The organism is Bradyrhizobium sp. 147 (assembly GCF_023073935.1).
Classification (GTDB): domain Bacteria; phylum Pseudomonadota; class Alphaproteobacteria; order Rhizobiales; family Xanthobacteraceae; genus Bradyrhizobium.
In genome coordinates this window covers 113,120-158,623 of sequence record NZ_JADPKL010000028.1, presented here as the reverse complement: position 1 = coordinate 158,623, position 45,504 = coordinate 113,120, and the positions used below count along the sequence as shown (strand labels likewise).

General features: G+C 65.0%; 42 protein-coding genes, 1 tRNA gene and 2 pseudogenes. 19 read left to right on the top strand and 26 right to left on the bottom strand.

Annotated elements, in window-relative coordinates:
- Positions 1–345: 345 nt before the first annotated feature.
- From IVA87_RS08735 to IVA87_RS08720, 4 genes are all read right to left on the bottom strand, one after another.
- Positions 346–1,170 carry an ABC transporter permease gene (locus tag IVA87_RS08735; RefSeq protein WP_247297994.1) on the bottom strand — a complete coding sequence of 275 codons (825 nt, stop codon included), beginning with the start codon at positions 1,168–1,170 and terminating at the stop codon, positions 346–348.
- Positions 1,163–1,936 (bottom strand): ABC transporter ATP-binding protein, encoded by a 774-nt coding sequence (locus IVA87_RS08730; protein WP_247297991.1) that lies wholly within the window; start codon positions 1,934–1,936, stop codon positions 1,163–1,165. Before IVA87_RS08730 ends, IVA87_RS08735 begins: the two co-directional genes overlap by 8 nt.
- Positions 1,937–2,018: 82 nt before the next feature.
- A complete protein-coding gene (locus tag IVA87_RS08725; RefSeq protein WP_247297989.1) occupies positions 2,019–3,023 on the bottom strand; it encodes an ABC transporter substrate-binding protein in 1,005 nt (334 codons plus the stop codon).
- Positions 3,024–3,066: 43 nt separating this feature from the next.
- Entirely contained in the window at positions 3,067–4,428 is a 1,362-nt protein-coding gene (locus tag IVA87_RS08720; RefSeq protein WP_247297986.1) for an FAD-dependent oxidoreductase, read from the bottom strand.
- A gap of 45 nt (positions 4,429–4,473) precedes the next feature.
- Between IVA87_RS08720 and IVA87_RS35105 the strand changes: the two genes are divergently transcribed.
- Positions 4,474–4,608 (top strand): hypothetical protein, encoded by a 135-nt coding sequence (locus tag IVA87_RS35105; RefSeq protein WP_256466461.1) that lies wholly within the window; start codon positions 4,474–4,476, stop codon positions 4,606–4,608.
- A gap of 4 nt (positions 4,609–4,612) precedes the next feature.
- Here IVA87_RS35105 and IVA87_RS08715 read toward each other — a convergent pair whose 3' ends face one another.
- Positions 4,613–5,416, bottom strand: coding sequence for an enoyl-CoA hydratase-related protein (locus IVA87_RS08715; RefSeq protein ID WP_247333331.1), 804 nt, complete (start codon positions 5,414–5,416; stop codon positions 4,613–4,615).
- A gap of 153 nt (positions 5,417–5,569) precedes the next feature.
- Between IVA87_RS08715 and IVA87_RS08710 the strand changes: the two genes are divergently transcribed.
- Positions 5,570–6,544 (top strand): ketopantoate reductase family protein, encoded by a 975-nt coding sequence (locus IVA87_RS08710; protein WP_247297980.1) that lies wholly within the window; start codon positions 5,570–5,572, stop codon positions 6,542–6,544.
- 3 nt (positions 6,545–6,547) lie between these two features.
- Here the strand turns inward: IVA87_RS08710 and IVA87_RS08705 are convergent, their stop codons facing one another.
- Positions 6,548–7,225 (bottom strand): alpha/beta family hydrolase, encoded by a 678-nt coding sequence (locus IVA87_RS08705; protein WP_247297977.1) that lies wholly within the window; start codon positions 7,223–7,225, stop codon positions 6,548–6,550.
- A gap of 122 nt (positions 7,226–7,347) precedes the next feature.
- On the opposite strand from IVA87_RS08705, the gene IVA87_RS08700 reads away from it, so the two are divergent.
- The gene (locus IVA87_RS08700) at positions 7,348–8,493 is read left to right on the top strand and encodes an acyl-CoA dehydrogenase family protein (RefSeq protein WP_247298025.1); all 1,146 of its coding nucleotides are present in this window, start codon (positions 7,348–7,350) and stop codon (positions 8,491–8,493) included.
- 11 nt (positions 8,494–8,504) lie between these two features.
- On the opposite strand, the gene IVA87_RS08695 is transcribed toward IVA87_RS08700, so the two are convergent.
- Together IVA87_RS08695 and IVA87_RS08690 are read right to left on the bottom strand one after the other, a co-directional pair.
- Positions 8,505–9,644: an amidohydrolase/deacetylase family metallohydrolase gene (locus tag IVA87_RS08695; RefSeq protein WP_247333330.1), complete on the bottom strand. Its 1,140-nt coding sequence runs from the start codon at positions 9,642–9,644 to the stop codon at positions 8,505–8,507.
- A gap of 126 nt (positions 9,645–9,770) precedes the next feature.
- Positions 9,771–9,847, bottom strand: a tRNA-Arg gene (locus tag IVA87_RS08690).
- Positions 9,848–9,980: 133 nt separating this feature from the next.
- Between IVA87_RS08690 and IVA87_RS08685 the strand changes: the two genes are divergently transcribed.
- Positions 9,981–10,364 (top strand): VOC family protein, encoded by a 384-nt coding sequence (locus IVA87_RS08685; RefSeq protein ID WP_247297974.1) that lies wholly within the window; start codon positions 9,981–9,983, stop codon positions 10,362–10,364.
- Here IVA87_RS08685 and IVA87_RS08680 read toward each other — a convergent pair.
- The 5 genes and pseudogenes from IVA87_RS08680 to IVA87_RS08660 form a co-directional block, all read right to left on the bottom strand.
- A complete protein-coding gene (locus IVA87_RS08680; protein ID WP_247297973.1) occupies positions 10,354–11,310 on the bottom strand; it encodes a tripartite tricarboxylate transporter substrate-binding protein in 957 nt (318 codons plus the stop codon). The two genes, IVA87_RS08685 and IVA87_RS08680, sit on opposite strands and share 11 nt — an antisense overlap.
- Positions 11,311–11,357: 47 nt before the next feature.
- The gene (locus tag IVA87_RS08675; RefSeq protein ID WP_247276341.1) at positions 11,358–11,729 is read right to left on the bottom strand and encodes a cupin domain-containing protein; all 372 of its coding nucleotides are present in this window, start codon (positions 11,727–11,729) and stop codon (positions 11,358–11,360) included.
- 23 nt (positions 11,730–11,752) lie between these two features.
- Positions 11,753–12,391, bottom strand: a complete 639-nt coding sequence (locus tag IVA87_RS08670; protein WP_247297970.1) for an RraA family protein — start codon at positions 12,389–12,391, stop codon at positions 11,753–11,755.
- A gap of 35 nt (positions 12,392–12,426) precedes the next feature.
- Positions 12,427–13,944, bottom strand: a complete 1,518-nt coding sequence (locus IVA87_RS08665; protein ID WP_247297967.1) for an AMP-binding protein — start codon at positions 13,942–13,944, stop codon at positions 12,427–12,429.
- 125 nt (positions 13,945–14,069) lie between these two features.
- Positions 14,070–14,393 (bottom strand): annotated as a pseudogene (locus tag IVA87_RS08660) (alpha/beta hydrolase); the annotation flags it as partial.
- 234 nt (positions 14,394–14,627) lie between these two features.
- Between IVA87_RS08660 and IVA87_RS08655 the strand changes: the two are divergent.
- Positions 14,628–15,257 (top strand): hypothetical protein, encoded by a 630-nt coding sequence (locus IVA87_RS08655; RefSeq protein WP_247297964.1) that lies wholly within the window; start codon positions 14,628–14,630, stop codon positions 15,255–15,257.
- A gap of 194 nt (positions 15,258–15,451) precedes the next feature.
- On the opposite strand, the gene IVA87_RS08650 is transcribed toward IVA87_RS08655, so the two are convergent.
- Positions 15,452–15,655 carry a hypothetical protein gene (locus tag IVA87_RS08650; RefSeq protein WP_247276337.1) on the bottom strand — a complete coding sequence of 68 codons (204 nt, stop codon included), beginning with the start codon at positions 15,653–15,655 and terminating at the stop codon, positions 15,452–15,454.
- A gap of 18 nt (positions 15,656–15,673) precedes the next feature.
- Positions 15,674–16,674 (bottom strand): annotated as a pseudogene (locus tag IVA87_RS08645) (2-dehydropantoate 2-reductase).
- 163 nt (positions 16,675–16,837) lie between these two features.
- Here IVA87_RS08645 and IVA87_RS08640 point away from each other — a divergent pair.
- Positions 16,838–17,413 carry a YidB family protein gene (locus IVA87_RS08640; RefSeq protein ID WP_247276335.1) on the top strand — a complete coding sequence of 192 codons (576 nt, stop codon included), beginning with the start codon at positions 16,838–16,840 and terminating at the stop codon, positions 17,411–17,413.
- A gap of 28 nt (positions 17,414–17,441) precedes the next feature.
- A complete protein-coding gene (locus IVA87_RS08635; protein WP_247333328.1) occupies positions 17,442–17,714 on the top strand; it encodes a GlsB/YeaQ/YmgE family stress response membrane protein in 273 nt (90 codons plus the stop codon).
- A gap of 131 nt (positions 17,715–17,845) precedes the next feature.
- Here IVA87_RS08635 and IVA87_RS08630 read toward each other — a convergent pair whose 3' ends face one another.
- Positions 17,846–18,631: an SDR family oxidoreductase gene (locus IVA87_RS08630; RefSeq protein WP_247297955.1), complete on the bottom strand. Its 786-nt coding sequence runs from the start codon at positions 18,629–18,631 to the stop codon at positions 17,846–17,848.
- A gap of 234 nt (positions 18,632–18,865) precedes the next feature.
- Between IVA87_RS08630 and IVA87_RS08625 the strand changes: the two genes are divergently transcribed.
- From IVA87_RS08625 to IVA87_RS08615, 3 genes are all read left to right on the top strand, one after another.
- Positions 18,866–19,930 carry an acyl-CoA dehydrogenase family protein gene (locus IVA87_RS08625; protein WP_247297954.1) on the top strand — a complete coding sequence of 355 codons (1,065 nt, stop codon included), beginning with the start codon at positions 18,866–18,868 and terminating at the stop codon, positions 19,928–19,930.
- Positions 19,931–19,946: 16 nt separating this feature from the next.
- On the top strand, positions 19,947–21,107 hold the full coding sequence (locus IVA87_RS08620) for an acyl-CoA dehydrogenase family protein (protein ID WP_247276331.1): 1,161 nt from the start codon (positions 19,947–19,949) through the stop codon (positions 21,105–21,107).
- 196 nt (positions 21,108–21,303) lie between these two features.
- Positions 21,304–22,122, top strand: a complete 819-nt coding sequence (locus IVA87_RS08615) for an enoyl-CoA hydratase/isomerase family protein (protein WP_247333326.1) — start codon at positions 21,304–21,306, stop codon at positions 22,120–22,122.
- A 173-nt stretch (positions 22,123–22,295) separates the two neighbouring features.
- On the opposite strand, the gene IVA87_RS08610 is transcribed toward IVA87_RS08615, so the two are convergent.
- From IVA87_RS08610 to IVA87_RS08595, 4 genes are all read right to left on the bottom strand, one after another.
- On the bottom strand, positions 22,296–24,410 hold the full coding sequence (locus IVA87_RS08610; RefSeq protein WP_247333332.1) for an acetate--CoA ligase family protein: 2,115 nt from the start codon (positions 24,408–24,410) through the stop codon (positions 22,296–22,298).
- Between the two features lie 143 nt (positions 24,411–24,553).
- On the bottom strand, positions 24,554–25,300 hold the full coding sequence (locus IVA87_RS08605; protein ID WP_247297932.1) for a hypothetical protein: 747 nt from the start codon (positions 25,298–25,300) through the stop codon (positions 24,554–24,556).
- A 2-nt stretch (positions 25,301–25,302) separates the two neighbouring features.
- The gene (locus IVA87_RS08600; RefSeq protein ID WP_247333325.1) at positions 25,303–26,094 is read right to left on the bottom strand and encodes an enoyl-CoA hydratase; all 792 of its coding nucleotides are present in this window, start codon (positions 26,092–26,094) and stop codon (positions 25,303–25,305) included.
- Positions 26,095–26,211: 117 nt separating this feature from the next.
- Positions 26,212–27,417: an ABC transporter substrate-binding protein gene (locus IVA87_RS08595; RefSeq protein ID WP_247297926.1), complete on the bottom strand. Its 1,206-nt coding sequence runs from the start codon at positions 27,415–27,417 to the stop codon at positions 26,212–26,214.
- Positions 27,418–27,621: 204 nt separating this feature from the next.
- Between IVA87_RS08595 and IVA87_RS08590 the strand changes: the two genes are divergently transcribed.
- Both IVA87_RS08590 and IVA87_RS08585 read left to right on the top strand, forming a co-directional pair.
- Positions 27,622–28,473, top strand: coding sequence for a thermonuclease family protein (locus IVA87_RS08590; RefSeq protein WP_247297921.1), 852 nt, complete (start codon positions 27,622–27,624; stop codon positions 28,471–28,473).
- 133 nt (positions 28,474–28,606) lie between these two features.
- Positions 28,607–29,998 carry a M48 family metalloprotease gene (locus IVA87_RS08585; RefSeq protein ID WP_247298022.1) on the top strand — a complete coding sequence of 464 codons (1,392 nt, stop codon included), beginning with the start codon at positions 28,607–28,609 and terminating at the stop codon, positions 29,996–29,998.
- A gap of 22 nt (positions 29,999–30,020) precedes the next feature.
- On the opposite strand, the gene IVA87_RS08580 is transcribed toward IVA87_RS08585, so the two are convergent.
- Positions 30,021–31,349, bottom strand: a complete 1,329-nt coding sequence (locus IVA87_RS08580; protein ID WP_247297918.1) for an MFS transporter — start codon at positions 31,347–31,349, stop codon at positions 30,021–30,023.
- A gap of 181 nt (positions 31,350–31,530) precedes the next feature.
- Here IVA87_RS08580 and cyoA point away from each other — a divergent pair, with 181 nt between their 5' ends.
- From cyoA to IVA87_RS08545, 7 genes are read left to right on the top strand one after another with little or no spacing between them, the layout of a single operon-like run.
- Positions 31,531–32,691 (top strand): ubiquinol oxidase subunit II, encoded by a 1,161-nt coding sequence (gene cyoA / locus IVA87_RS08575; RefSeq protein ID WP_247297915.1) that lies wholly within the window; start codon positions 31,531–31,533, stop codon positions 32,689–32,691.
- Positions 32,692–32,702: 11 nt separating this feature from the next.
- Positions 32,703–34,700 (top strand): cytochrome o ubiquinol oxidase subunit I, encoded by a 1,998-nt coding sequence (cyoB, locus tag IVA87_RS08570; protein ID WP_247333324.1) that lies wholly within the window; start codon positions 32,703–32,705, stop codon positions 34,698–34,700.
- On the top strand, positions 34,701–35,330 hold the full coding sequence (gene cyoC / locus IVA87_RS08565) for a cytochrome o ubiquinol oxidase subunit III (RefSeq protein ID WP_247297909.1): 630 nt from the start codon (positions 34,701–34,703) through the stop codon (positions 35,328–35,330). It abuts the gene before it with no gap.
- Positions 35,327–35,707, top strand: coding sequence for a cytochrome o ubiquinol oxidase subunit IV (cyoD, locus tag IVA87_RS08560; protein ID WP_247297907.1), 381 nt, complete (start codon positions 35,327–35,329; stop codon positions 35,705–35,707). Before cyoC ends, cyoD begins: the two co-directional genes overlap by 4 nt.
- 19 nt (positions 35,708–35,726) lie before the next feature.
- Positions 35,727–36,572 (top strand): SURF1 family protein, encoded by an 846-nt coding sequence (locus tag IVA87_RS08555; protein WP_247298018.1) that lies wholly within the window; start codon positions 35,727–35,729, stop codon positions 36,570–36,572.
- Positions 36,544–37,950, top strand: coding sequence for an ATP-binding protein (locus IVA87_RS08550; RefSeq protein ID WP_247297904.1), 1,407 nt, complete (start codon positions 36,544–36,546; stop codon positions 37,948–37,950). Before IVA87_RS08555 ends, IVA87_RS08550 begins: the two co-directional genes overlap by 29 nt.
- Positions 37,940–38,473 (top strand): response regulator transcription factor, encoded by a 534-nt coding sequence (locus IVA87_RS08545; protein WP_247276317.1) that lies wholly within the window; start codon positions 37,940–37,942, stop codon positions 38,471–38,473. Before IVA87_RS08550 ends, IVA87_RS08545 begins: the two co-directional genes overlap by 11 nt.
- A gap of 84 nt (positions 38,474–38,557) precedes the next feature.
- Here IVA87_RS08545 and IVA87_RS08540 read toward each other — a convergent pair whose 3' ends face one another.
- The 5 genes from IVA87_RS08540 to IVA87_RS08520 form a co-directional block, all read right to left on the bottom strand.
- Positions 38,558–39,367: a CarD family transcriptional regulator gene (locus IVA87_RS08540; protein ID WP_247297901.1), complete on the bottom strand. Its 810-nt coding sequence runs from the start codon at positions 39,365–39,367 to the stop codon at positions 38,558–38,560.
- Positions 39,368–39,711: 344 nt separating this feature from the next.
- Complete coding sequence (gene fdxA / locus IVA87_RS08535; RefSeq protein ID WP_018643465.1) at positions 39,712–40,050, bottom strand: ferredoxin FdxA; 339 nt, start codon at positions 40,048–40,050, stop codon at positions 39,712–39,714.
- 132 nt (positions 40,051–40,182) lie between these two features.
- Positions 40,183–40,434, bottom strand: coding sequence for a S4 domain-containing protein (locus tag IVA87_RS08530; RefSeq protein WP_346657725.1), 252 nt, complete (start codon positions 40,432–40,434; stop codon positions 40,183–40,185).
- Positions 40,435–40,456: 22 nt separating this feature from the next.
- A complete protein-coding gene (locus tag IVA87_RS08525; RefSeq protein WP_247333323.1) occupies positions 40,457–43,873 on the bottom strand; it encodes a helicase-related protein in 3,417 nt (1,138 codons plus the stop codon).
- A gap of 602 nt (positions 43,874–44,475) precedes the next feature.
- Positions 44,476–45,285, bottom strand: coding sequence for a DUF3108 domain-containing protein (locus tag IVA87_RS08520; RefSeq protein WP_247298015.1), 810 nt, complete (start codon positions 45,283–45,285; stop codon positions 44,476–44,478).
- Positions 45,286–45,504 lie beyond the last annotated feature (219 nt).

The following is a 45,504-nucleotide window of genomic DNA, read 5'->3' as shown; positions in this document are numbered from 1 at the left end:
CCGGCACAGATCGTGCTATGCTTGGCCATCTTCGTCGATCCCTCCCTTGTTATGCGAACCTAAAGTTCGTTCAACCATTCGGGTCCCGATGAAGTGCCGATCGCGATCTCGCTACGCCAGACAGCCCTCAAGGCTTCGGTGGGCACCGATCCGATCGAACGGCGACCCAGCTCGGGCGGCCACCCGGGCTGGGCCATTCCTCACGGAACGGCTCAACATAACCGATCAGGCTAATACAAGGGTGGGCAAAGGCGCACTTGCGCCGTGCCCACCATGCTTCCGCGAATGATGAAGACGTGGTGGGCACGCTTCGCTTTGCCCGCCCTACAGCCGTCGTGAATGCCCCTACCGCCAGTGCAGCAGCCTTGTCTCCAGCCAGCCGATCACCTTGCCGACCACGAGGCCAAACACCGACAGGATCACCACACCCGCGAGCAGCTGATCCGTCTGCATCAGATTGCCGGCCTGGAGCACGAACGCGCCGATGCCGTATTGCGCGCCGATCATCTCGGCGCTGACGACGAGCAGCAGCGCGACCGAGGCGGTGATGCGGAAGCCAGCGAGAATCGCGGGCAGCGCGCCAGGCCAGATCACCTTGCGCACGATGGTGGCAAACGGAACGTTGAAGCTCTGCGCCATGCGGATCAAGTTGCGCGGCACCGCGTCGACTCCGCTATAGACCGAGATCGCGGTCGAGAAGAAGACGCCGAGCGCAATGGTCGCGATCTTTGGCTCTTCGCCGATGCCGAGCCAAAGGATCAGGAGCGGCAGCAGCGCAATCTTCGGGATCGGAAACAGCGCCGAGATGAAGGTGATGCCGACGCTGCGCGCGAGCCGCGACAGGCCGATGGCGAACCCGACGGCAACGCCCGCCGCCGTCCCGAGCAGCCAGCCCATGCCGATGCGCAGCAGCGAGGCCGAAACGTGCTGCCAGAGCGCGCCAGAGATCGCGAGCTGATAGATCGCACGTATGATCGCCGACGGCGCCGGCAGGAACAGCGGATTGACGAAGGCCGCGCTGCCGGCGGCCTGCCAGATCGCGATGACGAGCGCGAGCGCGATCCAGCCGCCGAAGCGGCTCGACGCAGGCACGAAGCCCGCACCGCGGAAGCGGACGCGTCGAGTGGCTTGGTCCTTCGAAGCGCCTTCCGCCGGCGCGCGGTCAAGCATGCTGAACCTCGCGTTCGGCGTCGATGGCCTCGTTGCGGATCAGTGACCAGATCTGGTTTTGCAGCGCCAGCAGCTTTTCCCGCGCAGCGGTTTCGCCGCGCTCTGCACGCGTCATCGGCACGGTCACGACCTCGCGAATGCGGCCGGGCCGCCGCGACAGCACCACGATGCGGTCGGCGAGCCGCGCTGCCTCTTCGAGATTATGGGTGACGTAGACCGCGCCCATGCCGCCGTCGGCGAGCAGGCGAACGAAGTCCTCCATCAGGAGTTCGCGGGTTTGCGAATCCAGCGCCGACAGCGGCTCGTCCATCAGCAGGATCGCAGGTTTGACCGCAAGCGCGCGCGAAATGCCGACGCGCTGGCGCATGCCGCCGGAGAGCTGTTTTGGATAGGTCTTGCGAAATTCGGTCAGGCCGGTGCGGCGCAGCGCGTCCTCGACCAGCGCGCGACGCTGCGTTGCTGAAAGCTGCGTGTGCAGCAAGGGGAATTCGACGTTCTCCTCGACCGTCGCCCATGGCAGCAACGCGAAATCCTGAAACACGAAGGTCAGCGGATTAAGGCTGTCCGCCGGCGGCTGGCCGCGCAGCTCGGGCGCCCCCGAGCTCGGCTGCAAGAGGCCGCCGAGGATCGACAGCAGCGTGCTCTTGCCGCAGCCGGAGGGACCGACGATCGCCACGACCTCGCCGGCGCTGACGGTGAACGAGACGTCGTCGAGCACGGCGAGGTCGCCGAAACGATGAGAGATGTGGTTGGCGATCAGATCCATGCGCGCCCGCCGTCTTCACCCTTCCCTGGAGAGGCAGGGGAAGGTGGCAGGTTGCCCGTCACGAGAGTCTGCATCGTCAGCATCAATCCGCCTTCACATAGTCCTTCGCGATGATCGCGTTCGCATCAAAGCCCTTGTCGGCAAAGCCCTGCTCCTGAAGCCATTTGATCTGGTTGTCGACGTTCTTCACATCCAGCTTGCCGTTGGGGTCGATATAGGCACAGTTGCCGACGACCTGCTCGACCGGGAGGTTGGTATACTTGGCAATGATCTCCAAGAGCGGCTTGGTCTGGTCGTTGACCGGCGCAACCCCGTCCTTCATCGCCGCGAGAATGACGTCGTGATATTCGCGATCGGCCCTCGCCAGAGCGGCGAGCAGTTTTGTCACCAGGGCCTTGTTGGTCAGCGTCTTCGGCGAAGCGAACACCGCCCCTAATTGCCAGGGCGTCTCGTCGCCGACCCAGCCCAACAATTTCGCGCCGCCCTCGTCGATCAGCTTTCGCGCCGTCGAGACCGGAAGCAGCGCCGCATCGACAGTCTCGCCCTTCAGCGCAGCCGCGGCATTCGACAGCGATTGCAGCGGCACGATCTTCACGTCCGCGAGCTTGAAGCCATATTTATCGGCGAGCAGCCCGAGCGAGTAATGAAAGCTCGATCCGACCTGCGTCACCGCCACGCGCTTGCCCGCAAGATCCTTCGGCGTCTTGAGGCCGGCGGCATAGGCGTTGTTGCTGGCGAAATAGCCGATCAGGGGATAGCCGGCCTTCTCGCGGCTCATGCCGCCGATCACCTTCAGCGTCCCCTTGCCGGCGAGATTGTAGAGACCGGCGGTGAAGGCGGTGATGCCGAAATCGACGTCGCCCGATGTGGTGGCGACCGCGATCGGCTGCGCCGCGTCGAAGAATTTCAGCTCGACCTCCAAGTCGGCGTCGCGAAAATAGCCCTTGTCCTGCGCAATGAAGACCGGCGCGGAGGACGACAGACGAAGCACGCCGATCTTGGCCTTCAGCGCCTCTTCGGCCCGGGCCGTGCCCGTCGCCATGATCGCCAAAAGCCCCACTAGCGCGAGCCGCGCAATCCCCATCATCCCATTCCTCCAGTGGTTCTCTTGGTCGTTCTCTTGCAGTCCGCTACAGGCCCTCGGGCACCGTCTGGTCCCGCCCGATGAAGGCGCCCTGTCGCTTCAACGCTTCCTGCAATTTTTCAACGGGGATGTCACGTGGCATCCGGTTTCCGGCCAGCGCCAGGGCGGCGGCGGAACCGGCCGCCTCCCCCATCACGAAACACGCACCGGAGACCCGTGCCGCCGACTGGCCCTCATGGGTCATGGAGGCACAGCGGCCGGCGACCAGGAGATTGTCGACCCCCTCAGGCACCAGCATCCGGTACGGCAGCTCGTTATAGCCGCGCGAGTCCGGGATCGGCGGAAAGGTGAAGACCACGTCGCCGGGCACATGGGCCTCGATCGGCCAGCCATTGACGCCGATCGAATCCTCGAACGAAGCGCAGCCGAGCACGTCCGCGCCGCTGAGCTGGTAGCCGCCCTTAATGCGGCGGGTCTCCCGGATGCCGAGCTGCGGCGGCAGGTCGACGATGTAGGACTTTTCGAAGCCCGGCACGGTGCGCAGGAACTCGAACGCGGCGAGCGCCTGCTTGCGGCCCTCGATCTCGCCGCGGGTGAGGTCGTCGGGCTCGACGCCGTTGATGGCGTGGCCGTCCTCGCGCGCGACTTGCGTGAAATTCACCCGCCATTCGATGCCGGACTTTTGCGGCCGCACGATCGCGCTCTTGCGCGGGAATTTGTGCGTGCCGGCGGCAGTGGCCTTCTCCATCAATTGCGGAATGGTTCGCCAGGCCTCCCCTGCCTTCGCGGGATCGATGCCGTTGAGACGCAGCATCATCGAGGGGTACATCGGATGGCCATGTTCGTCGCCGATCTCGAACGGCGCGCCGGCCCACACCGCGAGATCGCCGTCGCCCGAGCAGTCGATGAAGATCTCGGATCGCACCGCCTGCCGGCCCGCCTTGGTCTCGACCATCAGCGCATCGATGCGGCGGTCATCGCCCATCACCACGCCGGCGCCGAGTGCGTGAAAGAGGATGTGCACCTTGTGGCTCGCAAGCAGCTCGTCGGCCGCAATCTTATAGGCGGCGGTGTCATAGGCCTGGGCAAAGACCTTTCCGAGGATCAGGTGCGGCGCATTGAGACCGTTGAGCCGGTCGATCCGCGCCAGCAGCTCCGAGGCCATGCCCTGCACCAAGCGGCGATGCTCGCCATAGACATTGCCGTGCAGGCCGCAGAAATTGGTGACGCCGGCTGCCGTGCCCATGCCGCCGAGAAAGCCGTAGCGCTCGACCAGCAGAGTCTTCCGCCCTGCGCGCGCCGCTGACGCCGCCGCAACGATGCCGGCCGGGCCGCCGCCGAGCACGACGACTTCATATTCGCCATAGAGCGGCACCTGTCGTGCCGGTTCTTCGATCATCGCCCGCATGATGCGTCCTGTTCCCAACTCTTACTTGGGGCCGACTATGGATCAGTGCGCACTGAGCTACAATCCACCAAAAACAAGCCCCCGATCGACGAGCGCAAGACACTCGAAACGCTGCGCCGGATGCGGCAGGACGATGATGCCGTCTATCGCAGCATCAACAACTTCTACCGCGGCTACTGAACGCCTAACCTTTGCCGCTCCGCCAATTCGCCGCCCGCTTCTCGGCAAACGAGGCCAGCCCTTCCGCCGCCTCTGCGCTCTGGCGCTTGACCGAATGCAGATGCACGAGGCGCGTGTAAGCGGCATCGTCCACCGCCATGCCGCCGAACGAGCTCTCCAGCGCGAGCTTTTTGGTTTCGGCCATCGCTTCCGGCCCGTTGGCGAGCAACTGCTCCACCACCTTGCTGCCTGCGGCCTCCAGTTCGGCGAGCGGCACCACCTCGTGAACGAGGCCGATGCGGCGGGCGTCCTCGGCGCCAAAGCGCTCGCCGGTCAGCGCGTAGCGGCGGACTTGCCGTACACTCATGGCGTCGCAGAGCTGCGGGATGATGATGGCGGCGGTCAGGCCCCAGCGCACCTCGGTGATCGAGAACAGGGCGTTGTCCGCGGCGATCACGATGTCGCAGGCCGCGATCACGCCGGCGCCGCCACCGAAGCAGCCACCCTGCACCAGCGCAACCGTTGGAACCGGCAGCGTGTTGAGCCGCTGCACGGCCTCGAAGGTCGCTCGCGAGGCCGCCTTGTTCGCTTCAGTCGATTGCGGCCGCACGCCGTTGATCCATTTGAGGTCGGCGCCAGCCTGGAAATGCTTGCCATTGCCCCGGAGCACGACGATGCGAAGGCTCTGCTTCTTGCCGAGATCGTCCATGGCCGCGAGCACGCCCGCGATCAAGGCGTCGTCATAGGCGTTGTTGACCTCGGGACGGTTCAGGGTGACGGTCGCAACGCCGCGCTCGTCGAGGGTCCACAACACTGGATTGGTGGTCATCGGCGATCCTCCGGTCGATTTGTTTGCCGCGCACTATGGCCGAGGCCGCGCGCTCTGATCCATATCTTTCCGGCGTGGGGCGGCCGCGTCCATCGCATGGCGGCTTGTGTCATGCTGGCACCAGGCGGCAAGAGATCAGGACGGGACATAGACATGCGCATCTGCATTTTCGGCGCGGGCGCCGTCGGCAGCCACATTGCGGTACGGCTGGCACGCGCGGGCTATGAGGTCAGTTGCGTGATGCGGGGGGCGCATCTGGAGGCGGCTCGCGCCGGCGGCCTCAAGCTGCGCGTCGGCGATTCCGAGGTCGGCGCCAAGGTGATCGCGTCCGGCGATCCGGCCCAACTCGGGCCGCAGGACGTCGTGATCTCGACGCTGAAAGCAACCGCGCTTCAGGGACTGGTCTCCAGCATCAAGCCGCTGCTCCAGGACGACACCGCGATCGTGTTCGCGCAGAACGGCATTCCCTGGTGGTACAGCATCGGCCTGCCGCCGCGACACCCCACGCCGCCGGACATTTCGTTTCTCGATCCCGGCGGGCGCTTGCGCGCCTGCATCCCGAAGGAACGCATCGTCGGCGGCGTCGTCTTCTCGTCCAACGAGGTGATCGCGCCCGGCGTGGTGCAGAACCTCACCCCGGACCGCAACCGCCTCTTGATCGGCGAATGCGACGACCGCAATTCCGAGCGCATCACCAGACTGCGCAGTGTCTTCAACGATGCCCGACTGGAATCGCCGCCGGTGGCCGAGATCCGCGAGGCGATCTGGTCAAAGCTCCTGACCAACATGTCGCTGTCGGTGCTGTGCCTGCTCACCGGCCAGACCGCGCGCGGAGTGCGCGACGATCCCGCCTTCACTGAAGTCATCCCGCGCATGCTGAACGAGGCCAACGACATCGCCCAGCACTTCATCCCCGAGGTCAAGCGCGTGACCCGCAGCGGCCCCGCCCCCAATCACAAGCCATCGCTGCTCCAGGATTACGAGCTCGGTCGCGCCATGGAGATCGACGTGCTGGTGAAGGCGCCGGCCGCCTTCGCGCGCGCCGCCGGCCTATCGACGCCGGCCCTCGACCTGATCGCCGCGCTGGCGATCCAGAAGGCGCGCGACAAGGGGCTCTATGCGGCGTGACCTTCAGGCAAGCCCATCGATCCAAGCCGCCAGCGTGTCGAGCACCTCTGTCAGCACCTCGTCATTGCTGCGGCCGGACTTTTTCAGGACCGCGAAGGAATGATCGCCGCCCTCGGTCTCATGCAGCGTCGCCTTCGCCCCGAGCCGCGCGACGACAGGCCTGAGATGGCCGAGATCGGCAAGCCCGTCGCGCGTCCCTTGCAGGAACAGCATCGGGATTGCGATGCCGGCGAGATGCTCGGCCCGATCGACCGACGGCTTTTTGTCGGCATGCAGGGGAAAGCCGAGGAAGGCGAGCCCTTTGACGTGAGGCAATGGGGCCTTGGACTGCGCCTGCGAGGTCATCCGCCCGCCGAACGACTTCCCGCCGGCCACGAGCTTCAGTCCCGGGCATAGCCGCGCCGCCTCCAGGGCCGCCGCGCGGATCGCGGCGTGGGCGACCGCCGGTGGATCGGGACGCCCCTGCTTCTTCTCCATGTACGGGAAATTGAAGCGAAGCGTCGCGATGCCGCGCTCAGCGAGACCTTGTGCGACCTTCTCCATGAACGCATGCCGCATATCGGCGCCTGCGCCGTGCGCCAGCACGTAGCAGGCGCGCGCCTCGGCCGGCTGCGTCAGGATCGCCGAGACTGTGCCGACGCGCTCGATGTCGAGCTTGAGCTCTTGAGTTTTGGCAGCCAAGATCAGACACCCTGATGCATTTCTGGCCGCCTTGGTAGCGTCACTGGCGCAGCCTGAAAACACAATAATTGCCGCGCCCTGCCGGCCTACCAAGCCGGACAGCCGCATTGACCGAGGTAACCATGTCCTACCGCTCCTCCTGGATGACCGAAGAGCTCGAAATCTTCCGCGACCAGTTCCGGAAATATCTCGCCAAGGACCTGGCGCCGCATGCCGAAAAATGGCGCGAGCAGAAGATGGTCGACCGCTTCGCCTGGCGCGGGCTCGGCGAGATGGGGGCGCTGCTGGCGAGCGTGCCGGAGGAATATGGCGGGCTGGGTGCCACCTTCGCTTACGACGCGGCGGTGCTGGACGATCTCGAAAGCACGGTGCCGGAGCTGACGACAGGCGTCTCCGTGCACAGCGCCATCGTCGCGCACTATATCCTCAATTATGGCTCGGAGGAGCAGAAGAAGCGCTGGCTGCCGAAGATGGCCTCGGGCGAGATGGTCGGCGCCATCGCCATGACCGAGCCCGGCACCGGCTCGGATTTGCAGGCCGTGAAGACCACGGCGAAGAAGCAGGGCAATTCCTACGTCATTAACGGCCAGAAGACGTTCATCACCAACGGCCAGGCCGCCGACCTCGTTATCGTGGTCGCGCGTACCGGCGAGGCGGGCGCGAAAGGCATCTCGCTGATCGTGGTCGAGACTGCTGGCACTGAAGGCTATCGGCGCGGGCGCAACCTCGACAAGATCGGCCTGCACGCCTCCGACACCTCGGAGCTGTTCTTCGACAATGTCACCGTGCCGCCGGACAACCTGCTCGGCAACGAGGAAGGCCAGGGCTTTGTCCAGTTGATGCAGCAATTGCCGCAGGAGCGCCTCGCGCTCGCGGTCGGCGCCGTCGCCGCGATGGAGCGTGCGATCAAGCTCACCACCGACTACACCAAGGAGCGGAAAGCCTTCGGCAAACCGCTGATGGAATTCCAGAACACCGCGTTCAAGCTCGCCGAGCGCAAGACCGAGGCGATGATCGCGCGCGTCTTCGTCGACTGGTGCATCGAGCGCCTGATCGCCAAAGACCTCGACACGGTCACGGCGTCGATGGCGAAATATTGGTGCTCGGAGAAGCAGGTCGAGACCGCCGACGAATGCCTGCAGCTGTTCGGTGGCTACGGCTACATGCAGGAATACCCGATCTCACGCATCTTCATCGATTCCCGCATCCAGAAGATCTACGGCGGCACCAACGAGATCATGAAGCTGTTGATTGCAAGGTCGCTGTAGTCGCGTCCTGCTCAATTCGGATGCCACCAGCGGCCGCCGATGACGACACCGTCGGAGACGATCTTGCGATCGCCGATCAGGTGCTCGCCGACGACGTCCTCGTAATCGAACTGGCCCTGCTTGACCGAGATCAGCGTGGCGTCGCCGACGCTGCCCGGTTTGAGGCTGCCGAGCTCCGGGCGCCGCAGCGCCATCGCCGCATTCACCGTCGAGGCCGCAATCACATCCGGTAGCTCCATGCCCATGCACAGGAATTTCGACATGGTCGTGACCTGATCATAGGCGGGGCCGTCGATGCACAGCATGTGGATGTCGGACGAGATCGTGTCCGGATAGAAGCCGTTGGCGAGCATCGCGCGCGCGGTCTTGAACGCGAACGAGCCCTTGCCATGGCCGATGTCGAACAGCACGCCGCGCTCGCGTGCATCCAGCACCGCCTTCTTCACCGTGCCCTGCGCGGTCGCGGGCGTGTTGGGGAAGGGGCGGAACGCGTGGGTGAGCACGTCGCCGGGGCGCAGGCGGGCCAGCACCTCCTCGTAGCTCGGCGGTGGATGGTCGATATGCGCCATTAGGGGCATGCCGACCTCCTCGGCAACCTCGAGCGCGATGTCGAGCGGCACGGTTCCGGACGTGCCCGAGGAGTGCAGGCCCACGCGCACCTTGATGCCGACGATGAGATCGCGATTGGCATCGGCGACCTTGGCCGCATCGATCGGATTCATCAGCCGCAGCTCCTCGCTCTCGCCGACCATGATCCGGTGCGAGAAACCGAATATGCCGGCATGCGAGACGTGGAGATAAGCGAGAATGCGGACCTGGCTCGGCTCGATCACATGCTTGCGAAAGCCTGCGAAATTGCCCGGTCCGGCGCTGCCGGTATCCACCGCCGTGGTGACGCCGGAGCGGCGGCAGAATTCCTCGGCATCGATGCCGAGCGAGGTGCCGCCCCAATAGACATGGGTGTGCAGATCGATCAGCCCCGGCGTCACGATGTAGCGTGACGCGTCACGGACCTCGGTGCCCGGATCCGCCTTGAGCCCGTTGCCGACCGCCGCCACCTTGCCGCCGGCAAAAGCGACGTCGGTCACGGCGTCGAGCTTCTGGGACGGATCGACCACACGGCCGCCGCGCAGGATCAAGTCGAAAGGCATCGTCGTCTCCGGAAGTGCTGTAGGGTGTGGCGGGCACGTCGGCCGGACCAGCAAGGAAGGAAGCCGTTTGCTTCTAGCAATTTTTGCGCCGATCGGCGTAGCAAACCGTAACGGTGGCCCTGAAAATGGCGATCCCGGGAAGACTCGAACTTCCGACCTACGGTTTAGGAAACCGCCGCTCTATCCGGCTGAGCTACGGGACCGCGGAACCCGGAGTTGCGGGTTCGGCCCCCTCATAGCAGAGCAGGATGCCGTTCGCCAGCCGCAAGGCGGGTCATCGCCAAGCCGAGCGAGGAGGCTGTACAATCGCGTCTGGATTGACGTGCGGAGCATCCCATGATCGAAAGCATCAGCGCCATCACCCTCGGCACGCACGACATGGCGCGCGCCGTTCACTTCTATCATTCTCTGGGATTCGAGCTCCTCCACGGTGGCGAAGCCGCGGCATTTACCAGCTTTCGCGCCGGGACCGGCTATCTCAACCTGACCGCGCAGCCCGACGACAAGCGCTGGTCCTGGTGGGGCCGCGTCATCTTCTATGTCGCCGATGTCGACGCGACCTACGAGCGCGCTCGCGCCGCCGGATGGCAGCCCTCGACCACGCCGCGCGATGCGGAATGGGGCGAACGTTATTTCCATCTTACCGACCCCGATGGCCATGAGCTCAGTTTCGCGCGGCCGCTCCGCGGAGTTCGAAGAGGCCGGATAGCTACGCCCTGATATTGTTGTCCTTTACCACCTTGCCCCAATAAGCGACCTGCTTGTCGAAGAAGCCCTTGAACGCGGCGCCGTCCTCGAGCAGCAGCGTCATGTGCTGGGTGTCCTTGAGCTGGGCGGCGGTCGCGGGCTCACTCAGGATCTCCTTGGAGGCCGTCGCCATGGCCGAAACGATGTCCGGCGGCGTGCCGGCGGGCGCGAAGATGCCCCACCAGGCGAGCGTCTCGAAGTCCGGAAAGCCCGCCTCGATCGCGGTCTGCGTGTCGGGCAACGCCGGCAGCCGCTCGCGGCCAAGCTGCAGGATCGGTCGCAGCATGTTGGTGCCGAGCTGGGCTGCGACCAGCGCCGCCGATCCTGCAATCAGATCGACATGGCCCCCGAGCACGTCGTTCATCGCCGGGCCGCCGCCGCGATAGGGTACGTGCATGATCTCGACACCGGCCTTGCTGCCGAGCACGGTCATGGCGAGATGGCCGAGCGTGCCGATGCCGACCGAGGCATATTTCACCGCGCCGGGCGTCGCCTTGCAGGCCGCCACCACGTCCGCGAAGCTCTTGTAGGGACGGCCGGCGCCGGCCGCGATCACGTAAGGCGCGGTGCCGATCAGCAGGACCGGCATCAGCTCACGCTCGACATCCACCGGCGGCTTGTCGAGGATGGATGGAATCACCGCATGGGAATCGAACGTCACCAGAAATGTCGAGCCGTCCGCCGGGCTCTTGGCCACCTGCGCCGCGCCGAGCGCGCCAGCGGCGCCCGACTTGTTCTCGACCACGACGATGCGGCCAAGCCTGGTTTGCAGATTGGACTGCAACAGCCGCGCCATCGCGTCGGTCGATCCGCCCGGCGGAAACGGCACCACGAGCGTGATCTTGCTCCCTTGCGCCGCCGCCGGCGCCATTGCGAGGATGGCCGGCGCAGCCAGGAGCGTACGTCGCGTGATGGTCATGGTCCCTCCCTTTGATCCCCCGCGCTTTGCTTTTTCTTTTGAGCGCTTCAGGTCGTCCCGAAACCGGATCCCGGTTTCCTGTATTCTGGCCTTGGTGGACTAAAGATGTCCAGCACGCGGGCGCCGTCGGGGCCGGCGCGCATGGTGTGGGGCACGTTGCCGGGCGTGCGCCAGAAATCGCCCTTCTTGACCGGGATTTCCTCATCGCCCTGGACGCGGATGGCGGAGCCGTCGAGCAGCACGCCCCATTGCTCCTCGGGATGATGGTGCAGCGTGCCCTGCGCGTGGGGCGCGAGCGTCACCACCGACAGCATCGCCTGCTCGCCGGAGAAGATGCGCGTGGTCACCCCAGCCGCGAGCTCGCGAAACAGCCCGTCGCTGGGATCATCGATATTGTGGAATTCATTCTTCTGGCTCATGCCATCCTCTTGTCGCCGCCTGATCAGGACTTGCCGTAGGAGCCCTGGTAGCGCCCCTCGCGAATCGCCTTCAGCGTCTCCTCCTCGCGCGCGACCTGGACGCGCACCGCCTCCAGCAGAGCCGCGGCGCCCGCGGCGGGAAACGACACCACGCCGTCCTCGTCGCCGACGACGATGTCGCCGGGCGCAATCACGCTGCCGCCGATCGTGACCGGCACGTTGATCTCGCCGGGGCCGTTCTTGTAGGGGCCGCGATGGATCACCGCGCGGGCGTAGCAGGGAAAGTCGTCGGCGGCGAACGCCGCAACGTCGCGGATCGCGCCGTCGATGACATAGCCTTCGGCTTTGCGCCATTGCGCGATGTTCTTCATGATCTCGCCGACCAGGGCTCGCGTCTCGTCGCCGCCGCCATCGACCACGATGACGTCGCCGGGGCCGACCAGCTCCAGCGCGCGGTGGATGGCGAGATTGTCGCCGGGACGGGTGCGCACCGTGAAGGCCGCTCCCACCAGCTTGCCGCCGCGATGATAGGGCCTTAACCCCACTGCGCCCGGCAGCCGGGCCAGATTGTCTGAGATCACCGAGGTCGGCGCGTCGCCGAAACCTGCGATGATGCTCGCCGGAGGCTTCGGCACGCTGCTCGCTGCGATGGTGATCGTCATGTCGGTCCTTCCGTGTTCTTGTCCGTGTTTTTGTCTTATTCGGCGTGCGCCCGCGCTTTCGCCGGCCAAATCCGGAAGGCGCGCCCCTCCTTCATCCACGCCGCGCGCTCGTCGCGCAACAGGGTGCGGCGGACTTTGCCGGAATCATCGCGCGGCGGCGCGTTGACGATCTCGAAACTCTCCGGGTGCTTGTAGCGGCTGAGCTTGTCCTTCAGGAAATCGGCGACGCCATCAGCGACGGCCTGACCGTCGGCATCGGGCTCCGGCTCGATGATGGCGTGGACGCGCTGGCCCAATTCCGGATCGGGCAATCCCACCACGACGCAGGAACGCACGCCGGGACAGGCGGAGACGGCGGCCTCGACCTCGGCCGGATAGATGTTGGCGCCGCCGCGCAGGATCATGTCGGCAAGACGGTCACCGAGATAGAGATAGCCTTCCGCATCCAGCCGGCCGATATCGCCAAGCGATTCCCAGCCGTCGGCACGGCGCTTCGGCTCGGCGCCGAGATAGTGATAGGTCGCGTCCGTGCCGTCATTGTTGAGGAAATAGATCTCGCCGGTCTCGCCAAGCGCGACATCGTTGCCGTCCTCGCCGATGATGCGAAGCTTCGCCATGTCGCCGATCTTGCCGACCGAACCCTTGTGCGTCAGCCATTCCGTACCGGAGATGATGCAGGCGCCCTGGCGCTCGGTGCCGCCATAGAGCTCCCAGATCCGCTCGGGCCCGAGCCAGGCGATCCAGTTCTCCTTCAGCCAGGGCGGCATCGGAGCTGCCATATGGAAAACCGTCTGAAGACTCGATACATCGTAGGCGTTGCGCACGGTCTCCGGCAGCGCCCAGATCCGGTGCATCATGGTAGGCACGAAATTGACCCATTGCACGCGCTCGCGTTCGATCTGCCGCAGCGTCTCCTCAGCGTCGAACTTGACGAGGCCGGTGAGCTTGCCGCCGGCGAACAGCGCGTAATGCGACACGATGAACGGCGCATTGTGATACAGCGGGCCGGGATTGAGCAGTGAGACCCCGAAGGGGATATGAAGCGGCGGCGCAGCGATGGTGTCGGTCACTGCCGGATGATGGTCGAGGATCACCTTGGGACGGCCGGTCGAGCCGCCTGAGGTCATGGCCTTCCAGTAGCGCGCCACCGGCGGGTTGAGCGGCTCGTCCGAAAAACCTTGCGGCACGAAATCAGCCGGGAGACGGTTCGGCGCGTTCCAATCGGCCTCGCCGCCGACCACCAGCGCCGGCTTGAGGATGTCGAGCACCGCGGCGGCTTCGCCGCGCGGCAGCCGCCACGACAGCGAGGTCGGCGTTGCCCCGCACTTCCACACCGCAAAGGATGTCTCGAAGAACGCGTTGCTGTTGGGTAATCCGATCGCGACGAAGTCACCGGGCTTGACGCCCTTGGCCATGAACGCCCGCGCGCGCCGGCTGGCGCCACGCTCGAGCTCGTCCCATGTCAGTGTCTCCTGCCCATGACGGACGGCGATCGTGCCGTGCGGTTTGCGCTCAGCGTACCAGCGCGGCACGTCGGACAGGGGCAGCAGCATCAGGCGTTTCCACTTCGTCTTCTTGGCGCCGCCTCACGATGAGGCGCCACAGCGCGAAGTGTAACAGCCAAAGCCTAGCCTTCAAGTCGCAAGCCTTCGAGGCACAAGCCTTCAAGGCATGCGCATCAGCGCTCCGCGCCGCAGCCCGCACTGTCGAACAGCGCCGCGAGCCCGCATCGCGAGGTCAGCATCTTGTCGCCCGTCATGGCCGACGCCGGGAACGTCCCCAGATCCTGTGATTGGGCGTGCGGTGATTGCGCTTGGCCATCGCCTCCGCATAGGCATGGCCGCGTCGGTTGCGCGTGGCGCCTTGCGCCTTCGCCATGCAGCTCTTGTCGAGCGCGAGATGCTCCGGACTGGCGTCGAGGGTGCCGAGCAGATAGATCACCTCGCGCTCGACATAGCGCTGTTCGAGCGCGGCCGGCGCCACGTTCGCACCAGGGCGGTTGCGACGATACCTGCCAGCGCTCGCATAACGGACATTCTCCTTCGAATTCAGACCAATAAAAGTTTAAGCGCATCACCTGCCGCGCGGCTGTGACTCCCGCGCCACGTCAAGCAAAAAATGTCAGCAGCCCAGCCATGAAATTCCCGGGTTCCATGGGTGACAAGCCGGCGATAAAGAGGCAAAAATCCGGCTCGACTCAGGTGGGGTTGAGTCGGGCAAGGAATGCTCTCGTAAAATGTCGGTCGTAGTTGCATCGCGTCGTGCGGCGCCGCTTCTCGTTACCGCAGCAGGATTATTTCTGCTGACGCTGCCGCATGCCCAGGCGCAATGGTGGAAGCGCGCGCCGGTCGACTTCGAGCAATGCGCCGACGCCGCCGAGAAATCCCCGACCAAGGCCGAGAAGACGGCCGCGCTCGCCGATTGCAACGCCAAGTTCGCGGGGCGCCGCAAGGCAGGCGGCGGCTATTCCTATTACGACTTCCTCCAGGATCGCACCTTCGACATCGCCGGGCCGAATCCGACCCCCGAGGAGCAGAAGAAGATCGACGAAGCCTACACCGCCTATCTCGCCAGTCAGCGCCGCAGCAATGAAGCGGCCCAAGCCACCGCGCGACAGCAGCGCGAGCAGCAGGAACAACAGGTCCAGCAGCTCCAGCAGATCGCACTGCGAACCGAGGTCGAACGCGTACGCGTGCCCGTCCCGGTTGAGCGGCCGAAAGTGCAGCAGACTGTCGGCCCGAAGCCGAAGGGCGCGCCCTGCACCAAGGGCTCTTTCTCCTGCGAGTGGCCGCGCCTGTCGGAAAGCTTGAACGATTTGAAGAAGTTGTTCAATCCAACGCAGAGCAAGCCGGCGAAGAAGGGTTAGCTGGCCGCTCCCAACTCCGCTGTCGTCCCGGACAACCTTAAGCGCAGATCCGAGACCCATCGCCGCAGGGAGGAGTTGTCGCACGCAGTCGGCAACCACGAGTCTTCGCCACACCCAATCCTGTGATTATGGGTCGGGGATTGGCGCGCGCTTTGGGCGCGCCCTTGTCCCGGACGGCGGCGCAGAGCGTGGCGTCAGTTCGCGTGCTTCTTCTTAGTGCGCTTGGGTTTGATTGCGGGCGCCGCTGCCGTTGGCGGAGCGCTCAACGCCTTGCGGCTCTCCTGCAATCGCGCGTCATAGCCCGGAGAGTTCACGACCGTCGGCGGCCTTGCATCAGCGAACGTGGATGCGCCGCAGAGCGCAGCCAGCGCGAGCCCGATCATCAAACAACGCTTCATCGCACTGCTCCTTCGCGCTCACGCTAATCCGCGAATCTGCCGTGGCGTCAGCCCGGGTGGGCCCTTGCCCACGACTTCGGCTTCCTTGATCAACGCAACAATGCGGCGCATCAGCGGCACGCCGATATTGTTCTGTTCGGCCAGCGCGATGACCGCACCCTGAAGATAGTCGATCTCGGTCTTGCGCCCCTGCTTCAGGTCCTGCCACATCGAGGAACGCGCCTCTGGGTCGATCTTCATCGTGCGGCCCAGGATCGCATTGAAGATTACATCTGGCAGCCTCAGCAAGGTCGGCGTCCATCCCATTGGGATCGGCGTTGCCGAAACCGGCGCGATGCCGGCGGCCTTCAGCGCGGCGAGGCCCGCGGCCATCTGGTCCGCGAACAGCCTTCGCCAGTCGCGGCTCGCCAATTGAGCGGCGAGCGGCATGTCGGATAGCGCGCTGAGTGCGTTGTTCAGATTGATGATCAGCTTGCCCCATTGCACGCCGGTGATGTCGCGGCTCGCGCGCATGGTGAGCCCCGGAACCGAGAGCGCCGCTGCCGTGTTCTCCGCATCCTCTCCGACATGAATATCGCCGGACGTCGAACGGTGGAAACGGCCCTCACCCATCGCGATCACGTTGAACGGCACCATGCCGGCGAGCACGCGCCGGCCGCCGAGACGCTCGCCTAGCACCGCGACATTGCCGATGCCGTTCTGAAGCGAGACCACGACGGCGGCGCATGCTGCGCGATCTGCTCCGCGACATCGGCGGTGTCGGCGCTCTTCACCGTCACCAGCACGATGCCGGCGCTGTGGAAGATCGAAGGGTCCTCCGACAAAGCGAGCTGGCCAGCACCGAGCTTGTTCTCGGAGCCGTCATGGTCCGTCAGCCGCAGGCCGAAGCGTTCGATCTCGCTCTTCACCCGCGGCCGCACCAGCAGCGCGACGCGGCGGCCCGCGGCCGCCAGCATGCCGCCGACGAAACAGCCGATAGCGCCGGCGCCGGCCACCACGATCGGTCGATCCGTAAGCACTGATCTGGCTCCCTGAATGACCGGCCTTCAATAGCAGAGGCGAAGCCGGCTGCCCATCGCGTCGCAGCCGCCTTGTAACCGTCATGACTGCCCCATATGTTCTCGCCCCGGGGGCCTGTCAGCGGCGAGCGCTCGCCGAACGAGACGCCAAAGGGAGAGCACGATGGGTCTACTCGACGTCCTCAACGGCATGCAGAACGGCCCGCGCGGCCCCAGCACGCCCAGCTCCGAGCAATCCTCCGGCGGCATGTCGCCGATGACCATGGCGCTGCTCGGCCTGCTCGCCTGGAAAGCCTTCAAGCATATCACCGCAAACCAATCTGGCACGGCCCCGCAACCGTCGCCGACGCCTGCGCCGCCGCCGGTGAACACCGCAGACAGCGGCGGGCTTGGCGGTCTCGGAGGCTTGCTGAAGGGCGGCCTTGGCGGCCTGCTAGCGGGCGGCGCGGCCGGCACCGTGCTGAGCGGCGGGCTTGGCGATCTCCTCAACCAGCTCCAGCAGAGCGGCCATGGCGACGCCGCAAATTCCTGGGTCGGCAAGGGCGAGAACAAGCCGATTGCACCGGGCGATCTCGCCAGCGCGCTCGGCGCCGACCAGATCGACAGCCTGTCCGCCCAGAGCGGCCTGTCGCGCGAGGAGCTGCTCTCCGGCCTCAGCCAGTATCTGCCGCAGGTGGTCGACCATCTGACGCCGGACGGAAGGCTGCCGACCGAGGACGAGCTCTCGGGCCGCATCTGATTGTCGTCAAAGAGAGGGGAGCACTGTCATGAGCATGGGCGGCCTGTTGTGGATCATCCTCGTCGGCTTCGTTGCCGGCCTCATCGCGCGCTGGCTCGCGCCGGGGCCGAACAATCCGAGCGGCTTCATCCTCACCACCATCCTCGGCATCGCCGGCGCGTTTCTCGCGACCTTCGTCGGCCAGGCCATCGGCCATTACAGCCTCGACCAGGGCGCCGGCTTCATCATGGCCACGATCGGCGCCGTGGTGGTGCTGTTCATCTGGCACCGCCTGGTGGCCAGCGGCGTGATCAAGGGGTAATCGCCGCAGGCCGTAGGGGAGCCTGCCGCCTCACACGGCGTCATTGCGAGGAGCTCTTGCGACGAAGCAAATCCAGACCGTCGCCGCGGACGCTTTCTGGATTTGCTTCGCTTAGCTCGCAATGACAGGGGTCACGTAATCAAATGCATCCCCGCATCCATGCGCACGACCTCGCCGGTCATGTTGCTGGAGGCCGGCATCGCGAGGAAGCAGACGAGCTGCGCGATGTCTTCCGCGCTCGAGGCGACCTTGAGCGGCACTTTCGCGACCACGCTGTCGCGCACCTGTTTTGCGCCGGCCTCGCCGCGGCCCTTGGTGAACCAGGGCGTGTCGATATAGCCGGGGCAGACCGTATTGACGCGGATCAGCGGCGCCAGCGCGCGCGACAGCGACAAGGTCATGGTGTTGAGCGCGCCCTTGCTCGCGGCATAGGCGATCGACGAGCCGACGCCGCTGATGCCGGCGACCGAGGACACGTTGACCACCGCCGACGGCCGGCCCGAAGCCTTGGCGCCGGCCTCGAGCAGGCTGCGTGCCGCGCGTACCATCTGGAACGGGCCGATGGTGTTGACGCCATAGACCCGCTGGAAATCTTCCGCCGACAAGCCGTCGAGATCGGCGTGAGCGACGTGCTTGGTGGTGCCGGCATTGTTGACGAGCACGTCGAGCCGACCCCACCCGGCCGCCGCTGCGACGATCTTGCGGCAATCGTCATCCTTTGAGACGTCGCCCTGCGCGACCAGGACTTCCGCGGCGCCGGCCTTGCGGCAGAGCTCAGCCGTGGCCTCGGCTTCCTTCTGGCTCGAGGAATAATTGATGACGAGCCGGGCCCCGCTCCGCGCGAGAATTTCCGCGGTTGCAGCACCCAGGCCGGATGCCGACCCCGTCACGACTGCGCACAAGCTGTCCTTTGCCATCCCTGATGTCCCTCCCTGATCTGATGTCGGCGTCCTGTTTAGCGAGTTTGCCGCGCCCTGCAAATCGAGCAAACTCCGCTAAGCGGAATTAGCTTGTCGCCCATGCCCGCGCCGCAGGTTGGCCTGCGATCAACGCTTGTCAGGGCCATGGCTTTTTCCGATCATCGGGCGCAAGAAGAGACCGCGCGCCCATCAAGGGGACGGACGCGCCAATGGCAAAGCACGGGGAACGCTGTGGCGGAGAGTGACAATATCGTCGTCGAGACCGCGGAAAAAATCTTCGCCGATCTCGCCGATCCGCAAACCATCAACAACGACAAGAAGAATTCGTGGCAGGCGCCGCTGTGGCAGGCGCTGAGCGAGGCCGGCCTGCCGCTATCGTGGGTGCCTGACGACCTCGGCGGCTCCGGCGCCAGCCTTGCCGACGGCTTTGCCCTTCTGAATGCTGCGGGCCGCTTTGCGGTCGCGGTTCCGCTGGCCGAGACCATGCTCGCGGGCTGGCTGCTTGCGCAGGCCAAGATTGCCTCGCCCGAGGGCGAGATGACGGTGCTGCCGGCCTCGCCAAAGGACCACATCACGCTCGATGCCGAAGGCGCGCTCTCCGGCCGCGCGCGCGGCGTGCCCTTTGCCAAGGCGGCGAAGCATTTTGCGGTGCTGGCGCAGGGCAAGGACGGCCTGTCCATCGCGCTGGTCGATGCGAACAAGTCCCGGATCGAAGCCGGGCTCAATGTCGGCTACGATCACAGCGACACCGTGACGCTCGATAAGGTTCAGCCCGTCACCCTCAAGCCCGCGCCACAAAGCTTTGAGCAGACCACGCTGATGCTGATGGGCGGCGTCGCGCGCAGCCTTCAGATCGCCGGCGCGCTGGAATCCATGCTCGATATCTCCGTGCGCTATTCCAACGAGCGCGTCGCCTTCGAGAAGAAGATCTCGAAATTCCAGGCGGTGCAGCACAATCTCGCACGCCTCGCCGGCGAATCCGCCGCAGCGCTGGCGGCCGCGACCTCTGCCGCCGATGCGATTGCGAACGCCAAGGCGTTCGACGACGAGGTCTATCTCGAAGCCGCCTCCGCAAAAATCCGTTGCGCGGAAGCTGCGGAAAAAGGCGGCGCTATCGCGCACCAGGTCCACGGCGCGATCGGCTTCACCATGGAGCATATCCTGCACCGCTACTCGCTGCGGGCGCTGGCCTGGCGCGACGATTTCGGGTCGGAGAGCCATTGGGCCGTCGAGCTCGGCAGGCTCGTTGCAAACCGCGGCGCCGATGAATTGTGGCCGCTCGTGGCTTCGCGCTGATCAGGGGACGACGACAATGACCGCTGCCCTCCGTTTCGATCCGATCCGCCTCCCCGAAAAATGCGAGCAATTGCGCAAGGAAGTGCGCGCCTTCCTCGCCGAAGAAATTGCCGCCGGCACCTTTGATCCGCACAAGCCCAACCGCGAGGACACCGACGCGCCGGAATTCTCCCGCCGGGTCGGCGCCAAGGGCTGGCTCGGCATGACCTGGCCCAAAAAATATGGCGGCCAGGAGCGCTCGTTCCTCGAACGTTACGTCGTGACCGAGGAGATGCGCGTGGCGAATGCGCCGACGCGGCGCTTCTTCGTCGCTGATCGCCAGAGCGGGCCGGTGCTGCTGAAATACGCGCCCGAGCACATCAAGATGGAGATCCTGCCGCGCATCTGCCGCGGCGAGATCTGCTTTGCCATCGGCATGAGCGAGCCGAACTCCGGCTCCGACCTGTTCGCGGCAAAGACGCGCGCCACCAAGACCGACGGCGGCTATCTCATCAACGGCACCAAGATCTGGACCTCGTCGGCGCATATCGCCGACTACATGATCGCGATCTTCCGGACCTCGCCGCCGACCAAGGAAAACCGCCGCCACGGCCTGACCCAGTTCCTGGTTAAGATGAAGCAGCCGGGCATCAAGGTGAACCCGATCGGCCAGATCACCGGCCAGTACGAGTTCAACGAGGTCGTCTTCACCGATCACTTCATTCCCGACGATCATGTGCTCGGCGAGGTCGATGGCGCCTGGAAACAGGCGACATCGGAGCTTGCCTATGAGCGTTCAGGCCCCGAACGCTTCCTCGAGACCTATTACGTGCTGACCGAGCTGGTGCGCGCGATCGGCCCCAACCCGGACACGCGCAGCGCCGAGGGCATCGGGCGCCTGGTTGCGCAGCTCCACACCATGCGGCGCATGTCGGTTTCGGTTGCCGGCATGCTGCAGGCCGGCAAGGAGCCGGTGGTGGAAGCGTCCATCGTCAAGGATATCGGCACGGTCTGGGAGCAGCAGCTGCCGCACCGGGTGCGCGATCTCGCCGCCTTCGTCGAGGAGACCGCGACCAACCGCGAGACGCTGGAGCGGCAGCTCGATTTCGCCATCAAGACCGCACCGAAACTAACCATCCAGGGCGGCACCACCGAGGTGCTGCGCGGCATCATCGCCCGCGGACTGGGCTTGCGTTAGGACGAATGGGCGACACGATCGCGGCTCGCTCCGGCCACCTCTCCCATAGGGAGAGGTCGATTTGCGTCAGCAAATCGGATGAGGGGTTACGCCCTCACCAGGACCGCAGCCCCTCACCCGGCGCTACGCGCCGACCTCTCCCGATGGGAGAGGTGGTTCTTCGCTACTGAGAGATCGAGATGTTTGGAGACAACCTATGAGCACCTATAATGACATCGGCGTCGAGAAGGTCGGACATGTCGGCACCATCGAGATCCGCCGCCCGCCGCTCAACTTCTTCGACATCTCGCTGATCAACCAGATCGCGGATGCGCTCGACGAGTTCGACCGCGACATCGAAATCCGCGCCTCGGTTCTATCGGCACAGGGCAAGGCATTCTGCGCCGGCGCCAATTTCGGCGATCCGGCGCGGCAGGCGCAGGAAGCGCGCGAAGCGGAGAAGACCGCCAAGGGCGATCCGGCCGACAGTCTCGGGCCGATCAACCATCTCTACATCCAGGCCGTGCGCATCTTCCGCGCCAAGAAGCCGATCGTCGCCGCCGTGCAGGGCGCTGCCATCGGCGGCGGCCTGGGCCTGGCGGTCTCCGCGGACTTCCGCGTCACCTGTCCCGAAGCCCGCTTCTCCGCGAACTTTACCAAGCTCGGCTTCCATCCCGGCTTCGGCCTGACCGTGACGCTGCCCGAGCTGATCGGCAAGAACAACGCCGAGCTGATGTTCTACACCAGCCGCCGCGTCACCGGCGAGGAGGCTTACAAATGGGGCCTCGCCAACGAGCTGGTGCCGCAGGACCAGGTCAAGGCGGCCGCGATGAAGCTCGCCAGCAAGATCGCCGAATGCTCGCCGCTCGGCCTGCTCTCCACCCGCGCCACGATGCGCGCCGGATTGGCCGACCGCGTCATGGCGGCGACCAATCACGAGCTCGCCGAGCAGACGCGGCTGCGCGCGACGGAGGATTTTAAGGAGGGCGTGAAGGCGACGGAAGAACGGCGCGTGGCGAATTTTAAAGGAAGGTAGCTCGTCGGGTGAAGGCATCTCTTTCTTCCTTCTCCCCTTGTGGGAGAAGGTGGCGCGAAGCGCCGGATGAGGGGTATCTATCCCATGCGATCAAGCCCGTATTTGCGGAGAGATACCCCTCACCCGTCGCGCCGCGACACGGCGAGCCACCCTCTCCCACAAGGGGAGAGAGTTTAAGTGCGCCTCGCTACAAGCGCGTCGACGATCGTCACGCCCTGCCCCTCGGCATGCACCAGCACCGGATTGAGCTCGATCTCCGCGATCTCCGCTGCATGCCGCGCGGCAAGCACGGAGACATCGGCGACGAGCTGCGCCAGCGCCGTGACATCCGCCCTCGCCCCTCCACGAAAGCCGTTCAGGAGCGGCGCAGCCTTCAATCCTGCCAGCATCGCGCCGGCCTCCTCCGCACCGACAGGCGCCGGACGATAGACCACATCGCGGAATAGCTCGGTCGTGACGCCGCCGAGCCCCACCATCACCATCGGGCCAAATGTCCTGTCCGTCATCGTCCCCACGATGATCTCGACGCCCTTCTTCGCCATTGGCCCAACCAGCACACCTTGAATGACCGCCGCCGGCCGCTGCCTGCGCGCATTGTTAAGCAACGCTTCGAACGCCAGGAAGACCTCGCCCTTTGTGGTGATGTTGACGCGCACGCCATCGACTTCGCTCTTGTGCGCGATGTCGGGCGACTGGATCTTCATCACCAGCGGAAAGCCGACGCGGGCGACGGCTTCATCCAGCCCGGCCTTGTCCGTCACCAGCACTTCGTCCGGCAGCGCGATGCCGGCGCGGCGGAGCAATGCCTTGCTGTCGGCCTCGGACAATGCCTGCTGCTTCAAATGCGCAGAGAGGTCGCGCACCGGCAACCGCGTCTCGTCCGCGGGCTTCGGCAGATTGAACATTGCGTAGTCGACGAGCCGCCGCATCGCGACGCCGACATGAGTCAGACCGGAGAGGACCACGACACCAGACTTCGCGAGCTCCCGCCGCGCGAAGTCGGAGGGCACCGTGTAGGAATAGAACGCGACCGGCTTCTTCTGCGCCGCCAGCGCCGGCGTCAGCTCGGCCTCGTCGAACGGTTTGCGCACCTCGCTCGACAGTGAGAGCACGACCAGCACCGCGTCGACCTCCTCGGAGGCGGTGAGCAGGTCGACGCTCTTCTGCAATCCGCCGGAGGTCACGCCTTGCGCCGTAACGTCGATCGGGTTGCGTGCGGTGCCGTAGGACGGCATCAGCGTTCGGATCCCGGCCTGGATCGTTTCGGAGAGCTCCGGCACCTGCAAGCCTTGCAGTGCCACAGCATCCGCGCCCCAGATGCCGGCGCCGCCGGAGACGGTGACAACGGCGACGCGATCGCCCTTTGGCAGCGGATTGCTGGCGAGCAGCGCCGCGATCGTCAGCGCCTCGTCGAGATCGTTGGAGACGATGAATCCGTATTTCGCGAACACCGCGTCATAGGCCGCCGACCAGCCGGCCATGCTCGCCGTGTGCGAGGCCGCCGCGCGCTGGCCTGCGCCGGAACGGCCGACTTTTGTCACGATGACGGGCTTTCTCGTCTCGGCGGCGCGCCGCGCCGCGGCCAGAAACTTGTCGACGTCACGGATGCCTTCGATGAACAGCAGGATGACGTCGGTCGAGTCGTCCTGCACCAAATAGTCCAGGAACTCGCCGGCGCCGAGATCGGATTCGTTGCCGGTGCTGACAACGTAGCTCACGGCGATACCGATCGCCCTCGCACGATGATGATAGGCAAAGCCGATGCCGCCGCTCTGCGCGACGATGCCGATCCGCTTTTGCGTAGCGACCAGCGGCACCACACCCGGCTTGACGTCCACTGCGGGACTGAAGGTGGCCGCCACGCGCTGCATTTGGCTGAAGAAGCCCTCGGCATTGGGGCCGGAAATCCGCATGCCGGTGCGTCTCGCCAGCGCCGCGATCGCGTCCTGCATCGCCGCGCTGTCGCCGCCCTCCTCCGCGAAGCCAGAGGAGATGATGACGGCGTTCTTGACCCCGGCGGCGGCGCATTGCTCGAGCGCTGGCAGCACTGCGCGGGCCGGAATGACGATGACAGCGAGATCGATCGGCGCGCCGATCTCGGCGATCGATTTACAGCAGGCGAGCCCGTCGATGTCGGCATAGTTCGGGTTCACCGGATAGATCTTGCCGGGATAATCGTTCTTGCGCAGCATCGACAAAAGCCGCCCCGGAATCTTCTCGTGATCGCGCGAGGCCCCGATCAGCGCGATGCTCGCGGGCGCAAAGAAGCTGTCGAGCGGATGCGGCATGGCGTGTCCCTGTTCTTTTTCGATCAGCCTATCCGTCATGGCCGGGCTTGTCCCGACCATCCAACGCCGTCATTCCAGCCCAAGAACGTGGATGCCCGGGACAAGCCCGGGCACGACGATACGACGAGACATGAGGCGACAACTCAAGCGACGCGGAACGTTACACCACCTAACAAGAACTCGTTGCCGGCAACGGCCAGCCCCTTCGCCTTGGCCGCATGCAGCACGCGCGCCACATCAGCCACCCGAAACTCCAGCGCGCTCATGATCTCGCTGGCCCCCTTCACGAATCGGAAGCTTGCATTGGGCAGCTTCAGTTCGGCGTCGCGCGGCGCAATACCAATGATCTTGCCCCAGTGCTCCGCCAGCCCCTGCGGGTCGGGGCTTTGCATCTCCACGGTCGTCAGCGCCTGCGTCACATCCTTGCGGATGAATTTTTGCCAGTCGGGTCCCGCCGGCGGATAGAGGCCAAGAATGTCGTCGCTGCCTTCGGTGTGATTGAACTCGATGAAGGCGGCGCGGCAGTCGCGGGGATGGAGCTGCACGCCGTGATAGGGCCCATGGTCGATGACGTTGGCGGTGCGCACGCCCAGCGCGCTGGCGTTGCGGCCGCGCTCGTCCGGATCGTTGCAGCAGAAGATCGCCATGTAGCCGCCACGGCCGCCGGTCTTCTCGATGAAGCGACCGGCCGTGGTGCCGTCCTTGAAGGGCGCCACGACCTCCAGCAGGATCGTGTCGACCGGGAGCAGCGCGTTCTCCAGACCGTATTTCGCGACATTGCCGTCGCGATAGCACACAGTGAGGCCCATGATCCTGGCGATATCCGTGATGACAGGCTCAAGCTGCGGCGCCACCAGGCAGATCTGCCGCAGCCGGATATAGGGCGCCATCGTCATGCGCCCTTGAAGGTCGGCTTGCGCTTCTCGACGAAGGCTTTGGCGGCCTCCTTGTGGTCCTCGGTGTCGCCGCATCGGGTGTGATGGATCGCCTCGCCGTCGAAGCAATCCTCCAGCGCCAGATGCTCGGCATTGTTGATGTTGCGCTTGATGAAGCCGAGCGCGATCGATGGGCCCTGCGCCAGCGACAGCGCGAGCTCGTGCGCGGCAGCATCGATCTCGGTGTCGGGAACGACCTTCGTCACCATGCCGATCGCATGCGCCTCTTTTGCAGTCAGCACCGGCGACATCAGATAGAGCTCGCGCGCCCGCGCGCTGCCGAGCAATTGCGTCAGAAAATAGGTCCCGCCGTAATCGCCGGAGAAGCCGACCTTGGCGAAGGCGGTCGTGATCTTGCAGGATTCGCTGGCGATGCGCAGGTCGCAGGACAGCGCCATCGATAGGCCGGCGCCGGCCGCCGCGCCGTCGAGCTGCGCCACGACGGGCTTTGGCATCTGGTGCAGGATGCGCGAGACCTCCATGCCGCGGCGCAGGTTTGCGAGCTTCTGCTCGAACGGCAGCGGCGCGCGGCCCTCCGCCATCGACTTGACGTCGCCGCCGACGCAGAAACTGCCGCCCGCGCCCTTGAACAGCACCGCCCGCACCTCCGGATCATCGGCCGCGCGCCGCGCCGCCTCGACCAGCCCGGCGACCATGTCCGGATTGAGCGCATTCTTGCGCTCGGGCCGGTTCATCGTGATGGTGAGCAGCCCGCCTTCGAGCCTTTGCAGGACCATGTCGTTGCTCATGGGTGGTCTTCCTTTGTTTGATTGAGTCTTTCCGGGGCTCGCGAAGCGAGAACCCGGAACCTCGAGATCCCGGGTTCGCTTCGCGCCCCGGGATGACGTTACGACTGCGTCACGCGGTTATTTCTTCACCAGCGGGCAGCGCGACTGCTCCAGCGACTGGAACGCCTCATTGCCGGGGACGGTGGCGAGCAGCTTGTAATCGTCCCAGCGGCCCTTGGATTCCGACGGCTTCTTCACCTCGAACAGGTACATGTCGTGAATCATGCGGCCGTCCTCGCGGATCTTGCCACCCTTGGCGAAGAAGTCGTTGATCGGCGTCTCCTTCATCACCTTCATGACCGCCGCAGCGTCGGTCGTGCCGGCTGCCTTCACCGCTTTCAGGTAATGGGTGACGGAGGAATAGACGCCGGCCTGCGCCGAGGTCGGCGGCCGCTTCACGCGTTCCTGGAAGCGCTTCGAGAAGGCGCGCGTCTCGTCGTTCATGTCCCAGTAGAACGCTTCGGCCAGCAGCAGGCCCTGCGCGGTCTCAAGCCCGATCGAGTCGATGTCGGTGACGAAGGCGAGCAGCGGCGACAGCTTCTGTCCCCCCTTCATGATGCCGAACTCCGCCGATTGCTTGATGGCGTTCACGGTGTCGCCGCCGGCATTGGCGAGCCCAATCACCTTGGCCTTGGAGGCCTGCGCCTGAAGCAGGAACGACGAGAAATCCGAAGTGTTGAGCGGATGACGCACGCTGCCGAGCACCTTGCCACCGGTCTTGGTGACGACGTTGCTGGTGTCCTTCTCCAGATCCTGGCCGAAGGCATAATCGGCGGTGAGGAAGAACCAGGTGTCGAGGCCGGATTTGACCGCGGCAAGGCCGGTCACGTTGGCCTGGGCGAACGTGTCGAACACGTAGTGCACGGTATAGGGACCGCAGGCTTCGTTGCTGAGGCGGATCGAGCCCGGGCCGTTGAAGATGATGATCTTGTTGCGCGCTTTCGCGATCTCTCCGGCGGCGAGCGCGGTCGCGGAGGCCGCGACGTCGTAGATCATCTCGACGCCCTGGTTGTCGAGCATGTCGCGGGCGATGTTGGCGGACAGATCGGCCTTGTTGAGATGGTCGGCCGCCAGCACCTGGATCTTGCGTCCCAGCACCTCGCCGCCAAAGTCCTCGACAGCCATCTTGGCCGCGGTCTCGCTGCCGGGGCCGGTGATGTCCGCATAGAGGCTCGACATGTCGAGGATGCCGCCGATCTTGAGCGGCGGCTTGTCCTCCGCCTGCACGGCGCTCGCGCTCATGGCAAACGCGGCAGCAAAAATGCCCGACAGAATATGCTTCATCGAAACAGACCTCCCTTATCGTGCCGTGCTCTGATGGCGGCTTGGTTATTGCTCTTGGTTATTGCTTTTGGCGATCGCTATTGCCGCAATCATGCCGCATGCGCGAGAGCGCAGCAAGCAGAAGCACGACACACGTCTTGCGATGGCGCAGAGGTTTTCCGCAAAGCGGAATGGTGGAAATGACGCGAGATCTTTCCGCACTCATTGTGGGTGTGTGAGGAAGCCTCTTCGCGACCCGCCACGCTTGGGTTAAAGTTGAAACTCAATGCAACCTCTCCGGGCCACGTGGCGCAACGGCTTCACCTCATCGTCGTAGTTCTTCTCGTCGCAAATCACGCTGCGTTTGCCTCGCCGTGCCAATTCGAAGCGCAAGGTGAAGGCCGTGTCGCCGCGATCCCCGATGCGCGCAGCATCCGCCTCGACGACGGCCGCGAGATCCGTCTCGCCGGCATCGAGCCGACGGCAACGACGAAGCAGGCGCTGACCTCGCTGCTCGCCGGCCGCGACGTCACGCTCCGCGGCAGCGACGACACGCCCGATCGTTACGGCCGCCAGAACGCGCTGGTCTTCGCCGGCGAAAGCAACACCCCGGTGCAGACGACGCTGCTCGCCCAAGGCGATGCCATCGTCTCCGCCGAGATCACGGACAAAGATTGCGGGGCCGCCCTGATGGGGTCGGAAGCCGAGGCGCGGCGCCAAAAAATGGGCATCTGGGCTGACCCGTCGGCCATAAAAAACGCGGAAAGTCCGGACGATATTTTGGCAGGGATTGGGCGTTTTATGGTGGTTGAGGGCAAAGTCCTGTCGGTCCGGCAAGCTGGGGCAATGACCTACCTCAACTTCGGACGAAACTGGACACGGGGCTTTGCGGCGACTATTTCAAGGCGCACGCTGCCGGCATTCGAAAACGCCGGAATTACCCTCAAGTCCTTGGAGAATCGACGTATTCGCGTTCGGGGCTGGGTTGAAGGGAATACGGGGCCGCGTATCGATATACGCCTCGTGGGACAGGTCGAGTTGCTGGGCGCAAACGAGCCGACAGGGGTAAGGCCCTAAAAGGGCCGGGCACGGGTTAAGCGACGTGAATGGGGTGCTAGAACGGCACGAACGAGGTGATGGCCGCCGCCTGCGGGCTGCGCCGGCCGCGCTGTGCCTTGTTCTGGGCGGGCTTCTCGCCGGCTGCGGCGACATGGGCAGGTTCCAGGCCGCCGCGACCCCACCGGCTGTCGCGATGCCCAAGCCGAAGCCCGCGGTCGCGCAGACCCCGGCCACCGAGAAGGAGCACGAGCGCATCCTGGCGAGCTATGGCGGCACCTATGACGATCCCCGGCTGGAATCGCTTGTCAGCAAGACCGTCGACCGGCTGGTCGCCGCCTCCGATCGCCCCGATCAGGGCTACAAGGTCACCATCCTCAATTCCGGCGCGGTGAATGCGTTCGCACTGCCGAACGGCCAGCTCTACGTCACGCGCGGCCTGCTCGCGCTCGCCAGCGACACCTCGGAATTGTCCTCCGTGCTCAGCCACGAGATGGCGCATGTGCTGTCCAAGCACGCCGCGATGCGCGAGGACCAGGCGCGCCAAGCCGCGATCGTCACCCGTGTCGTCACCGACATGGGCAACGATCCAGATCTGACCGCGCTGGCGCTCGCCAAGACCAAGCTCACCATGGCGAGCTTCTCGCGCAAGCAGGAGATCGAGGCCGACGGCATCGGCGTCGGCATTTCCGCCCGCGCGCATTTTGACCCTTACGGTGCGGCGCGCTTCCTCTCGGCGATGGAGCGCAATGCCGAGCTGAAGGCCGGGAAAAGCTCGCTCGATCCACGCGCGCAGGATTTCACCTCGTCGCATCCGGCCACCCCGGAGCGCGTGCAGAATGCGCAGACCATTGCGCGACAATATGCAGCGCCCGAAGGCGCCGAGCGCGACCGCGAGACCTATCTCGCCGCGATCGACAATCTCGTCTATGGCGAAGACCCCAGCGAAGGCTTTGTCCGCGGCCGCAGGTTCCTGCATCCCAAGCTCGGCTTTACCTTCCAGGCGCCGGACAATTTCACGCTCGACAACACCGCGCAGGCGGTGATCGGCGTGCGCGAGGGCGGCTCGCAGGCGATGCGCTTCGACGTGGTGCGCGTGCCCGCCGAGCAGTCGCTCGGCGATTACCTGAACTCCGGCTGGATGGAAGGTGTCGAGAAGGCGTCCACCGAGGATCTCACCATCAACGGCTTTCCGGCGGCGTCCGCCACCGCCAAGGGCGATCAGTGGCAGTTCAAGGTCTATGCTTTGCGCTTCGGCAGCGATGTCTACCGCTTCATCTTCGCAGCCAGGCAGAAGTCGACCGAGAGCGACCGCAACGCGCGCGAGACCGTCAATTCATTCCGCCGCCTGACGCTCGAGGAGATCCAGGCCGCGCGCCCGCTACGGATCAAGGTCATCACGGTGCAGCCCGGCGACACCGTGGAATCGCTCTCCCATCGCATGGCCGGCGTCGACCATCCCGCCGAGCGTTTCCGCGTGCTCAACGGCCTCGACCGCAACGCGCAGGTGAAGGTGCGTGATCGGGTGAAGATCGTTGCGGATTGACGTCGACGCGTAGCCCGGATGGCTACCGCCCCGCGTCCATATCGCCGGCCTCGCGCTGGCCGCTGAGCCAGAGCGCGAGCAGGGTCCAGAACGCGCCCGACAGCAGGTACGCACCCGAGGCGATGACGCCGAGATTGGTCGCGAGCAAAAGCGCCACCAGCGGCGCGAAGCCGGCGCCGAACAGCCAGGCCATATCCGACGTCAGTGCGGACGCCGTGTAACGGTACGTCTGCTTGAAGTTCGAGGCGATCGCGCCCGAGGACTGGCCGAAGGACAGGCCGAGCAGGATGAAGCCGATCACCATGTAGATGGTCTCGCCGAACGCACCAGCATCGAGCAGCTGGGGGGCGAAGCCGCTATAGATCGCGATCGCGATTGCCGATCCCATCAGCAGCGATTTGCGGCCGACACGGTCGGCGATGATGCCGGAGATCACGATCGCGGCGACGCCGAACACGGCAGCAACGATTTCGATGATCAGGAAGCGCACCGGGCTTTCGCGGGTGAACAGGAACACCCAGGACAGCGGAAACACCGTCACCATGTGGAACAGGGCGAAGCTCGCCAGCGGCGCGAACGCACCGAGCATGATGTTCTGACCTTCACGCGCGACGGTGTCTGAGATGCGCGCCGGCTGCAATTCGCGAGTCTCGAACAGCGAGGCATATTCCTCGGTCGTCACCATGCGCAGGCGGGCGAACAGCGCCACGACGTTGATGGCGAAGGCGACGAAGAACGGATAGCGCCAGCCCCAGTCGAAGAAATCGTCGGCCGAGAGATTGCCGGCGAAATAGGCGAACAGCGCGCTCGCCACGATCAGCCCGAGCGGGGCCCCTAACTGCGGCACCATCGCGTACCAGCCACGCTTGGAGGGCGGCGCATTCAGCGCCAGCAGCGAGGCGAGACCGTCCCAGGCGCCGCCCCAGGCCAAACCCTGCGCGATACGCGCCAGCGCCAGCAGCCAGATCGCGGCAACGCCGATCTCGTGATAGCCGGGCAGGAACGCGATCGCGACGGTAGCAGTGCCGAGCAGGAAAAGCGCCGAGATCAGCTTGGCCGTCTTGCCGTAGCCGCGGTCGATCGTCATGAAAATGACGGTGCCGATAGGGCGGGCCATGAAGGCCAGCGCGAAGATCATGAAGGAATAGAGCGTGCCCGTCAGTTCGCTCGCGAACGGGAACACCAGGCGGGGAAACACGATCACGGAGGCGATCGCGAACACGAAGAAGTCGAAGAATTCCGAGGTACGGCCAATGATGACGCCGATGGCGATCTCGCCTGGACTGGCCTGGTCGTGGCCGTGCTCGCCCGAGTGGAGGTCTGCCATTGCGGGGGTCTGTGCCGTCGCCATGCGTGCGCCCTTAACGTCCTGAAAACCAAAGCCGACCGCCCGGCGGGGCGCCAGGCAATCTGGACCTCTCTGACCCAACATTCCGCACTGCAACATTGGACAAATTGTCCAATGTCCGGATTGCTGCGCCGCAGCTACCCCTTGGCCTCGCAAAGGAAACTCATTCTTAAAGGCTCGGCCCGTGTCCCGTCTCAAGATCCTGGCGCTGCTACCCCTGGCCGCTGCGCTCAGTGGCTGCAACTACGTCGTGCTGGCGCCCGCCGGCGATATCGCTGCCCAGCAGCGCGACCTCGTCATCATCTCCACCGTCCTGATGCTCCTGATCGTCGTCCCCGTGATGGCGCTGACGGTGCTGTTCGCCTGGCGCTACCGCCAGTCCAACACTGAGGCTCGCTACGAGCCGGATTGGGACCACTCGACCAAGCTCGAGCTGGTGATCTGGTCGGCGCCGCTTCTGATCATCGTGTGTCTGGGCGCGCTGACCTGGATGGGAACGCATTTGCTCGACCCTTATCGCACGCTCGGCCGCATCCATGCCGAGCGCGCCGTGGATCAATCCAAGGCCCCGCTCGAGGTCGACGTCGTCGCGCTCGACTGGAAATGGCTCTTCATCTACCCGGACTACGGCATTGCCACCGTCAATGAGCTCGCAGCTCCGGTCGACCGTCCGATCACCTTTCGCATCACCGCATCCTCGGTGATGAACTCGTTCTACATCCCCGCGCTCGCCGGCCAGATCTACGCGATGCCGGGCATGGAGACGAAGCTGCACGCCGTCGTCAACCACGCCGGCACCTACAAGGGTTTTTCGGCGAATTACAGCGGCGCCGGCTTCTCCGGCATGCACTTCAACTTCCAGGGCCTCGACGACAAGGGCTTTGACGCCTGGATCGCCAGCGCCAAGTCGGCCGGCGGCTCGCTCGGCCGCGCCGAATATCTCCAGCTCGAAAAGCCCAGTCAGAACGAGCCGGTGCGGCGCTGGGGCACCGTCGATGCCGATCTCTACCGCCTGATCCTCAATATGTGCGTCGAGACCGGCAAGATGTGCCAGAGCGAGATGATGGCGATCGACGCCAAGGGCGGAGCCGGCCATCAGGGCCTGAACAACATTCTGCCGCTCGCCTACGACAAATACGCCCGCCGCGGCACGGCGCTTGGGCCGGAGCCGAGCTTCGTTGCCGGCACCTGCACCCCGGATGCGCCGCAAGGCGCCGCGACCACCGCGTCGATCAAGGCGCCGACCGACACCGCGCCGCTGCTGGGCGCCGGCCTGAAGCGGCCGTCGTTCACGCCGCTGAAGTCCTCCTTCTTCCTCGGACAGCGTCCGAAGTCAGATTCTTAAAGAGATCCCGCATGTCTCCTGATCTTCTCAAGCTTATCTTCGGCCGGCTCGGCTTCGAATCGCTGCCGCTGCACGAGCCGATCGTCGTCGGCACCTTCGTGGTGGTCGCGCTCGGCGGCGCCGCGCTGCTCGGCGCTCTCACCTATTTCCGTCTCTGGGGCTATCTGTGGCGCGAGTGGTTCACCACCGTGGACCACAAGCGCATCGGCATCATGTACATGATCCTCGGCATCGTGATGCTGCTGCGCGGCTTCGCCGACGCGCTGATGATGCGCGGCCAGCAGATGCTCGCCTTTGGCGGCTCCGAAGGCTATCTCAACGCCCATCACTACGATCAGGTCTTCACCGCCCACGGCGTGATCATGATCTTCTTCGTGGCGATGCCGCTGGTCACCGGCCTGATGAACTACGTCGTGCCGCTCCAGATCGGCGCGCGCGACGTGTCGTTCCCGTTCCTGAACAATTTCAGCTTCTGGATGACGGTCGGCGGCGCAGTGCTGGTGATGGCCTCGCTGTTCATCGGCGAATTCGCCCGCACCGGCTGGCTGGCTTACCCGCCGCTGTCGAACATCGGCTACAGTCCCGACGTCGGCGTCGACTATTACATCTGGGCGCTTCAGGTCGCCGGCGTCGGCACGACGCTATCCGGCATCAACCTGATCTGTACTATCGTCAAGCTGCGAGCCCCGGGCATGACCATGATGCGGATGCCGGTGTTCACCTGGACCTCGCTCTGCACCAACGTCCTGATCGTCGCCTCCTTTCCCGTCCTCACCGTCGTGCTCGCGCTGCTCTCGCTCGACCGCTATGTCGGCACCAACTTCTTCACGAATGATTTCGGCGGCAGCCCGATGATGTACGTGAACCTGATCTGGATCTGGGGCCACCCCGAGGTCTACATCCTGGTTCTCCCCGCCTTCGGCATCTTCTCGGAAGTCACCTCGACCTTCTCCGGCAAGCGGCTGTTCGGCTACACCTCGATGGTCTACGCCACGGTCGTCATCACCATCCTGTCGTACCTGGTCTGGCTGCACCACTTCTTCACGATGGGCTCGGGCGCCAGCGTCAACTCGTTCTTCGGCATCACCACGATGATCATCTCGATCCCGACGGGGGCGAAGATGTTCAACTGGCTGTTCACGATGTATCGCGGCCGCATCCGCTACGAGCTGCCGATGATGTGGACCATCGCCTTCATGCTGACCTTCGTGATCGGCGGCATGACCGGCGTGCTGCTCGCGGTACCGCCTGCCGACTTCGTCCTGCACAACAGCCTGTTCCTGATCGCGCACTTCCACAATGTGATCATCGGCGGCGTGGTGTTCGGCGCGTTCGCAGGCATCAGCTACTGGTTCCCGAAGGCGTTCGGCTTCAAGCTCGATCCGTTCTGGGGCAAGCTGTCGTTCTGGTTCTGGGTCAGCGGCTTCTATCTTGCCTTCATGCCGCTCTATGTGCTCGGCCTGATGGGCGTGACCCGCCGCCTGCGCGTGTTCGACGATCCCTCGCTCCAGATCTGGTTCATCATCGCCGCGATCGGCGCCGGCCTCGTCTTGCTCGGTATCATCTGCATGCTGGTGCAGTTCGCGGTGAGCTTCCTCAAGCGCGAGCAGCTCAAGGACGTCACCGGCGATCCCTGGGATGCACGCACGCTGGAATGGGCGACCTCTTCACCCCCGCCGGACTACAACTTCGCCTTCACGCCCGTCGTGCACGACAACGATGCGTGGTGGGAAATGAAAAAGCGCGGCTACCAGCGTCCGCTCACCGGGTTCAAGCCGATCCACATGCCCAGCAGCACCGGCACCGGCATCATCCTCGCCGGTCTTGCCACCGCGATGGGGTTCGGCCTGATCTGGTACATCTGGTGGCTGGCCGCCGTGAGCTTCATTGCGATGCTCGCCGTCGGTATCGGTCACACTTTCAACTATCACCGCGACTTCGACATTCCGGCTGAAGACGTCATCCGGACCGAGGACGCGCGCACCAAACTGCTCGCCGGAGCCAAGTAAATGACTGTCGCGATCAAGCCCACCCAATCCGGCGAGCCGATCTTCTACCTCGCCGACGAGCACCCGCATCCGGAAGGCTGGAGCACCGCGCTGGGCTTCTGGATCTATCTGATGAGCGACTGCCTCATCTTCGCGATCTTGTTCGCCACCTTCGGCGTGCTCGGCGGCAACTATGCCGCCGGTCCCGCGCCAAAGGACCTGTTCGACCTGAATCTGGTCGCGGTGAACACCTCGATGCTGCTGCTGTCGTCGATCACCTACGGTTTTGCCATGCTGACGATTCAGCAGAACAAGGTCGCGCAGACCCAGATGTGGCTGGCGATCACCGGCCTGTTCGGCCTCGCCTTCATCGGCATCGAACTCACCGAGTTCGCCCACATGATCCACGAGGGCGCCACGCCGCAGCGCAGCGCCTTCCTGTCCGCGTTCTTCACCCTGGTCGGCACCCACGGCCTGCACGTCTCCTGCGGCCTGATCTGGCTCGTGACGCTGATGGTGCAGGTCGGCAAGTTCGGCCTGATCGAAGCCAACCGCCGCCGCCTGATGTGCTTGTCGATGTTCTGGCACTTCCTCGACGTAGTCTGGATCGGCGTCTTCACCTTCGTCTATCTGCTGGGAGTTCTGCGATGAACACCGATACCCACACCGCGCACGCCGACAATCATCACCATGGCGACGGCCACGCCCATGGCACGTTCTCGACCTATATGCTCGGCTTCGTGCTCTCGGTCGTGCTCACCGCGATCCCGTTCTGGCTGGTGATGAGCGGCGCGCTGCCGAGCAAGCAGATCACCGTGCTGCTCATCATGGCCTTCGCAGTCGTGCAGATCGTCGTGCACATGATCTACTTCCTGCACATGAATACGACGTCGGAGAACGGCTGGAGCATGATGGCGCTGATCTTCACCATCGTCATGGTGGTGATCGCGCTTTCCGGTTCGCTGTGGGTGATGAACCACCTCAACAGCAACATGATGCCGATTCATCAGATGAGCGGAATGAAGTGAGCGAGCCTCTGACGTGAGCATGATCTGGACCGCGAAGGACAAGGCAGGCGGGACGCGCGGCAAGGCTGCGCGATCCCCCTCCCTGTGGCTCACGGTCCTCTCGCTCACGGCGATTGCCGTTCTGATCGCTTTGGGCATCTGGCAGATCGAACGCCGCGCCTGGAAGCTGGCGCTGATCGACCGGGTCGAGCAGCGCGTTCATGCCCCGGCCCAGCCGGTTCCCTCGCCTGCTGCGTGGCCCACGATCTCCACCGCGAACGACGAGTACAGGCACGTCACTCTCACCGGCCATTTCCTGCATGACTGCGAGACGCTGGTGCAGGCCGTGACCGAGGAAGGCCCCGGCTATTGGGTGCTGACGCCGCTTCTGCGCAGCGACGGCACGCAGGTCTTGATCAACCGCGGCTTCGTGCCCTCCGAGCGGCGCGACGCCTCGACGCGCCGGGACGGCAATCCCGACGGCGAGGTTGAGATCACCGGTCTGTTGCGCATCACGGAGCCCCAGGGCGGATTCCTCAGGAACAACGTGCCACAGCACAACCGCTGGTACTCGCGGGATGTCGCCGCGATCGCGGCGGCACGCGGCCTCCACGAGGTCGCGCCCTTTTTTGTGGATGCCGACGCCGGATCACAAATTGCCGGCGGTCCGATCGGCGGATTGACCGTCATCCGCTTTCCCAATAACCACCTGATCTACGCGCTGACGTGGTTTGCCCTGGCTTTCATGCTAGCCGGTCGACTTTTCGTCACATTCGGCGGCGGGCTATTCCGCCGCAAACGCTTCGTCCACGAACCGGCCGGCGGCTCCGACGCCGCTGGCCGCAGGACGGGATCAGATGCTGGAACGATCGTCGAGCCGACCTGACGACGCAAAGTCGAGCCCCCGGACGCTTGCCCATGGCGGCGAGCTGGCCGTGACGCTGCAATCGCAGGAGGACGCGCGCGGCGAGTTGATCGGCACTGCTCCCACCGACGACGAGACCAACCGCAAGAACATGGCGCTGCTGATCCAGCTGCGCTGGACCGCGGTGGTCGGCCAGATCGTGACCATCGGCGCCGTGCATTTCGGACTTGGCATCCCCCTGCCCTTGGAACGGATGGGTGCGGTGATCGGCGCGCTGGTGCTGCTCAACGTCTCCAGCCTGGTCTGGGTGCGCCATCGCGCGGCGATCACCAACAACGAGCTTTTGGTCGCGCTGATGCTCGACGTCGCCGCGCTGACCGCGCAGCTCTACCTCTCTGGCGGCGCCACCAATCCCTTCACCTCGCTGTTCCTGCTCCAGGTGACGCTGGGCGCGGTGCTGCTCGATGCCCGCTCGACCTGGTCGCTGGTTGCGCTGACCTGCGCGAGTTTCGTGTGGCTGACGCTCGCCTACAGGCCGCTCGACCTGCCGCCAAATCCCATCAGCGAAACCTACAGCCTCACCGTAGCAGGCATGCTGTTGGGCTTCGTTCTCAACGCCGTTCTGCTGGTGGTGTTCGTCACCCGCATCAACAGGAATTTGCGCGAGCGCGACGCACACCTGGCGGCGCTGCGCCAGCACGCGGCCGAGCAGGATCACATCGTGCGCATGGGCCTGCTCGCCTCCGGCGCGGCCCACGAGCTCGGCACCCCGCTCGCCTCGCTTTCGGTGATCCTCAGCGACTGGCGCCGCATGCCGGATCTCGCCGCCGATCAGGAGCTCGCCGAGGATCTCGCGGAGATGGAGGCCTCGCTGCAACGCTGCAAGTCGATCGTGACGGGCATCCTGGTGTCGGCGGGCGAAGCACGCGGCGAAGGCTCCTCACCGACGATGGTGACGGCTTTTGTCACCGCGCTGGTGGAGGAATGGCGCGACGCGCGCTCGGCGCGGACGCTCTACTTCGTCAACACCTTCGGCGAGGACGTCGCGATCGTCTCCGACGTCGCGCTGAAGCAGGTGATCTTCAACGTGCTCGACAACGCCTATGAGGTCTCGCGCGATTGGGTCGAACTCGTCGCCGAGCGCGAGGGCGACAATCTCGTGCTGTCGATCAGCGACCGCGGCCCGGGCTTTGCGCCGGAGATGCTGGCGCAGCTCGGAAAGCCCTATCAGTCCAGCAAGGGCCGCGCCGGCGGCGGGCTCGGCCTGTTCCTGGTGGTGAACGTGGTGCGCAAATTAGGAGGCAGCGTGACCGCCGAGAACCACAGGAAGCGCGGCGCCACCGTTCGCCTCACGCTGCCGCTCGCAACGCTCGCGATCGGAGGGAATTTTGACGCCTGACCGCTCGCTCATCGTCGTCGAGGACGATGCCGGCTTCGCCCGCACACTGAAACGCTCGTTCGAGCGCCGCGGCTACGAGGTCGTGCTCGCCGCCTCGATCGAAGAGGTACGCCAGGTGCTGGAGGAGCGCTCGTTCGGCCACGCCGTGGTCGACCTCAAGCTCGGCGGCGCCTCCGGGCTTGCCTGCGTCGAGCTCTTGCACACGCATGATCCCGACATGCTGATCGTGGTGCTGACCGGCTTTGCCAGCATTTCGACCGCCGTCGAGGCCATCAAGCTGGGAGCCTGCCACTACCTGGCAAAACCGTCGAACACCGACGACATCGAGGCCGCCTTCAACAAGGCCGAAGGCAACGCCGAGGTCGCGCTCGATGCACGACCGACATCGATCAAGACGCTGGAATGGGAGCGCATCCACCAGACCCTGATCGAGACGGATTTCAACATCTCGGAAGCGGCACGAAGGCTCGGCATGCATCGGCGGACGCTGGCAAGGAAGCTGGAGAAACGGCCGGTCAAATAAGGTGCCGTCCGGACAAGCGTCCCCCAAAGCAAAAAGCCCGGCCGAACGGCCGGGCTTTTGATCTGTTGCGATACGACGAGCTGCTTATGCAGCCTCGTCGGCGACGGTGGTATCGTCGCCATCGGTGTCGTCGGTATCGCCCTCTGCATCCGTATCTGCTTCGCCCTCGGCGGCTTCCGCCTTGGCGTTGCGGCGCGGGCTCTTGGCGAGCTGGGCCTCGATCTCCTTGACTGCCTCGGTCTCGGTCGAGTGCTGCACCACCGCGATCTCGCGGGACAGACGGTCGAGCGCCGCTTCATAGAGCTGGCGTTCGCTGTAGGACTGCTCCGGCTGCGACTCCGAGCGGTAGAGGTCGCGCACGACTTCCGCGATCGCGACGATGTCGCCCGAATTGATCTTCGCTTCGTATTCCTGGGCGCGGCGCGACCACATGGTGCGCTTGACGCGGGCGCGGCCCTTGAGCGTCTCCAGCGCCTTCTTGACCAGCGCCGGATCGGACAGCTTGCGCATGCCGACATTGGCGACCTTGGCGGTCGGAACGCGCAGCGTCATCTTGTCCTTGATGAAGTTGATGACGAACAGCTCGAGCTTGGCACCGGCGATCTCCTGCTCCTCGATGGCCAGGATCTGGCCGACGCCGTGAGCGGGATAAACGACGAATTCGTTGGCCTTGAAGCCCTGACGCTGGGTGACGACCTTCTTTTCCTCGACCTTCGGCGCAGCAGCGGGCTTGGCGGCCGGCTTGGCAGCGGCAGGAGCCTTGGCATGAGCAGCAGCAACGGGAGCCTTCGGCGCGGCGGGCTTGGCAGCGTGAGCCTTCGCAGGGTGAGCCTTGGCAGCAGCAGGCTTGGCAGCGGTCGCTTTCGCGGCCGGTTTGGCAGTCTTGTTAGGCATTGCGCTTCTTTTGTTCTTCGAGGACTTTGCAGCCGGCGCCTTCGTCGCGGTCCGACCCTTGGATGCGCTACGGCTGGCCGCGGCGACTTTTTTGGCCTCCTTATGGGAAACCCTCGCTGAAGTACTCTTTTTACGCGTTTTCTGTGACACAGCCTGCGCGCGGAAACTGCCACGCCCCTGTTCGACATTTGGTTTCACGGGAACCCAGAGGGGCCAACGGGGCTGACGGGGTTCGGCTTAATGTGCCCAATATAGCACATTTCCCGCAAAAATCAATGATTTAGGGGTCTTCAGGGCTGGTTTTCGGGCCTAACGCAGCTATTAGGGTTAAGTTTGGGCCCTAATTAGTCTCCCGAGCCCGGGTTCGGAGAAAAATATTTCTCGAACTTGCCTTCCATGCCGTCGAATTCCTTGGCGTCGGCGGGTGATTCTTTCTTCTGGGTGATGTTGGGCCAGCTCTTGGCGTAGTCGGCGTTGACTTGGAGCCACTTTTCAAGGCCCGGCTCTGTGTCCGGCTTGATGGCGTCGGCGGGGCATTCCGGCTCGCACACGCCGCAATCGATGCACTCGTCGGGGTGAATGACGAGCATGTTGTCGCCCTCGTAGAAACAGTCGACCGGGCAGACCTCGACGCAGTCGGTGTACTTGCACTTGATGCAGTTTTCAGTGACGACGTAAGTCATCCAACGCTCCGAAAAGCTCTTTCAAAAGTCGCGGCTTGCGTAGCGCGGATGGCCGGGCGCCGCAAGGTCGGGAACGGCTGATCATGACACTTGTGTGCGTTTGACCAGCCAAGAAATGAATGCACCGCGCAATTAATTGCGCTCGCCGAGCTCTTCGTAGAGCACGCGGGCCGAGGCGGCATCGCCGCGGCGCTCGTTGAAGGCGATGACCCTCAAGACGCGCACGGTGCGATCGAGCGCGATGGTGAGGACGTCGCCGACCTTGATCGCATGCCCCGGCGATGTCTCGCGTGCGCCGTTGACGCGAACGTGGCCGGTGACCACCAGCTCAGCGGCGGAGGTGCGGGCCTTCACCACCCGGGCGTGCCACAGCCATTTGTCGATGCGCTGCCGCTCGGTCGTAGGATTACTCCTTGCGCCCCGCCAGTTGCTCTTTCAGCGCTGCGAGCTTTGCGAAGGGCGAGTTCGGATCAACAGGACGATCGCGTTCGCGCGGATTCGCGCTGGAGGCATAGGGACGCAGCGACGGACCGGACTCGCGGTCGCGGCGGTCGCGGCCACGGTTGTCGCGGCCCTTGTCGCGATCGCCGAACTTGCCTTTGTTGTCACGGTTGCGATCGCGATCCTTGTTGTCGCGGTCCTTGCCCTCGAAACGGCGATTCCTGTCGTCACGCCCCTCGGGACGCGGCGCACCGTCTCCACCACCTTCGCGGCCCTTGCGAAAATCCTTGGCCGCGTCGCGGCGATGACCACCACCATGGCGATGGCGCTCACCCGGCTTCGCGCCTTCGGCTGCTTCGCCGGGCGCGGCCGTGCTAGCTTCTGCACCCGCCTGCGGACGCGGCTGATGGTGACGCTGATGGCGATGGCGCTCGTGGCGCGGCTTGCGATCCTCGTGACGGCCGCCGGGACGCCAGACCTCGACGAGCTCGGGCTCGGCCGGCGTCGCCGCAGCCTCAGGCGCGGCAGCCTCAGGCGCGACGGCTTCAGGCGCGGCAGCCTCAGGCGCTGCGGTAGCTTCCGTTGCCGCGGTCTCGGCGGCAGCGGCTTCGAGGCCGGCAGCCTCTGCCGGCGCAGCAATCTCTTCCGCCGGTGGCGCGATGCTGGGGGCATCTTCGGGCGTGACGGCGGCCTTAGGCGGAGCTTCCGGCGCAGGCTCTGGCTCGTGCGCGCCCTCGTCGCGCTGCTCCATGCCGGGGGCGTCTTCGACGGCGACGGCTTCAGGAGCGGCTTTGGCGGATGCTTCTGCGGGCAGACCCGCTACGGCCTCCGCTGCGGTCTCGGTCGACGTCTCCGCGCTGCCCTCGACGGGCGGCGTCTCTGCCGCGACCGTCTCGGTCACCACAGGCTTTGGCGGCAACGGCGGACGCTTCTCCATGCGATAGCCGAGCGCGCGCAGCACCGACGCAAAGTCCTCGCCGGCCGATCCGGTGAGCGAGGTCATCGCCTGCGTCACCACAAAACCGCGGCCGTCGAACGCGCCGGCCGGCTTTTCGCCGGGCGAGTTCTCGCGCCAAGCCAGCGCCGGGCGGATCAGATCGGCAAGCCGCTCCAAAATATCGACGCGCACGGCGCGCTCGCCGGCCTGCTTGTAGCCGAGCACGCGATAGGCATCGCGCGGCAGCTGCTTGTCGACCGGGAACGAGGTGCGGCCCGAAGATGCCAAATGCTGAGCGCCAGACAGCGCGGAGAGATCGACATTGTCCTGCTTCAACGCCCAGAGCAGCGCTGCGAGGGCGCGCGCGGCGGGCTTGAGCAGGCCGGGGAAGTAGATGTGATAGGCCCCGAAGCGGACGCCGTACTTGCGCAAGACCGCGCGCGAGGACTGGTCGAGATCCTTCAGCTCGCTGGCGATCTTCGGACGCTCCAGCACGCCGAGCGCCTCGACCAGCTGATAGGCGATGCCGCGGGCGATGCCGGTGACATCCTCGGCCTTTGACAGCTCGAACATCGGCCCGAGCAGCTTTTCGATATGCGTCTTGAGCCAGAGCTCGAGCCGGGCCTGCACCTTCTCGCGCGGGCCGCCGGTCAGGCGCTCGTCGGAGATGATGCGGATGCGCGGATGCAGCGCGTCGTCTGCGGCGGACAGGCGCGCCACGGCATCGCCGGTCCAGCGGATGATGCCTTCCGAGGTCAGCACGAACTGCTCGTCCGGTGCATTGCCCAGCTTTTCGGCGCGCGCGTTGATCTCGCCGGCGAGCACCGCTTGCGCTGCAGCCTGCAAGGCTTTCGCATCGGAGCCGGCTTCCGCAGCGTCCGGTGCAAAGGTGAAGCCGTCGAGGCGGCCGATGACGTGGCCTTCGACGATGACTTCGCCGGTCTTGCCGATTTCAGTATTCAAGCTCGTGTTCTCCCGCAGGCGGCGCATCAATACACTGGTACGGCGATCAACGAAACGCTCAGTCAAGCGTTCATGGAGCGCATCCGATAATTTATTTTCGACCTCGCGCGCGATCCCGTGCCAGCGTTCGGGGTCTTTCAGCCAATCCGGGCGGTTGGCGACGAAGGTCCAGGTGCGAATCTGCGCGATCCGGGCCGACAGCGTGTCGATGTCGCCATCGACGCGGTCGGCCTGATCGACCTGGGCGGCAAACCAGCTATCGGGGATGCATCCCTTTTGCATCAGGAAGCCGTACAGCGTCGTCACCAGCTCGGCATGAGCGGCCGGCGACAGCTTTCGGTAATCGGGGACCTGGCAGGCCTCCCAGAGGCGCTCCACGGCCGCCTTGCCATGCGCGATATCGCGCACATCGACGTCGCGGGCGGCGTGGTCGAGCACGCGCATGTCCTCGGCGATCGGGGCGCGCGTCAGCGCCTCGTGCCCTGGGCCCAGGTTCAGCGACACCTGGAGCGCGCCGAGCGAGGAGAAATCCAGCTTCGAGTTGCGCCATTGCAGCATCTTCACGGCATCGAAGGTGTGGTTCTGGAGCGCGTTGACGAGTTCGGGCTCGAACGGCGCGCAGCGGCCGGTGGTGCCGAAGGTGCCGTTGCGCGTGGCGCGGCCGGCGCGGCCGGCGATCTGCGCAAATTCCGAGGGTGTCAGGCGGCGGAACTGGTAGCCGTCGAACTTGCGATCGGAGGCAAAGGCAACGTGGTCAACGTCGAGATTGAGGCCCATGCCGACGGCGTCGGTGGCGACGAGATAGTCGACATCGCCGTTCTGGAACATCGCCACCTGCGCGTTGCGGGTGCGAGGGCTGAGCGAGCCCAGCACCACGGCGGCGCCGCCATGCTGGCGGCGGATCAGCTCGGCAATGGCGTAGACCTCGTCGGCGGAGAAGGCGACGATGGCGGTGCGGCGCGGCTGGCGCGTGATCTTGCGGTCGCCGGCGAATTCGAGCTGCGACAGGCGCGGCCGCGTGATCATGGACACGCCCGGCAAGAGGCGCTCGATGATCGGGCGCATGGTCGCAGCGCCCAAGAGCAGCGTCTCGTCGCGGCCGCGGCGGTTGAGGATGCGGTCGGTGAAGACGTGGCCGCGTTCGAGGTCCGAGGCGATCTGGACCTCGTCGATGGCGAGGAAGGAGACGTCGAGATCGCGCGGCATCGCCTCGACGGTCGAGACCCAATAGCGCGGCTTCTTCGGCTTGATCTTCTCCTCGCCGGTCACGAGCGCGACGCTCTCTGGCCCCGCGCGATCGGCGATCTTGTTGTAGACCTCGCGCGCAAGCAGGCGCAGCGGCAGGCCGATCATGCCGGAGGGATGCGCGAGCATCCGCTCGATGGCGAGATGGGTCTTGCCGGTGTTGGTCGGCCCGAGCACCGCAGTGACGCCGGCACCGGGGGCACGCTCGGAAGCGAAGGGGGAGGAAGAAAAAGCCATTCTGGAGATAGGTAGTGCCGATTTGGGCGAATGTCAGTGCTGTTTGAGACGATGAGGCGATCAGGTGTCAGCGATGTCTCCGAACGCCACCACGCGCTCCGCTGTCATGCCCCGGCTTGACCGGGGCATCCAGTCCGCCGCGGCTCATCGGCTCAACCACGATTGCCTCGGCGTACTGGATCGCCCGGTCAAGCCGCGCGGTGACAGCGAACGCGGAGCAGTCTTCCCAACCTCGCGCAGTGTCTCACTTTGCGACGCTTTTCCCGTTCGCCTTAAGCTTCGGAACGACTCTAGAACGAATCGCGGCCGAATCGCTGACTCCCTGCCGAGTCCCGTTCCGTTCACGCAACATGTCGCGGGACTCGCCACAGGCGTGCACTAGATGAAGGCTCCGGCTGCCGTACAAGCGACGATTTGATGACGTGTTCCTTAAGGCTGGGGACGGCCGGGAGTCGAATCAGAATCAGGCGGGAGTCAAATGGATTCCAGCTTCGCCGACCTGCCAAACAAAAAGTGCGAAAACAACCCCATGCACAGTAGGTAAGCCGTTGAATTCACAAGACTTCCTTTTACCCTCCCTTGGAGGGGAGGGTTAAGAACCCCTACTGCGTCTTGGCGACGCGTGGCGGCTGGGGGGAGGTGATGAAGCTGGTCGCTTCCAGCATCGCAGGTCCCAACGGCGTCGGCACTTTCAGCCAGAACGGGACCAGAATGCGCGTTCCCGCCACCGGCGCAAAGGCGATCTCGATGTTGCGCTGGGCGGCGAGGTATTTGATCACGGGGCGATCGGGGATGTAGCCGGCCACAGGCACGAAATAGAGCGCGCAGACCACGACCGGGCCCTTGTAGCCCTTCTCGGCCTTCACGCTCTCCATGCGCTTGAAATCGAGTTTCAAGTCGTAGCGCATGCGGCCGTCGAACACGGGCGCGCTATTATGGCAGGCCTCGGGCGACACCGGATCGCCATTGCCGGGCACGCGCAGCAGCGAGGCCGTCATCGGATCCCAGACGCCGCGGCGATGCGCTTCGGTGACGACGATGCGATCGGGGTCGACCGGCGGCTCCGGCAGGATCGCAAAATCCTTCACATTGCCCTTGTCGAGGGTGATGCGGATCTCTTCGGTCTTCTTCGAGGTGGTGGTGGAGGCCTGATAGCCGGTCGCAACCAGCGCGCCGTTGACGACGCGGCCCTGCGAGGCGCCGGTGCCCGAGCCGCCCGCGAACGACTTCAAAAGCCCCGTGGTGCCGCCGGAAGCCGCGGCCGCGAACACGTCGTCCTGGATGTCGATGTTCCAGGCGCCCTTGCCGACGGGAATGCCCGATAGTGTCGCCTCATATTGCGCCTCGAGCTTGCCTTGCGCCGTTGCCGGCGCCGCTCCCCACGCCAAGACGAGGCCGCAGAACGCCGCCAGGGCCAACTGGCCGGCGCGCCGCCGCGGCGGGTGAGAGGTCAGGATATTCACGAAGCCATCCAATGGGGCCGTCAGGCCTTGTTAGTTAAGCCAAAAACAGCGGCAAACAATGTGCTGGACGCCAAAAGCGGCGGAACTCCCCAGGACTCTTCGGCCGCGAATACGCCCTTTATGTGATGGTAAGGCGTTCCGATCATTGCCGTTTTGGTGATCGGGCGG

Coding starts and splice junctions, on each gene's coding strand:
- IVA87_RS08735 (WP_247297994.1), bottom strand. CDS start 1,170: ATGCTTGACCGCGCGCCGGCGGAAGGCGCTTCGAAGGACCAAGCCACT.
- IVA87_RS08730 (WP_247297991.1), bottom strand. CDS start 1,936: ATGGATCTGATCGCCAACCACATCTCTCATCGTTTCGGCGACCTCGCC.
- IVA87_RS08725 (WP_247297989.1), bottom strand. CDS start 3,023: ATGATGGGGATTGCGCGGCTCGCGCTAGTGGGGCTTTTGGCGATCATG.
- IVA87_RS08720 (WP_247297986.1), bottom strand. CDS start 4,428: ATGCGGGCGATGATCGAAGAACCGGCACGACAGGTGCCGCTCTATGGC.
- IVA87_RS08715 (WP_247333331.1), bottom strand. CDS start 5,416: ATGACCACCAATCCAGTGTTGTGGACCCTCGACGAGCGCGGCGTTGCG.
- IVA87_RS08710 (WP_247297980.1), top strand. CDS start 5,570: ATGCGCATCTGCATTTTCGGCGCGGGCGCCGTCGGCAGCCACATTGCG.
- IVA87_RS08700 (WP_247298025.1), top strand. CDS start 7,348: ATGTCCTACCGCTCCTCCTGGATGACCGAAGAGCTCGAAATCTTCCGC.
- IVA87_RS08695 (WP_247333330.1), bottom strand. CDS start 9,644: ATGCCTTTCGACTTGATCCTGCGCGGCGGCCGTGTGGTCGATCCGTCC.
- IVA87_RS08685 (WP_247297974.1), top strand. CDS start 9,981: ATGATCGAAAGCATCAGCGCCATCACCCTCGGCACGCACGACATGGCG.
- IVA87_RS08680 (WP_247297973.1), bottom strand. CDS start 11,310: ATGACCATCACGCGACGTACGCTCCTGGCTGCGCCGGCCATCCTCGCA.
- IVA87_RS08675 (WP_247276341.1), bottom strand. CDS start 11,729: ATGAGCCAGAAGAATGAATTCCACAATATCGATGATCCCAGCGACGGG.
- IVA87_RS08670 (WP_247297970.1), bottom strand. CDS start 12,391: ATGACGATCACCATCGCAGCGAGCAGCGTGCCGAAGCCTCCGGCGAGC.
- IVA87_RS08665 (WP_247297967.1), bottom strand. CDS start 13,944: ATGCTGCTGCCCCTGTCCGACGTGCCGCGCTGGTACGCTGAGCGCAAA.
- IVA87_RS08655 (WP_247297964.1), top strand. CDS start 14,628: ATGTCGGTCGTAGTTGCATCGCGTCGTGCGGCGCCGCTTCTCGTTACC.
- IVA87_RS08650 (WP_247276337.1), bottom strand. CDS start 15,655: ATGAAGCGTTGTTTGATGATCGGGCTCGCGCTGGCTGCGCTCTGCGGC.
- IVA87_RS08640 (WP_247276335.1), top strand. CDS start 16,838: ATGGGTCTACTCGACGTCCTCAACGGCATGCAGAACGGCCCGCGCGGC.
- IVA87_RS08635 (WP_247333328.1), top strand. CDS start 17,442: ATGAGCATGGGCGGCCTGTTGTGGATCATCCTCGTCGGCTTCGTTGCC.
- IVA87_RS08630 (WP_247297955.1), bottom strand. CDS start 18,631: ATGGCAAAGGACAGCTTGTGCGCAGTCGTGACGGGGTCGGCATCCGGC.
- IVA87_RS08620 (WP_247276331.1), top strand. CDS start 19,947: ATGACCGCTGCCCTCCGTTTCGATCCGATCCGCCTCCCCGAAAAATGC.
- IVA87_RS08615 (WP_247333326.1), top strand. CDS start 21,304: ATGAGCACCTATAATGACATCGGCGTCGAGAAGGTCGGACATGTCGGC.
- IVA87_RS08610 (WP_247333332.1), bottom strand. CDS start 24,410: ATGCCGCATCCGCTCGACAGCTTCTTTGCGCCCGCGAGCATCGCGCTG.
- IVA87_RS08605 (WP_247297932.1), bottom strand. CDS start 25,300: ATGGCGCCCTATATCCGGCTGCGGCAGATCTGCCTGGTGGCGCCGCAG.
- IVA87_RS08600 (WP_247333325.1), bottom strand. CDS start 26,094: ATGAGCAACGACATGGTCCTGCAAAGGCTCGAAGGCGGGCTGCTCACC.
- IVA87_RS08595 (WP_247297926.1), bottom strand. CDS start 27,417: ATGAAGCATATTCTGTCGGGCATTTTTGCTGCCGCGTTTGCCATGAGC.
- IVA87_RS08585 (WP_247298022.1), top strand. CDS start 28,607: ATGGGCAGGTTCCAGGCCGCCGCGACCCCACCGGCTGTCGCGATGCCC.
- IVA87_RS08580 (WP_247297918.1), bottom strand. CDS start 31,349: ATGGCGACGGCACAGACCCCCGCAATGGCAGACCTCCACTCGGGCGAG.
- cyoB (WP_247333324.1), top strand. CDS start 32,703: ATGTCTCCTGATCTTCTCAAGCTTATCTTCGGCCGGCTCGGCTTCGAA.
- cyoC (WP_247297909.1), top strand. CDS start 34,701: ATGACTGTCGCGATCAAGCCCACCCAATCCGGCGAGCCGATCTTCTAC.
- cyoD (WP_247297907.1), top strand. CDS start 35,327: ATGAACACCGATACCCACACCGCGCACGCCGACAATCATCACCATGGC.
- IVA87_RS08555 (WP_247298018.1), top strand. CDS start 35,727: ATGATCTGGACCGCGAAGGACAAGGCAGGCGGGACGCGCGGCAAGGCT.
- IVA87_RS08550 (WP_247297904.1), top strand. CDS start 36,544: ATGCTGGAACGATCGTCGAGCCGACCTGACGACGCAAAGTCGAGCCCC.
- IVA87_RS08540 (WP_247297901.1), bottom strand. CDS start 39,367: ATGCCTAACAAGACTGCCAAACCGGCCGCGAAAGCGACCGCTGCCAAG.
- fdxA (WP_018643465.1), bottom strand. CDS start 40,050: ATGACTTACGTCGTCACTGAAAACTGCATCAAGTGCAAGTACACCGAC.
- IVA87_RS08525 (WP_247333323.1), bottom strand. CDS start 43,873: ATGGCTTTTTCTTCCTCCCCCTTCGCTTCCGAGCGTGCCCCCGGTGCC.